Below are 56,695 nucleotides of genomic sequence, written 5' to 3'. Positions count from 1 at the left end.
AATTCCATGTGTCGTTAACCACATATTACGTAGTAATTTTAGAGCTACAGTTTCTGATAGATTTAAGGTATGAGCTAAATCTCTAACGAATGATTGACTCTCTTCATCCGTAAAAAATGCACTAAAACTTTCCTTTTTAAAATAGTCCATTAAAAACAAAGAATGAAAATAATTGGAATACTCATTGGCAAAAGAGATATATGCCAACCCTACAGTTAGAAAACTATCCTTTTCTTCTTTAACGAATTGTGAGGTATAGTCATCATAGAATCTTTCAATAGCAATTCCTAGTTCCAATATCAATGTTTCCAGATTTCCAAATGATGAGATAATTGGCTGAGTAGAGCAGCCAATATAGGTCGCAAATTTCCTGAAACTCAAATTTGACATCCCAAATTCATTTACATACGCCAACCCTTTTTCTAGAAGTAACTGCTTACTATATTTCTGTTTTGGTCCTCTCATCCTGCCTCCTTATAATATATAACAACTGTTATTTAATTATAGCCATTAAAAAAAGACTTGTCAAGCTAAACTAGAGCTTAAACAAGTCTTGGAGTCTAAGTTTCTTTAAAATTAAAACTATACCAAACCTGTAATAAATCTAAAAGTGCTAAATTCTCCTGAGGGAGACTTGCAACAACATTTTGTCGTCCATTATTAGGCCGATCTTGCAAAGCAATTTGCAACTCACCCTTATATTGACCAGCTAAATCATTACCAATTGTCACCATACCACGTTTAATATCGACGGTATTTTTAGGGGCAATAGCATGTGCTTTATAGGTCACCCTTGGTTGACTTGATCTAATCATATAATCCGATTTATCACCACGATAGAGGTGTTGATTGTTTAAGAGGATTTCCTTTTCAAGGTCAGTTAATTCTTCCACAAGTTGCACTGGTAGAATTGGCAGACTTGCTTTGAAGCTTTCAGCTACTGTTTTCAAATCCTCTTCCGTGAGGAGTGATGATGAGATCAAAATATCATCAATGTAACCAGTCATCTTCAATAAAGAAACTTGAGCAGCCAATGACATGTCTCTTTGAATTTCTGCAGAAACCATCCGATCAGAAAGTGGCCATGGACCAATTTTGCCGTCGGGACTATCAATAAAGGCTGCAGTTTCTAGATTGTAGTTTTTGTATTGCTTTGCGGTTTCTACAAAATAATCAAAGGATAGACCTGTATATGCTTGAGGATAAAAGTTATGCGAGCCAATTAAGAGTTGACGGTTGGGTCCGAAGTCATTAACCATTTCGATGTAATGTTGACCTCTTGAAATGTTCAATTCAATTTTAATGCCAAATGGATTATGTGTTAGCATAGCTTCTTCATAACCAGTAAATCCTTCGTCAAGACGGAGCGCATCTATCCCCATTTCATTAAAGACTTCTAATTGGTTGTAGGCAATATCAAGAGCTTTAAAGAGTCTTGGATTTACATCCAATGAAGTTTTAAGCCCATTTTCATTTCCATAATGGATGATTTCTTTAAAGGTTTCAACTGTTTCTTGGGCATTATCTGCTACTTCAAGCATTGACGTAAATAAACGTGTGTAACCATATTTGCGCGCCAAGTCAATATAACCCTTCATATCAGCCATACTTGATTTGGACGGGTAAACAGAAATTCCTAATTGTCCCATAATATACTCCTTGGTTATTAAAAAATAAAATACCTCAAGTCACTAAGTGAGCTGAGGTATTTTAGTGAATTATGCTACTGTAGCAGCTTCTGCAGCTACTGCTTGTTCTTCAGCAACAAGCTTATTGTCATAATATTTGATGAATGGTAACCAGATTAAGAAAGCAACAGCAATACATACTATAGAAAGAATAGCAGCTTTAATGTCACCACCAGAACCGATGAAGGCACCGAATCCACCAGGTGTTGGCCATGGAGTTTGAACGATTGCTTCTTTAACAATGTTTAAGTTAACAACAACATAAGCTAGAACCGCTGTAACTACTGGAGCACAGATAAATGGAATAGCTAAGATTGGGTTATAAACGATTGGAAGACCAAAGATAAGTGGTTCATTAATGTTGAAGATAGATGAACCGATAGCCGCACGACCAAGCATTTTCAATTGTTCAGATTTAGCAAGTAGTGCCATGAAGATACACACACCAAGAGTTGCCCCTGAACCACCAATTGTAACATAGGCATTAGTGAACTCACCAGCAAAGGCAAAGTGTGCACCATTTACGTTTTCAGCCATGTTAGCAAGAAGAATTGGGTTAACAAGGCCCATAACGATGTTTGCACCGTGGATACCAACTAACCACAATGCGTGAACTAGGAAGTAGATTACGATGATACCACCAATTGAATTGGTAATATTTTTAACGAAACCAAATGGGATAGCGATAACTTTATAGATATCTGTACCCATCATGATGAAAGCACCATTGATGAAGATAACTGTAATTGCAACTACAAATGCAGGAATCAAGGCTGTAAATGAACGAGCAACACCTTCTGGAACAGCTTCTGGCATTTTAACAACCCAGTTTTTAACAACACAGAGACGGTATAATTGAACAGCAAGGATTGCCATCAAGATACCAGTAAATAGACCTGATGTTGACAAACGAGCTAAGCTGTCGCCTCCTACAGTCCAACCATTGATAGTTGTTTCTGTTGCAACTAAAGTCATATTTCCTTTTGTGAAAGTTAATTCAGGAATAGTCATGAAGAAAGCAAATACAGAAAGAATACCACCATTAAGTGGGTTTAAGTTAACCCCATCTTCTTCAGCATAAATCTTAGTATATTCATAACCAATAACTAATGCGAAGTAAAGGGTTAAAATCCCCATTGAACATTTATAAGCTAGTAATGTTAAAGCTGCAAATTTATCAAATGAGCCTGCCCAAATACCTGCTAAAAACGGAAAGGCTTGTGGGAGTACTCCCAAAACCAAGAATGCTGAACCGACGATAGTAAGTGGGATACTTGCCATCCCAGCAGCTACAATCGCACGTACAGGACGCCAAGTTGATACTTTCCCCATTGGCCCCATGAGGTACTTCTCTAAAATTTCAAACATTAATCTTACCTCCTAATTTATTTACATTAATAATGTTTGCTAAGGTTAAGTGATGCCAAATAACGATTTATTCGAACGAATTGTCTATCTTTATTGGTATCGATACGGCTAATTTTGACTAACATCCAGAAGGAAATAAGTATACCAAGAACTAGAATACCAAGAATGAATAATCTTGTTGAAAGATTTTCATTGAAGAATGGATATAATAGTTGTGATTGGCCAACTAAGGTTAGTAGTGCCAAACAACTATTAGCCGCAATAGTTGCTTTAAACAATAATTTTGATTTCTTTGCTTCTTTTTGCTCAGTGGTATACATTCTAAATTGCTCCCACATGCCAAGACCAGCAAAAATTCCCAAACCAATTGGTAACAACATTGCCGAAGTGGCATTTGATAAATAGAGCGTTACACCCCAATAGAGGTTTACGAAGAAAAAGAATGTCACTACATATCTCACCATGAAATAACGAGTATAATACATGGTTTTTATAGCATTTGTTTTACGTAGAGACTCTACTCTTTCCATTTCTTTTTTTGTCATTTGCCTTACTCCTTCATTGCATTATTTAATGCGTTTGTACAATTCTAACATCTCAATAGCAACTTCACGAAGCGTCATTGTTGTCATCAAATGGTCTTGTGCATGAACCATAATGATTTCAATTGTGATTTCAGTACCACCTGCGTATTCTTGTAAGAGGTGAGTCTGAGCTTTGTGAGCTAATAGTAATTCTTCATTAGCAGCTTCTAGTAATTCTGAGGCTTTATCATAATCACCTTCACGCATAGCTGCAAAAGCTTCATGAACTGTAGTTCTAGAATTTCCACTATTTAAAATAATTTCAAATGCAGCCATTTGCACTTCTTCGTTTGTCATTTTTTTCTCCTATTTTAATGTTAATAATATTTTCTTAAAGCAGTCGAAATCATGACATTCAAGCAATTCTTGTTTAGTTTGTGGATTTTCCGTTAAATTAACAATTAATTTAGTCATTTCTGCTAAACCATCGTTTTTATAAATCGAAGGTGAAACTAAGAAAACAAATTTGATTTTTTCAAATCCTTCCTCCCAGTAAATTCCTTCCGGAATCACCGCAATTCCAATTTTTGCTTCTCTGTCTAATGATTTCAAGGGATGTGGAACAGCTATGTCTTGATCGAAAATAACCGTACTCATCGATTCACGATTTGCAATTAATTCTCTCATCGAGATTTGATAATTCTCGATATCTTTACTATCCATTGCTCCTACTAATTTTTCAAGTACTGTTTTTTTGTCACAGTCATGCAAAATCATAAAAGCATCTTCAGAAAAATGATGATCAAAAATTTCGTTTATTTCTAATTGATTACTTTCAGCTCCACGACCATGCTGTTTGCTTTCTATACTGATAAAGTGTTTTTTTAATTCCTTCACTTCTTCATCTTTAAGAAAGACACTAACTGTAAAGACTGGGATAGAGAACACCAGATTAGTTAAGTCAATTGTTGAAATTATGACATCAATACCTTCTAAATTCTCATCAGTAATATCATAATAGCCAACTAAATTAGCAATGTTCAATTGTCTACCAAGTTCATTTTCCAAACGCATTCTAAGCATCTGAGCACTTCCATATCCGGTAGCACAAATAACTAGAGCATTTAGTTTATTATTTTGATGAAACCGTTCAATTCCCGCTAGTATATGGAGAGAAACGTAAGCAATTTCATCATCTGATAAGGAAAAATCTTTAAAATATCTTAGATGACTCATTAAACTTCTTGAGACAAGAAAGGCTTCTTTATATTGTTTTTGGATATCTTCTAATAAAGGATTATCCAGACGAACCCCGTTTCTCACACGTTCTAATAAGACTTCTAAGTGTTTCAATAAACCTTCTAGGAAGGTGAAATCTTGAGTAAATTGATAACCATAGTGCAAATCAATATCATTTGCTGCGTCTATCAAATCTTGTCTTAAACTAATTATTTCTAAATCATCTGAATGTGATGAATTAATACTTTCTGAAATTAAATGAAGAGCAATGTAATTTATTTCTTCATCTGGAAAATCAGTTCCAGTCACTCGATTTATTCGATTAATAATATTTGTAGCAACACCAATTTCCTTTTTGAATTTTTCATTGTCAATAATTAATTCAGAAATTTGGAATCCATCTTTTACTCTGGAAATGGCTAAAGCAATATGAACTATCAGATTCTGAATTACAAAATCAGACAATTTTAGATATTGGCTCCGGCATTCGTCAAGTACAATAATGGTTAATTCTTCAAAACTAATTGGTAGTTTAAAGAAGTCATCACCAATATACTGATGAATATTCTTTAAGAAATGCCCACTGTAAAAATAGTCCATAATAAAGTGGCGCTTATTATGCTCAGCGCCACTAACATAGACACCTTTATTTGCTCGACTTTCAATTGTTAATTGATAACGAGCGAATTCATTTCTTATTTTTTTAAAATCTGATGATAAAGTCGATCGACTAACGTATAACTGATCCATTAAATCTTCAAAGAAAACATCCTCTTGTTCGAAAATTAATTTATTGATGATGAAATTATGACGATCGTTGATATCAATGTTATCCGTACCAACTTGAATATTATTATCAGAAACTAAATTTAGATAAGCTGATTCTTCAGTCAGGTCTAACTTATAACCGTATCCTTGTTTAGAGATAATATTAATATTTTCTTCCTCAGTAACAAAAGACAATAAAGATTTGATATATGTTCTTACAGTTCGATCTGAGCATTTCAAGTGTTCAGCTAGCACTTTACTGGTAACATACTCTCCTCGATTTTGGTATAAGTATTGTAAGATAAGCTTTTCCTTTTGACCTAACATCTGTTATCTCCTTTAGAAAATGTACTATCTCTAGTATACTAAAATTTCAGAATATTAGAAATTAGATATTTTCCTTTACAAGAGTTGCCATTTTTTCAATTCCCATTGGAATTGGAATGTAAGCTTGTGGTGGAATTTGAACAACTGGTTTGTTAACTTTAGCACCAGCATCAGCAAATTGTTTGAAGTGCATTTTTGTTTGTGGACTTACTAGGTATAAGTCATAAGCAGATGATGAAATTAATTTCCCACCTTCAGGAACACCAACAGCATTCATTTCCACTTCAACTCCTTGTTCAGCAAGTAGAGTTTGAGTTTTTTTAGCAATTAGTGATGATGACATGCCTCCGGCACAGATAATTAACGCTTTAGTCATTTGACTGCCTCCTGTAAAGTTTTGTTATTTTGTATCTTAATTATATGTGTATACGCTTTCAATGACCATAGCTACAATTTCCGTATCACTACGGAAAAGAATAAGGCAAAAAAAAAATTTTCCAAAAAGAAAACAATAATCAGAGATTATTGTTAGATTGCGCCTATTGAGCCTGATAATTGGATAGATGAAACGATAACTTGAGATAAGGTCAAATGATACTCTAACATAAGAAACTCTTTTAATTTGATATCACTTAATTGAGATTGTACTGAATAAATCCCTTTATCTTTATCATCACTAATAATTTTTACTTTTTCCAAAATCTTATGATTTTTTCCTAAGTCAATTGGAGTTGAGACCTCTTCAAAACGGATTAAATAATTATACCCAATTCGTCTACTAAATAGGATTTGGTTTTTTACAATAATGATAACTAACAGAATAAATAATATAAAAGAAGTAATAATCAATGATACTTCTAACATAAGAATCTCCTTATTCAGATTATTTCCAAGAAAATTATACCTTCTTTTGAAAGCGTTGTCAAAATTTTAACAAAAAATTCCATCTGAGACTGCAAATCAGATAGAATTTCATAAACTTTTAAAGTTGTTTGATGATTGAAATTATTAACAAAAGAAGCTCAATCTCATTAATTTAAAAATAATTTAACTTCCTTGCCTGTAAATTAAAAGTTACAAACTTTCGCCGTTACTTGCAATCACTTTTTTATACCAATTAAATGATAATTTAGGTGAGCGATTATTAGTACCGTTTCCTTGATCATCTTTATCTACATAGATAAATCCATAACGTTTACGCATTTCACCAGTGCTAGCTGAAACCAGGTCAATACAGCCCCAAGGTGTGTACCCCATTAAATCAACGCCATCTTCATCAACAGCTTTAATCATTTCTTTAATATGGGCACCTAAGTAATCAATCCGATAGTCATCATGAACCATGCCATCAGGTTCCAATTGATCTATTGCGCCAAAGCCATTCTCAACAATAAATAAAGGAAGGTGATACATGTCTGTAAACCAGTTTAATGAATAGCGGAGCCCTTCTGGGTCAATTTGCCAACCCCAGTCCGAAGCTTTTACATAATCATTTTTAACTAAATCTTCTGTTTCCATATAGTCATAATGTGGATTATTTGGACGATGAGAGTCAATAGCAAATGACATGTAGTAAGAGAATCCAATATAGTCAACAGTTCCTGCCATAAGATCCTTTTTGTCTTCTTCAGTGAAGTCAACCGAAATCCCTTTACGTTCCCAATAATTCAAAATGTGATTTGGGTAATAGCCATGGACATGGACATCAGTAAAGTAATAGCGTTTTTGCATCGCTTTCTGAGCCATTAAGATATCGGCTGGTTTACAAGTCGCTGGATAGATTGGACACATGGCAATCATACAACCAATTTCAAAATCAGGATTGATTTCGTGACCGATTTTTGTCGCACGCGCCGCAGCTACAAGCTCATAATGAGCTGCCTGATACATAATTGCTTCACGGTCATCTCCTTCTTTGTACACAATTCCTGAGTTAGTAAATGGTGCAAAATCCTCCATGTAGTTGGCTTGATTATTGATTTCATTAAAAGTCATCCAATATTTAACTTTGTCTTTGTAACGAGTAAATACTGTTTCTGCAAAACGAACAAAGAAGTCAATCACTTTACGGTTAGTGAAGCCACCATACTCAGTAACTAAATGATAAGGTAATTCAAAATGGGAAAGTGTAATAACAGGTTCAATGCCATATTTTAAACATTCGTCAAATAAATCATCATAAAATTGAAGTCCTTCTTCATTTGGCTCCAATTCATCTCCATTTGGGAAAATACGAGTCCAAGCAATTGAAGTACGGAAACATTTAAAGCCCATTTCAGCAAAAAGTTTAACATCCTCTTTATAGCGATGATAAAAATCAATAGCATCATGGTTTGGATAATACTTGCCATCTAAAACTCCGGCAGTAATTTCACGAGGAACACCATGGCGGCCAGAAGTCATCACATCCGCTACACTAGGTCCTTTACCACCTTCTTGCCACCCTCCTTCGAGTTGGTGAGCAGCAACTGCCCCACCCCATAAAAAGCTATCTGGTAATTTCGACATGTTCTAATCCTCCTATTATTTCATACTATCATTGTAGCAAACGGTTACATGATTTAATATTTGAAAAATTTCCTTATAGAAAAGGAAAGTAGCAAACAATCATGAATTTTTGTCATCAGAAAAGCTTTATGCTATCATAACACTATACAAAAAGGAGGAAAATCATGGATACAATGCGTGAAAAAGTAAAAGAAAGTTTTTATTTTAGAACAGCTGTTCGCGTGTACAACGATAATAAAATTCCCGATGAGGATCTTAATATTATTTTGGATGCGGCATGGCGGAGCCCATCATCAGTGGGCCTAGAAGGCTGGCGTTTTGTCGTCTTGGAAAACGAAGACGTCAAAGCAGAGCTAAAAGAATTTGCCTGGGGGGCTCAATATCAACTAGAAACAGCTAGTCATTTTATTCTGTTAATTGCTGAAAAAAATGCCCGCTATGATGGTCCATCAATGCGGGAAAGCCTTGTCCGTCGTGGTATTAAAGATGGTGAAGGCATGATCAGTCGCCTAAAAACCTATGAAGATTTCCAAAAACGGGATATGGATATGGCTGATAACCCACGCGCACTTTTTGACTGGACGGCAAAACAAACTTATATTGCTCTTGGCAATATGATGATGTCAGCAGCCTTATTAGGTATCGACTCATGCCCAATTGAAGGATTTGAATATGCAAAAGTTGATGAAATTTTGGCAAAACACAATATCATCGATCCAGAAAAAGAAGGCATTGCTAGTATGATGTCCTTAGGTTACCGACTAAGAGACCCAAGACATCCGCAAAACCGTAAAAATAGAGATGAAGTCATTTCATTTTATAAATAGGAGACTGATATGAAAGCATTACATACTTGTATTCGCGTTAAAGATTTAGATAAATCTATTGATTTCTACACCACAGCTTTTCCTTTCAAAGAAACACGCCGTCGTGATTTCCCAGAAAATAAGTTTACCTTAGTCTATTTAGCCCTTGAAGGTGAAGACTATGAACTTGAATTAACCTATAATTATGACCATGCAGCCTATAATTTAGGTGATGGCTATGGCCATATTGCTGTAGGCACAGAAGACTTTGACAATGATTATGACAAACATAAAAAAGCTGGCTTCCCAGTGACTGATATCAAAGGCTTGTCAAAAACATCAGCACGCTACTACTTCATTCAAGACCCAGATGGGTATAAAATTGAAGTCATTGATTTGAAGAAATAAAAAGAAAGAAGCTGGGACAGATTTCCCTAGCTTCTTTCTTTTTAACGTGAATTCACGCTTTTCATAACACGTTTGATATCACGATCTTGTTCACGACGTTTCAATGATTCACGTTTATCAAAATCATGTTTCCCTTTTGCCAGACCAATCAAGACCTTAGCAAAGCCATCTTTCAAATAAATCTTTAAGGGAATCAAGGTCATCCCAGTTCCTTTAAGTTCATTTGCTAGATGCTGAATTTCTCGTTTTTTCATCAAGAGCTTACGTGTACGCTCTGGATCAGAATTCCATATATTTCCTTGTTCAAATGGTGCAATATGGACATTCACTAGCCAAACTTCATTATTTTTTATCTGTGCAAAACCATCTTTTAATTGGATACGAGCTGCGCGGACACTTTTAATTTCTGTACCAGTTAAAACAATCCCAGCTTCAATGGTTTCGACGATATGATAGTCATGCCTAGCCTTTTTATTTTGTGCAAGTAGATTACCTTCGCCTTTAGCCATTAACGACTCCTTTTCTTACTATTCTTTTTGGCAGCGTCTTTATAGAAAGGTTTTCTTCCCTTTTTCTTCGGTGCTTCCTCTTTGTTTTGATCATTTGATTTGTTTTTTGGGAATCGGTCGCCCTTCTTAGAATCGTTATTTCTGCGACGATTATTTTGTCTGTCAGGTTTTTCGACTTTTTCTTTCACATCAAATTCACTTGGAAGATATTCAAAGTCAATATCTCCAGTTTCTTTATTTGCTTTGACCAATTTAACATGAATTGGCTGACCGACTTTAAAGACTGTTCCTGACTTCTCACCTTGTAAGGTCATATTACGTTCATTGTAATTATAGAATTCTGGAAGACTGGTAACATGGATTAAACCTTCAATGGTATTTGGTAATTCAATGAACATTCCAAATTTAACTACGCTGGCAACAATGGCATCAAATTCTTCACCAACGTGTTCTTCCATGTATTCAGCTTTCTTCATAGCTTCTACTAAACGTTCAGCGTCAATGGCACGACGTTCTAAGCGTGAAGATGATGCAGCTAATTCTGGGATAACCTGTGCAAAATGTTCCTTCTTCTCTTCGGTCACATGACTATAATCACGAATCATCCGGTGAACAAGCAAGTCAGGGTAACGTCTGATTGGACTAGTGAAATGTGTGTAATACTCAGCAGCCAGTCCATAGTGACCATGATTAGTTTCTGAATAGCGAGCTTGTTGCATGGAACGTAGTAACATCATGTTCAGTACTTCTGCCCCTGGCTGGCCTTCAACTTTGGCCATAAAATCTTGTAGAGCTTCTTGTGAGATTTTATTTGCCGTACCTTTAATTTGAACACCAAAAATACTTGCATAGTCCAAGAATTTTTGTAACTTCTCTGATTTTGGTTCTTCATGGACACGGTATATAAATGGCAGCTTAGCTTTTGAAAAATGCTCGGCTACACACTCATTGGCTGCTAACATGAAAGATTCAATCATCCGCTCTGCGATTCCGCGACTGCGGACCACAATATCAACCGGCATACCTTTATCATTGACAATAATACGGGCCTCAGAGGTGTCAAAGTTAAGGGCTCCGCGTTTGACACGCATGGTTTCAAGGATTTTATGAAGGACTGCCATATCTTGGACTGCCTCAACAATAGGTGCAAATTCATCAAGGGCCTCTTCATCGCCAGCAATCATATCATTTACACGGCTATAAGTCATTCTGAAAGTAGTATTAATGACAGATTGACAGATTTGATAATCAACAACTTTACCTTGCATATCGATTTCCATAATGGCTGACTGTGTCAGACGGTCCACGTTTGGATTCAATGAACAAATGCCATTAGAAAGACGTTCTGGTAACATTGGAACAACGCGGTCAGTTACATAAACAGATGTTCCACGTTCAGCAGCTTCACGATTTAAGGCAGAACCTTCAGTTACATAGTATGACACGTCAGCAATGTGGACACCTAGTTCGAAGTTCCCATTTTCAAGCTTTTTGATATGAATGGCATCATCTAAGTCCTTGGCATCAGCGCCATCAATGGTAATGGTAATTTCTTTGCGTAAATCAACACGTCCCATTAAATCCTTATCACTTGGTGCATCTGGTATAGCATTTGCTTCAGCTAAGACATCATCTGGAAACTCTGAAACAATATCCATTGATTCCAAAACTTCTAAAACATCAATCCCAACATCCCCTTGATGACCAACAATATCACGGACATTTCCCACAAAATAATCATGTCCTCTTGTTGGGTATTTTTCAATCTCAACTTTAATAATTTCTGATCCGTCCAAAACAACTGGCTCTTTTTTGATATAAATTGGTTGTTGAATTTTTTGATTTTTGGATTTAATATAACCAGCATATTTTGGCTTATCATCATCTAAAACAAATTTACCTACAACAGTTGTTAGGGCATGTTCAACCACTTTGACAACTTTTGCTTCAGCAGCTGTCCCTTTTATACGATCTGCAGGTTTTTTGATAGTTACTGCAACCTTGTCACCATCAATAGCATAACCAACATCATTACGTCCAATGAACATATCATCTTCATTTTCATCAACAAATAGGAAACCAAAGCCTGCCTTATTAGCTCTAAAGACTCCTTCAACAGTAATGATTTCTTTTTCTTCTCTCGGTTTACGAAGCGAAATCGTCCCATCATTTGAGAAACGTAAAAGTCGCTTACTTTCCATTTTTGAGATTTCTTTGATTAAGTTTGGAAACTTTTGTGCTCCGACCATATCCAAAGCAGCAGCAATATCATTGATATTGGATTTCCCATGTTCTTTTAGATAGTTTAATATTAATTCTTTCATGTTACCTAATTTCTATTCCTGTAATAAGCTGTACATTTTTCTAATAAAAAATGAGCTAGACTAACTCTGTCAAGCTCACATCTTATTTACTTGATAAAACAGCAAGCACAAGTGCAATTGCTAGCCAGAAAAATACTAGAACCGCTGTAAAACGTTGCATAAACGCTTCAAATCCACGCGCTTTTGTTCTTTCAAACAAAGCTTCTGAACCACTGTTGTCAAATACATTGCTGCTAGGATTTTTTTGCGGTTGCATAAAAATGGCAATCACAAGAATCACTGACAAGACAAGCAATGCTGTAAGTAGTAAGTTGTACATCTTCTTTCCTCCACTATTGTCTAAATAATTTTAACACAAATAACCTTAAGATTCAACATGCAAGGTTACTTTTCTCTCTTTAGGACAATACTTAGGAACCTTAATCTTATCAGGATGTGTGGTCTTATTTTTACTAGTTAAGTAATTCTTACTGCCACACTCACTACATTTTAAATTTATCTTTATTCTCACACAATATCCTTAATTTTTAGATATTTCCTAAAATTAATTAAACTCCACAGAAAATTAATTAGGACAATTAAACTGGTTACATAAAATACAGATCGATAGCCAAGAATAATTGCTACATTAGAACCAATGAAAGGTCCAATAACTTGGCCGAGATTTGTAAACATTTGATTGAAAGCGAATATCCGAGATATTCCTTCACGTGGTGTTATTCTTGTCAATAATGAATTAATACTTGGCATTAATGCACCAACACCAAAACCATAAGCAAAACGTAATAATCCTAATTGGAGACTGGTTTGTGCTAATGCACTGAAAAAATACATGACAAAACTATAAAATAATGCCATTAGTAATAATCGATGATTACCTATTCGGTCACCAATTTTCCCCAGAGTCGAACTACTCATTAAACTGGAAAATCCCATTGAAGAGACAATTAAACCTGATACAAAGAGTAAGTTCTCCTTTTGTCCTAAATGTCTGATATATAAGGATAAGATAGGAGCTACCGATTGAGCAGATATCTGGATAATCATACTAGTGACAAAAAGGCCAAGCATGATTTGTTTACTTTTAACCCTCTTGATAATAATTTTGGTTGGCACTACTTGAGCTCGATTTACCGGTTCGAAGTCCTCTTTGACAAAGAAGACGGTCATAATCGTTGAGACAAATAAGATGAGTCCAACAAGCAAGAAGACCATTCTAATACCAGTCATCTCTGCTAGAACTCCACCAATTAAAGGACCAATCAGCATACCTGCCGTAACCCCTGTTGCTAGAGTTCCAAGTGCATAACCTGATTTGTCATTCGGTGCCTGACTAGCAATTAAAGCTGTAGAATTTGGCACATAGCCAGCAAAAATACCATTTAAAAGTCTCAAAAAGAGTAGCCAATGAACATTGGGAATGAAGGCTAATCCCCCCATTGTAAAGGTCATCACAAAACTAGCCCTAACCATCATTGGTTTACGCCCATAGCGATCTGCTAGTCTACCCCAGACAGGAGCAAATACCGCAGAAGCTAAAGCTGAAATGGCTACGGCTAAGCCAGCGTACCACTCTACCTTATTTTTTGGTGCTCCTAAATCCTCGACATAGAGCGCCATAAAAGGCATGACAAGTGAAAAGCTTGCCCCAGTAAAAAAGTTACCAAGCCAAGCTACTTTTAAATTTTGTTGCCAATTTACAGTTGAAATTGCTTGTTGATCAATAAGTCATCATCTTCTTTCCAAAATCGATATCCTACATTATAACATAAATTCAAGAAAGATTTAATTGAAAGTCCCAGTAAACGTTTTAGCGTTTACGTAATGAGCCCATTAAACCACGAACTAATTCGCGACCAATTGTTCTTACTGCCGTACTAATGAAAGCATCTGTTGCTTTCTCAACAACTGTTTTACGAGGTCTGCCAGCAGAACGATTAGCTTGTCTTTGAACACGCTCAGCTTCTTTTGCCGCTTCTTTGTCAGCAAAAGCTTTATCTTTTTCTTCCTGTGCAGCTTTAGTGGCCGCTTCTTCTCCAATAACTTTTTTTGCTAATAATTCATAAGCTGATTCACGGTCAATAGCTTGGTCATATTTACTCGCAAACGGCGATGATTGAACGATAGCTTGAATTTCAGCGAGAGCCATTTGGTCAAAAGAAGACTTAGGAGGCATAACATAAGCACGCTCCACGATTGATGGTTGTCCTTTTTCGTTAAGAACGGAAATAAGAGCTTCGCCGACTTCAAGCTCCGTAATAGCTGTCGCAACGTCAATGTCTGGATTCTGTCTAAAAGTATCCGCAGCAACGCGAACTGCTTTTTGCTCTTTTGGTGTGTAAGCACGTAGGGCATGTTGAATACGATTCCCCAACTGTGCCAAAACTGATTCAGGCAAGTCTAGCGGATTTTGAGTGATGAAGAAGATTCCTACCCCTTTTGAGCGAATGAGGCGGACAATCTGCTCAACTTTATCTAAAAAGACTTTTGGTGCATCATTGAATAATAAATGTGCTTCATCAAAGAAGAAGACCATCTTTGGTTTTTCAAGATCTCCCACTTCTGGAAGTGATTCATATAATTCAGATAACATCCACAGAAGAAAAGTTGTATAAAGTGTTGGAGAATTAAAGAGTTTCGTTGCATTTAAAACGTTAATTGCTCCCAAACCGGTTGCCGTATCCAATTGCATAAAATCCGTAATATCAAGTGCCGGCTCTCCAAAGAAGAGTTCTGCTCCTTCTTGTTCCAAAGTTAATAAGTCCCTTTGAATAGCTCCAACTGACTGCTTCGCAATGTTTCCATATTGACCTGAATAATCAGTAGCATGATCAGCTACTTCTTTTAGAATAGCTTGTAAGTCTTTAAGATCAATTAATAGCCAACCATTTTCATCTGCGATTTTAAAAACAATGTTCAAAACCCCAGTCTGAGTATCATTTAAATTAAGGAGACGGGCTAACATTAATGGACCCATTTCAGAAATTGTTGTTCTAACAGCTTGACCATTTTCTGCAAAAACATCCCAGAGGCGCACAGGAAATGATTGTGGGCTGTAGTCTGTAATACTTAATTTGTCTAGACGGGCTGATAATTTTTCAGTCACATGTCCAGGTTTAGCCAAGTTGACAAGATCACCTTTGATATCTGCTAAGAATACAGGAATACCTGACAAACTTAATTGTTCTGCTAACACTTTTAAAGTCACTGTTTTCCCCGTACCAGTGGCTCCTGCAATCAAACCATGACGGTTGAGCATATTTAATTGTAATTCAACGGGGTTTGTCCCTTTAGCAATTGTAACTGTGCCCATATAATCCTCTTTCTCCATCTATAAATTTCCTAAATGAATTATTCTTATTTATTGGTCTCTAATTATCCCAATTATAACACAAAAGAGACCTGATTTGATAATCAACTCCTTTTGATTCTATCATTTTTTGTGAACTTCAAGCGGACCGTAAAGCTTTTCTAAAAATGCTAAGCAAAATTGCATCACCCAACCAACTCCGAAAGCAAAGAGCAAGGTTCCAATCCCTAAACTTCCACCTAGGAACCAACCTAATAGGCAGACTGTTCCTTCTATCATAGTACGAACTAGCCCCACTCGCCAGCCTGTTAAGAAACAGAGCCCCACCAGCAAGCCATCACGTGGACCTGCTCCTTTATGACTAGTTAGATAAATCGCGGAAGCAATTCCGACCAAAACAACCCCCAAAATGGTTAAAAAGATTCTCGCAATGATACTTGTAGGAGGCGTCACATTTGAAACAATCAAACCAATAACTAGAGCAATGATGATGACATTAAGAATTGTTCCCAAACCCGGCTTAATTTTTAGTGGTAGCCAGAGGATAAGAACTGTCAAACTGACTAAGAAAGTTACCCAACCAATATTAATTCCCGAAAGATGACTTACCCCTTGTGATAGGACTGTCCAGGGCGCCGACCCTAGATTAGCTAATACTAGGCAGGACTCTCCTACACCAAATAAGACTAAACCCAAAATTAGCACGGAAACCGAAACCGGTTCTAAGCTCCAATAAGTTTTTCCCATCCAAGGTGTTCTCGGTATAATTGATTTTGTCATGATTCTCCTAATCTAACTTACTAAGAATTTGTCCTATCTGATCAGTCAATTCTTGCAAGCTTCCATTATTATCAATCACTATATCAGCAAATTTCAACTTTTCTTGTAATGGCATTTGTGAAGCAATTCGGTCACGCGCCTCTTGCTCACTGTAGTGATTGCGATTCATTAGCCGTTGTTTTTGCGTGTCTTGATCAACATAAACTAACCAAATCTCATTAAACCAGTGTCTCATATCTAATTCAATAAGTAAAGGAATGTCCATAAAAAAGGGCTTTCTCTTGGCTTCAAGTTCCTCTTTCCGAGACATCAATTCTTCTTGAATAATCTGATTTTGCAACCTAGAAGAATGATCTCTATTTTCCAGACTAGAAAAAATCATTTTTGACAATTTTGGCCGGTCAATCTCACCATCTTCTTGTAAAATAGAGGGACCAAAAAAATCCAGCAAAGCTTGATAAAGTCGACCACCTTTTCTTTGTAATTCATGAACTACCTGATCAGCATCGATAACCTCATAGCCAGCTTGTCTAATTTCCTTGACAACTGTTGACTTACCTGAGGCAATCCCTCCTGTTAAACCGATAATCTTAGTCATATTTTTGGCACCGTGGACAGAAATGCGTCCCTCTTCCTGCAACTTTTATTTTCTGAATAGCTGTTCCACACCTAGGACATGGTTTATCCTTTTGCCCATAAACCATAAGATAATCCTGCATCGACCCGTTCATGCCTAAAGTATTTTGGTAGGTACGAACGGTCGACCCACCCATTTCAACCCCTAAAGCTAAAATAGCAATTGCTTGATCATGAATTCTTTTAATTTCGGCCTTCTTAAGACTATTACTAAGCTTCATAGGATGCACTTTAGCAGCCCACAAAACCTCATCGACATAGATATTCCCTAGTCCAGCTACTAAACTTTGATCCAAAAGCCATGGTTTAATAATCTTTTGGGAGGATAGCAGAGCTCTTTCAAAAGGCTTTAGCTTAAAGTCAGCTTTAGTTGGTTCCGGACCAATCTTTTTCTCTAAGAAGAATCGGTCCAATTGACTTTTCTCAATTAAATTAAATGTACCAAACTTCCGCACATCTTGGTAGACTAAGGTAGACCCATCAGTAAAAGTAAAAAAGACATGAAAATGTTTATTTACGGGAACAAAATCATTAAAGAGTAAGTATTTACCTTCCATCCGTAGATGAGAAATCATTACTAATTGGCCTAAATCAAATATTAAATATTTACCTCGCCGTGAAACAGCTTCTATCGTTTGACCTTTTAAAGCAAGTTCGAAAGCAAGACAATCATACTTAACCATATTTGGTACTTTGACAGTAACTTGACTAATAACTTTCCCACGGACCAGCTGCTCTAAACCACGACGGACAGTTTCAACTTCTGGCAATTCTGGCATCAATCTTACCATTCAAGGGCAAACTTCATTTCGAGTTTGTGACCTCTAACCTTTCTATGAAATCATTCAACAATCATATTTAGACAAGCAAAATATGTTTTTATAAGCGACATAAATGTATGATTATTATACCATGATTCTAAGATTTCTTTTGATTTCAAAGCTTCAATAGCTATAACATATCTCTAGGTTAGTTCAAAAGAAAATGATACAGTTTTATCAAGAAATTTACAAGTAGGATGATGTTAATAGCTTTGAAAGTATTTTTATTACAAAAGCGATATGTAATTCCAATCATTGTGGCATAAAGCATTGCAAGCAAATATATATTCATCTTACTTAATATTTCCTAGCATTAATACCCATATCTGATTTGAGAAAGTTTCTGAAGTTCTTTTAACAACTCCAATTGCTCACTCGATAGATTGATTTTATGTTTTGTTAACACTTCAAATAGTTCAACATTCATACGACTCAGAATAAAAGGTACTGATGACGCATTAGATTCTAATTCACTCTGATACCGTTGAAAAAGCTGACTTATTTCTTTCTGCTCACTTTTACCTTCAATTGAATTTTGTAAATTTTGAATAAGTTCTAAAGCTTTCACAGAACGCTCCGAACCACCTGCAAACCATTTCATATCGACCTCTATTTTTTCTAAATTTTTATCATATATACATAATAATTTCTAAATTATTATTCACTCTAACTATACTATCTTTTATTCCTAAAAGAATTTCAGGCCCAGTTTTCTATCTGGTCCTTAAGTTCTATCGAAATAAAAATTCCAAATTGTTTGTGAGTTGTTAATGTTGTTTAACTCTAAATTTTATCAAAAAAAATTTTTCTTCGTTCATCTAACTTATGTAGGTTTACCTTACTACACCAAATGAACCTATTCCTCTCACAATAATGAATACTTTTGGGAGATTGTTACAATAAAATTTTGTTCAACTTTTTCAATTAATTATAATCGTTGATTAACAAAAGAAAGTTGAGTTATGTACACAACTATCTACATAAGAATGTAAAAATAATCACATTACAAATTTTTCCTTCCATTATTAACTTTTTCGACTTCTACATTAAATTAATACTTTTCTGATACTATTGTTCCTTCCTTAACGTGAAAAATATAATCGCATAAATCCTCAATATCATTTTTATAATGCGATGTCATAATAACAAGACCATTTTGTTTGTGTTTCATTATCAATTGTTTGGTAATATTAACACTTTTTTCATCCAGCCCATTCATTGGCTCGTCTAATAGTAATATCTCAGGATAATCCATAAAAGCTTGAATCAAAACCATTTTTTTCTTTGTTCCCAAGGATAAGTTTTTAAACAAAATATCCTTAAAATCTGAAAGATGATATAGGTTTATCCAATAATTTAAATCAATTTTCTCTTTGTTCCGACAGATGTTTTTTATTAACCTTAAGTTTTCTTCTAGAGTTAAAAAAGAAATAAATTCTTGGTCTCCAAGTACTAATCCAGCATTTGTAATTGTTTTATCACCTAGCCCAATGATTTGACCCTCTTGGAGAACATTACCTTTAGTCAATTTAGAAAAGCCAGCCAAAGTTCGTAAAATCATGGTTTTACCGGAACCGTTTATTCCCACTAAGCCATAAATATGCTGGTTTAAAAACTTTAAATTAATCTGATTTAATAATATTCTCCTATTTTTAGTTATGTATCCATTTTTTATTTCTAACACATTTTAACCTCCTAATAGCAACGAAACAATAAAATAAGCAAAAAATCATCAAAAGATAAGTAATATGATTTATGAAAAAGATTCTAAAAATTATTTCAATACTGATTAAAACAATGGTAAGTACACTATCAGAACAGAAATATGTGATTAAAAAATAAGTTATAGAATCTACTAAAAACCAAACAAATAAAAGGCAAAGGACATCAACTACCACCACTATACTCTGGTATTTTATAGATAAAAAATATAAGATAAATAATGCTTGCCACAAAAATTCTTTAACGAAAATGTTAATAATTATTTTCATTATTGAAATCTGATAACATCTTTCATTTTTACAATGACTTTTAATCATCATTTTCATGTCCACAGATATTTCAGCCATCATTTTATAAGTCGATAAGAAACTAACAAATGAAAAACCAAGAATCATAATCAATTTAATAAAACTTAACTGCTGCTCATTTTCCGAGGGAAATGGACTAATTAATTGATTAGTAACAAGCTCCTTAAGGTCTAAAATATTGAATTCATTGTAATATGTCAGTAAAATAAAACATATTGTCCAGGAAAGGATTAACTTAGATATGTTGTATAATATTTTAGATAATTTCATGTAAATGTCTTACTTTCAAGATAATAAGAAAAGCAAAAGATGATAAGTTTGATGCTAGAATTTGCCATAAGGAAATATCCCCATAAGAAGTAATCATAATATGAGTCATCGGCACCAGATAAAAAGGCAAGAAACAATATAAAATCGGCGCTGTTCCCCAAAGGTATAAAATATAAGCAAAAGCAGACTTTGAAAAATGATTAAAATAATCGATCAGATAAAAAAATAAAGTGGTCTCAGTCCAAATGGCAACCGATTTAACTAGAACATAATATTGCACGTAATGCCATAGGCTAGTTGAAAAATAATTAAAAATTGAGTTGGAACTAAAACAAAATTCTAATCCATCAAATTCAAATCTACCAACTAGAATTGCAGTAATAATGATAATTACTAATAATATAATAAAAGTAAATATATATATTGCCGATAATTGCAGTTTAAGCTTTTTGATAGTCTTGTAATATAAGTTGGTTCGTCCTAAGTAATAGCGACAATATCTATTCTTTAAATAATAATAAATATATCCTAAAAACATAATAAATAGCGGAATAAAAAATGCTTGAAAAAAATTAAACTCGAAGAGACTATTATTTAAGGAAATTAAGCCTTTTAGATATTTAAACTTGATGACTTCCCCGTTTAATCCTTCTAAATCACTAGCCTGAGCATCGAAGAATAAAACATGAATAATCGCTTGGTGATATATTGACAATAAAAAAATTAAGACAGCAAAAAGGTACCATTTTTTATAAGGTATAATTTTTAATGGAATCATTTCCTCTCCTTTAAATAACGGGAATAACAAACAAAATTTATTTTAAGCTAGGATTTATTATTTAGAATCTGGCGACCAACTACCATCGATGAAGAAGCCACCATCCCAAAAATTTTCTCTTGCTAGATTTAAGTTGTAGATGTGATTTCTCTTAGCATCATTAGTATAAATACCCCTTTGACCTGTCCAAATCATATCAATATCACTTCTTTTAGCACCATTAGATTTTGCTAAATAATGTTTGACCTTAATTTGTGGATTTTTGGCATCCAAATTGACAACATAATAACTATCATTCATTTTCTGCAAATAACCTGTCGCTGTATAGGATGGCGTAATTCGAAAATTCGATAATTGTTCAATCTGTCTAGCCCCTGCAAATACGCTAATTGAAGATGTAAATAAACTAATTATTAAAACCAACATACTAATTTGACATTTTTTCATAAAACCTCATTTCTATTGTTTCATTATTCCTATTTATTTATTCGTAAAACAGCTTCGTTAGTCTAAGTGTTACATATTTTATCATTTTATTTTTATTTTTAGAATGTCATGGATGACACGAAAAAAGAACTGTTGCCAGTTCTTTTAGTGTCCTATTGCAAAGCTGTTAGTAAAAAATTCATTTAGCATTAAGCGGTGCTTTTTAGAAACTGACCCAAGGGCTTGAATTTCCTTCTCTGAAAAGAATTGAAGACGCTTGGTTTCCTCATTATGAAAGTTTACTATGGTAAACTCATTGATAGCTTCAACTTCATACATGGCAACTATGGTTTGCACCTGATCACCATTTGGATAAGATTCATCAAAGTTACTATAGAGATTGAGGAAGCGTTTTGCACTGACTTCAATACCTGTTTCTTCATAAAACTCCCGAAGACAGGTATCGAGAGTACTTTCTCCAAGTTCTACTGTCCCACCTGGTATCGCCCATGTTTCTTTATCAGCTCGTAATTGTAAGAGTACACGGTTTTGATTATCAGTCATTATGCCACCTGCAAAATTTAAAATGATCTTACCATGACCGACTTTTGAACGGATATATGAAATATAATCTTCTTTCATTTTTATCTCCTTAATGCAGAAAAACCGAGTATTTACTCAGCTTTTCAATTTTTTATTTTATTTTGAATTTTTGGTCTGAGTAGGACAAAACAAAGTTTAGGCTCGGTTTAAAAACATCCCCCGGACCTTTCCTCCCTCGCTTTCCTGTTTCTGAGCTCGGACCTAAAACAGTCTATTCCCAGACTGTTTTAGTACTCTTTCTGGTTATATCCAAAGTCGGCGAGGTCTAGTTTTTTGTCGCGCCAATTCTTTTTAACTTTGACCCATGTTTCTAAGTAAACTTTATCACCTAACATGACTTCGATGTCTCGTCTAGCCATTTTACCGATTTTTTTCAGCATTGCTCCTTGTTTACCTATGATGATTCCTTTTTGGCTATCACGTTCAACCATGATTGTCGCACGGATGTGAACTTTGTCAGTTTCTTCATCACGTTTCATTGATTCTATCACGACTGCAACTGAGTGAGGAATTTCTTGTTGTGTTAAGTGTAAGACTTTTTCACGAATCATTTCTGACACTAAGAAGCGTTCTGGGTGGTCTGTAATTTGGTCTTCTGGGAAATATTGAAAGCCTTCTTCCAAATTATCCTTGAGAATTTCCATCAATGGGTTAACATTATTACCTTGTAAAGCTGAGATTGGAACGACTTCTTTAAAGTCCATTTGATTTCTGAAGTCATCAATTTGTTCAAGGAGTTGATCAGGATGAACCTTATCAATTTTGTTGATAACTAAGATAACAGGGATTTTTGCAGTTTTAAGGCGCTCAATTATCATATCATCACCTTTACCACGTTTTTCGTCAGCAGGAACCATGAAGATAACTGTTTCAACTTCACGAAGGGTACTATAAGCTGATTCAACCATAAAGTCACCTAAGGCTGTTTTAGGTTTATGAATCCCAGGTGTATCAATGAAAACGATTTGTTCTGTTTCAGTTGTATAGATACCCATAATTTTGTTACGAGTAGTTTGAGCTTTATCACTCATGATGGCAATTTTTTGCCCCATTACATAATTTAAGAATGTTGATTTACCAACATTTGGACGACCTAAAATCGCCACGAAGCCTGATTTAAAAGCCATGTTTCTCCTTTGTCTAGTTTCCAAAAATTAAATGCCAGATTTTTGGAAGAAAAATAATTAAGCCACTAATGACAGCATATATTGAAATAACGAGAACTGCTCCAGCAGCCATATCTTTAGCTTTTTTGGCTAACATATAAAAGTGATAGTCACTTGCCAAATCTACAACGTTTTCAATTGCTGAATTGACAATTTCAAATGCGATTACTAAAAAAATAGATAGGGTTAAAAATAACCACTCTGTCGCAGAAATATTAAAAATTAGTCCAGCAACGATTGCTAAGAAAGCTGATACAAGATGACTTTTCAGGTTTCTTTCTTCACTCAGTGCCGTTAAGATACCTGTGAAGGCAAATTCCAGACTGGATGTTACTGTTCTGTTTTTCCATTTTCGCTGGGATTTATTGTCGTGTGAGGCCATAAGCAGTCAATATCTCTTCCTGTAATGTAAACATTTCTTTTTCTTCTGCAGGGGTGTAATGATCATAACCATTGATATGTAAGAAGCCATGAACAGCTAAAAAGCCCATTTCTCGTTCAAATGAATGTCCATATTCTTCGGCTTGTTCCTTAGCTTTATCAATTGAAATAAATAATTCGCCAATATAAGCATCAAATTCTGCCATCATTTCTGCTAAATCTGGGTCAGCTTCCATATCACCTTGATCAAAAAGAATCGGTATTTCAGGTTTGTATTCAAGTGAAATGACATCAGTCGGACGATCTGTATCACGATATTCTAAATTCAATTCATGACTTCGCTCATTTGTCACAAAAGTGACTGACATTTCTTTTTGGTCTTTTCCAGTTTTGGTTGCTGCAAAGTTAAGCAAATCTTTTGTTTGCTTCATAATCTCTTGAGAAACTTGGCCGGTTTCATCAATCATCTCAATATACATATCTTTGTTATCAAGGTTTTCCACTACTTTCATATAAATATGAATAAAGAAAATCCTTACCCTTTCAATAGCTTTTAATTCTACTAATTATATTATTATATCATAGAAGCCAATTTTTTTGTGTCTTCTCCATCAGTTCGACGAATTAAAACGATTTCAAAGACTGTTTTTCCTAGTTTTTAAGAATTTCAGCTACTCGTTTTTGTAATGTCGGAATAACCTGATCTTGAAACCAAGAGTTCTTCTTCATCCAAATTTGATTACGAGGTGACGGATGAACCAGAGGAAAATAGTTTGGTAGGTATTCCTCAAATGACCTAACTGTTTCTGTCAGTGTTTTCTTGGATTCTTTACCTAAATAATGTTTTTGAGCATACTGCCCAACTAAAATGATTAATTCCACATTTGGCATAGTTTTTAGGATTTTTTGATGCCACTTATCAGCGAAGCCATTCCGCGGAGGAAGATCGCCCGACTTGCCCTTACCCGGATAATAGAAATCCATAGGAATAATACCGAAAAGACCGGAGTTATAAAAGGTGTCATTATCAACATCCAACCACTCACGGAGACGAATACCACTTCGGTCATTCCAGTAAATTTTCGTTTCTTGAGCAATGATTCCTGGAGCCTGTCCGACAATGACAATTTTGGCTGTTTTGGGAGCTGCATATAAAGGCTCAATCCCCTTGTCTGTATAGGTTTTATTCTCCTCATCATCCATAATTTCTTTAAAAATTTTATCCATAGATCCTCCTAGCAAAAAAGGCCGGCTTAAAACAGTCCTGTTTCGATGGGCCAAACCTTTACTTTTCATCTTTATCTGAGGCTACTTGTCCAATTACATCATAAGAGGTAAGACCGGACTTCTTCTCTATTTTTTCTTCTTCTTTTGGTGAATCGCCTGCGCGATCAGTTTCATAAGCCTTAATGATATCGGCAACAACTGGGTGACGAACGACATCTTTAGCAGTGAAATGAACAAAATCGATGGCTTTAATATGACCTAACTTTTGACTGGCATCTATCAAACCTGACTTAACATTTCGAGGCAAATCAATCTGACTAATGTCGCCATTAACAATCATCTTAGAGTTAAATCCAAGACGTGTTAAGAACATTTTCATCTGCATGATGGTTGTATTTTGCGCTTCATCAAGTATGACAAAGGCATCATCCAAGGTACGACCACGCATGTAAGCTAAGGGGGCAATCTCAATGGTTTCTCTTTCCATTAGGCGACTTGTTTGCTCTTTGCCAAGAATTTGGTAGAGAGCATCATAGACAGGTCTTAAATAGGGATCAACCTTTTCTTTTAAGTCACCAGGTAAGAAACCTAAGCTTTCACCAGCTTCAACAGCCGGTCTGGTTAAAATAATCCGTTTCACTTGTCCTCTTTTAAGTGCTGTTACAGCAAGAGTCACGGCAAGGAAGGTTTTACCAGTACCTGCAGGACCTATTCCAAAGACGACATCATGTTTTTTGACACTATCAACATAGACTTTTTGTCCTAAGGTTTTAACCCGAATCGGCTTACCATTGTTATCTTTAATAATTTCTTCTTCATAGAGGGCTACAAACTTATCAATCGTCGCATTCTCAGCCATCGACATTGCTGTTACTACATCAGAAGTGTTAATAAGCATACCACGACCAACAAGAACCATCAGGGCTTGTATAGTTATCTGGGCAAGGTCTAAATTAGCTTGACTATCTGCAACAATCTGAACACGTTCCGTGCGTGCATGAATGATGACGTTAAAGTAATCTTCAATCCGTTTTAAATGACGCTCATTAGATCCAAACAGCGCTAATAAATCATCCGGATGATTAAGGGTGATTTCAGTAGAATATTCTTGCAAATTAGACTTCCTTTTCTTCATATATGTAACTTTATTATATCAGATTATTAGAGATACTTGTCAAATTTACCCCTATAATCTAAGTTAAAAAGGCAAGGAAATCCTTAACTTTTTTAGCTTATATCAAATGTGCTTCTTTTAATAAGTCTTCAACAAAAGTATCTTTGATTTTTTTTACGACTGATTTTTTCAATTAATTTTACTATTGGTAAATCTTGGTCGGTCAATGGTTTCTTATCTCCTAGGTAATAAAGTGATTTTAGGAGTTCTCGGATCGGATGTCGCAGATAGAATTAAAGACTTCAGAATGCCTCGTTCAACATTCAAGAACATCTAAACTGCTTCCATGACTGTCCGAATTGAATATTCAGTGGTAAAGACGGTGACAAGTGATGGAGACTCTGCAAAGTTACCAATAAAAGCTTAGTTTACAGACCCATTTGGGATAACTTTTGGCCGATCATTTTCAAGACGCGGCATGAAGTAACTTGCAATATAAGGCACATAAACTGGCACGGTATTAATCGATTCTTTTTACGCTAGCTCAGCAATCCAATCAACTGGAACTCCTAAATGATAAAGTCATTCCTTTGTGATTTCCTGACCGGTACAATCTTCAATCTTTTTATAAACGTAGTCACCCTCTTTTTTAGAATAAAGGGCATAAAGCCAAACAGTTGTTTTGTTTTCTTTTTGTTTCTTGAAGTGTGGCTAGCGGTGAATGGCAAAGCTCATGAGCCAGTTAGAATCAACAACAGTGATAATCCTAACAATATTGACTTTACCGTTATGCATGCTTCGTTTGGTAAGGTGTTCGATGTATGGCTCTACTAATAAATTTGATATCGTAGCTCTCGCAGAAACAAACCATGATTCAGCTGGTAAATCTTTATAGAAAACTTTGGGATGACCAAAATCATCAGATTGAGCAGCTAGATTCTCCCAGAAATCCCATGATCCACCTAGATTTTTATTAGATTTAGCAATTTGATCATGGCTACCATAACTTGTACTTTCAGTAATTGAGCCATTTGTCACTAAGACCAAATCATTTTCTGCCAAATCTAGAGATTTACTTTCTCCTGAAACCGTTAATAGTAATTTCTTGGCAACTTTTTATTACCTTTTATATCCATTTTGATATTGCGAACTGCAGTATCAAATTGACATCCACACCATGATCCTCTAGATAGGCAATGATTGGTTTAACCATTGAGTCATATTGGTTATATTTATTAAATTTCAAGGCCGTGAAGTCTGGTAGTCCATCATTGTGGTAGATAAAACGCATTGCATAGCGACGCATATACGCAACTGAATGCCATTTCTCATTGGCAAACATAGTAGCCCAATAAGCCCAGAAATTACTGTCAAAAAATCCGTCGATTGTTTGATTGCCAAGGGATTCTTCAGTTTTCATTATCATTCTTACAATCTCTTTGGAGTGTTTTCCAAGGTATACATATATCATCAGAGAGTCGAGTCCCTTGTTGATGAATTTGGATTATCTATATCTAACCAGTAGAATTCATCCAGATAGGAAGCCCCTGGAATTTTAATGACGGAATCGAACAATTCATATCCCACATACATTCAATATAGTTTTCCATTCCACGCCCTCCACGGGTCACAAAACCAATATCAGACTAATCAATTCCATCAAAAGAACCACCATCCTAAGGCAGTTCTTCTAAAATATGAATCTGTTTGCCAGCCATTTGACCATCTCAGTTGCTACAAGTCCAACAAGGCCTGAATCAACAAAATAAGCTGATTTATCATCAACACCCTCAGGTTTTCGTGGTCGTGCAAATGCTTCAAAATTACCACTACTATAATACATCCGTAGTCCTATTCTCGAGAATAATCATATTGCTTTAATTACCTACACATTACTCTTATTAAAATAAGAGATGTTAATAAAAAATGGAATTATTTTAGACTATTTTGAAAAAATGTCCGAAAAAAAAATACACTTCTAATAAAAAGTGTATTTTAATGCGCTAGATAGTCATCCCAAATACTATCAAATTGACCTAAATTAAAGGTGAAAGTTGCTTGATCTTCTAAATAACGACTAATCAAATCAAAATCATCTGTGTGCTTTGGAAATGTCGTATCCTCAAAAGCTAAGTCCGCTAAAATAGCTACTGGTGCATTTGATTTAGGATTTCTCTGGGTCATTAACCAGGTATAAAATGATTTTCTCAAACAATTCTCTCCTTATTGTCCTAATTCCAATTTTCTTCTAAAAAGTCATGTCGAATCTGGGCACTTAAAGCATAGCGTCCTGGATTCTTTCTGTAAAAGGCCTGATGGTATTCCTCGGCTGGGTAAAAAGGTTGGGCCTTTTCAATTGTCGTTACGATAGGCTGATCAAAACGTCCTGATTGAGCTAGTTTTTCCTTAGATTGCTCTGCCATTTCCTTTTGCGTCTCTGACGTATAAAAAATGACGGGCCGATAATTATCTCCTCGGTCTTGGAACTGGCCCATAGCATCAGTCGGATCAGTTTGAGCCCAATATATATCTAGTAGGTCTGGGTAGCTGATTTGATTGTCATCGAAAATAACTTCAACTGCTTCTGTATGTCCAGTCTGTCCCTGACAGACATCTTCATAAGTTGGATTAGGCATGTGCCCTCCAGTGTACCCACTGATTACTGATTTTATACCAGACATCTCTTCAAAAGGTTCAACCATACACCAAAAGCATCCGCCTGCGAAGATGGCACGCTCTAATTTTTCTTCCATAGTTTACTTCCTCAAATTTTATTGTTCTCATTGTAACAAAAAAGCTTGCCAGAGGCAAAGCTTTTTTCTTAAATTAGTTCTGTTCCTGTTGCATCTTGTTTGATTCGTTTTGCTTTCATCAAACCACCAAGAGCTTTTTTAAACTGACCTTTGGAAATACCAAAAGTAGCTTGAATATCTTCAGGTGCTGATTTATCATTTAATGTCATAAATCCACCATTTGATTCCAAGTAAGTAACAATCATTTGAGCATCATTTTCTAACATTTCAAATGAGCGTGGTTTAACTGATAAATTTAGCGTGCGGTCAACTTCTCTAAAGCCAATAACACGTGTATCTAATACCTGACCTAACCGTGGTTCAGAATAACGTTCATTTGGGTGGATAAAACCTAACATATTGTTTTCTGGTAAGTAAACAAATGTTCCAGAAAGTTTTAGTCTGTAGACAATAGCTGGCCAACTTTGATTTTGCATATTATCGAAGGCTGGATCTGCCATTTCTTGGAAGACTTCTGGTTGAGCAGGGACACCCCAGAGACGATCTTTGTTATCAACGGTCACCGTAATGTAGAGCTTATCCCCTTTTTTAGGCCACAATTCTTTCATGTCTGGCAAAAGGTCTAAGGAAACAGCAATTTCTTTATTGGGAATACCTGTATCGACAAAGACTCCTAGGTCACGGCGGACATCAGTTACTTCACCCCATCCATATGAATCCTTACGAGATTGGATATCTTTAGTAGTTAAGCGAAGTTTTTGTTTCATATCTGTGTATGCAAACCCAGTTACCATTTCCCCAATCTGATGTTCACCCTCTTCTTTTGACAAAGAGAAGATAAAGCCATCTTTTTGGATGAAATAAGAGTTATCATTTTCTTCTCTTACCAAGCCCGTAATTTGTGTTGCTAATAATTCATTCATAATTTATACCTTTAAAAAAGTAGGCACAAGTCAAAAACAACTGCTTCTGAAATTGTTACCTACCTCCATATCTTTATTTAAACTTAGACTTCTAATAGTTCTTTTTCTTTATTAGCTGTCATTTGATCAATGTGCTTGATAGCATCATCTGTTGCTTTTTGAATATCTTTTTCTAATGATTTCAATTCATCTTCAGTTATTTCTTTAGCTTTTTCTTGTTTCTTAGCATCATCCATTGCATCACGACGGATATTACGGATAGCAATTTTTGAACTTTCACCGACTTTTTTCACTTCTTTAGCTAACTCTTTACGTGTTTCTTCAGTTAAAGCAGGGATAACAAGACGAATGATAGAACCATCATTAGCAGGTGTAATTCCTAAATCTGATGCATTAATTGCACGCTCAATATCTTTGATTGATGATTTATCAAATGGTGATATCATTAAAACTCGTGCTTCTGGAACAGTAATTGATGCTAGTTGATTTAATGGTGTAGGTGCTCCATAATACTCAACTTGGATACGGTCTAAAAGACTTGCATTAGCACGACCTGCACGGATACTTGCATATTCACGAGATAATGATTGATGTGATTGTTGAAAGCGTTCATTTGCTTTCTCAATTATAGCGTTTGCCATTTTTAAAACTCCTTATATATTTCTAAACTCTTCTTATTCTGCTGATTTATTTGAAACTGTTGTACCTATATGTTCACCAAAGACAACACGTTTAATATTTCCTGCTTCATTCATATTAAAGACAACTAAATCAATATCATTATCCATTGATAATGTTGATGCTGTTGCATCCATAATTTTTAAGCCACGTTTGATAACTTCACCATGGGTCAATTCATCAAATTTAACGGCATTAGCATCTTTTCTTGGGTCAGCATTATAAACCCCATCAACACCATTTTTGGCCATTAGAATTGCATCCGCTTCTATTTCAGCTGCACGAAGAGCTGCTGTCGTATCTGTTGAGAAATATGGTGAACCTATTCCAGCACCAAATACTACAATGCGCCCTTTTTCCAAGTGTCTAAGTGCACGGCCTCTAATATAAGGCTCCGCAACATTTTGCATTGGAATAGCAGTTTGAACACGAGTATCAACACCAAAATGTTGTAAACTATCTGCCATAACTAAGGCATTCATTACTGTTCCTAACATACCTGTGTAGTCTGCTTGAACGCGATCCATTCCCGCTTCTGCTGCAGGCTCACCTCTCCAGAGGTTACCTCCGCCAATAACTAAAGCAATTTCGACTCCTGATGAATGAACTTCTGCAATTTCTTTAGCAATAAGTTGAACAGTTGAGATATCAATTCCAACACCTTTATCACCTGCAAGAGCTTCCCCTGAAAGCTTTATTAAAATACGTTGATATTTTGGTTCCAATTTACTTATCTCCTTATTTTGTCCTTACTATTCTACCATAATTATTTAGTTTTTGACAGTTCAATCTCAGTCCGATATAACAAAATTACTTGACTAAATTTCTAAATTTACTAGACTAAAAAAAGCTATCCGAAGATAGCTTGTTTTATTACATTGTTGATGGGTCAACTTTGATACCAACACCTTGAGTAGATGTGATAGCAAGATTTGTCATGTAAGTACCTTTAGCTGTTGATGGTTTAGATTTAACCATAATATCGTTAAATGCTTTAAAGTTTTCAACTAATTTATCAGCGTCAAATGATACTTTACCGATGATAGCTTGTACGTTACCAGCTTTGTCAGCACGGTAAGTAATTTTACCACCTTTTGATTCTTCAACTGCTTTAGTAACATCCATAGTTACAGTACCAGTTTTAGGGTTTGGCATCAAGTTACGAGGTCCAAGGACACGTCCAAGACGTCCAACGATAGCCATCATATCTGGTGTTGCAATAACAACATCAAAATCAAGCCATCCACCATTGATTTTAGCAACTAGGTCATCTTCACCAACGAAGTCTGCTCCAGCAGCTTTTGCTTCTTCAGCTTTGGCACCACGTGCAAAAACAAGTACACGTTGAGTTTTACCAGTTCCGTTTGGCAATACCATTGCACCACGGATTTGTTGGTCAGCTTTACGAACATCAATGTTCAAGTTGTATGCAACTTCTACAGATGCATCAAATTTAGCGAAGTTAGTTTCTTTAATTAATGCTACAGCTTCTTCTACGCTGTATGCTTTTGTGCTGTCAACTTTTTCAAGTGCTGCACGCATTTGTTTGCTTTTTTTAGCCATTTTAAAATTCTCCTTGTAATGTGGTCATATCGATTTGATTTAAAATCTCCCACGTCACTCATCAAATTATGATGAAGTCGTGCGGGTAATAGGGACAGTTACTGATTATTCAGCGATTGTGAATCCCATAGAACGAGCAGTACCTTCGATCATACGCATTGCAGACTCGATGTTTGCAGCGTTTAAATCTGGCATCTTAGTTTCAGCAATTTCTTGTACTTGTGCACGAGTTACTGTTGCAACTTTAGTTGAGTTAGGTGTACCTGATCCTTTTTCAACACCTGCAGCTTTTTTCAAAAGAATAGCAGCTGGTGGTGTTTTAGTGATGAAATCAAATGATTTATCTTCATAAACTGAGATAACAACTGGGATGATCATGCCAGCTTGGTCAGCTGTACGAGCATTAAATTCTTTAGTGAATCCCATGATGTTAATACCTGCTTGACCAAGAGCTGGTCCAACTGGTGGAGCTGGTGTAGCTTTACCAGCAGGGATTTGAAGTTTTACAAGTTTTTCGACTTTTTTAGCCATTTTTAAAAATCCTCCTGTTGTGGTTTTGGCGGTAACTAAGATTTTTACCTCCCACAGATATGCTTATAGCATACCTTACTATTATACCTACTTTGAGAAAAAAATCAAGACATTTACACGGAATAATATAAAAAATTGTTTACGAAATTTATTATTACTTACATAAAAAAAGGAGTATACCAAGTCTAAGCTTAGACTTGGTATACTCTAAAGATTGGCCTGATTAATGCTTCAAAATATCGGACTTAATAACGAGTGCGTGCACTAATTGTCAAGCCTTCTGCAGCTTCATCCTCAGTAATGACATAAATTTTTCCTGAAGATTTTAGCACTTCTACCACAATAAGTCGTAGGTCAATAGCTTTATCATTATCATTTCCGACCACCAAATAGTTCCCTTGGTCATCTTTTACAATCAATAACTCAGCGATTCGGTTTTCAAATGCTAACGTTTTGATTTCTGCTAAGTCATTATCTACTTTATTTTTTGGGCTTGTTTCATTAAAACGATTGACAAGATCAGAATAATTATTTGTGTTTAAGTCAGTTATAAATGCTTGACCTTGTTTTGCAATATCTTCATCAGAAATTTTGGCTGCTGATTGTTCAATGCCGAAATCCATTAATCCCTTATATTTATTAATAGCACGGTAAGCAGCCTGATTTTCTGGAAGTGCATATAAGATAGTCTGATTATTTTCTTCTTGACCAAAATAATCAATTAAAGATTTATCCACAAAGCGGAAGAAATTATTACGGTCAATTTCTTTTTCACTACTTGTATCATTATGTCCATGGAAACTGTGTTGTCCATTTCCACCTTGGCCACCAAAGCTACTGTGGTTTAATTCACCACCAACGATTTCCTCACCTAAAGCTTGCGTTAAACTTATTGGCCATGGTTTATCTTTGATTTCTTTCAGTGAGCTCATTCCAAGTTTAAACAAACGAGCTTGTTCTTGATTTAAGACAAGTAAATGGAATTCATATGCAAATTGGAATTGCTCAATCAATGGTTTAAGATAAGGCGCAGGACCTAAAACAATTCCGTTAACTACTGGGTTATCAATTTGATAGTAAAAAGAATTATCTTTAGTAATGTATAGAACTAGACTCCCACTGCCTGTTAGAATAGTTCGAGCATTATTTTTTACCTCTGCAACTTGTTTTTGCCATTCTTTTTCCAATTTGTCAGTTAATTGACTGGCTTCTTTCAGATAATTGTCTAAAATAAGACTATCCTTTTCAGAATAAGCAGATAAGGGATCTAAATCTATAGTAATTGTAATAAACTGGCGATCCTCAACGAGTAAGTCAGGATGCGGAAATTGATTTAACTGTTCCATATATTTCTCCTTTACTTATTTTTGTTATATAATAATCGTAACATATGAAACATCTTTTTCCTAACAAAAAACATAAGTGACCTTACATTTTTTATTTCGAGTGGTCATCATTATCTTGCTATCATATTTTAAGATGGAAGAAATAGTTTACAATCACAACGAAAGAGTATAAAATTATTTTATGATAACATATAAATTAGTGGCCTTAGCCTTCATTTTTTTAACACCAATTTTTTCATACATTATCGTTTCTACCTTTAAATTAGGACGGTATGGATTAAAATTTCCTGATTTAGCTCTATTATTATTTATTCTGGAGATTGCTTTAGTTTCAGGAAAATTTTTCACTCACACCTTCCTTCCCTACTACTTAATTTTGATGGCTATTTTATCTATCGTCATTTGCTTAGTATTAGTAATTAAAGTTCAAAGGTTCACCTATCCAAGATTTATTAAACTTTTTTGGCGTATTGGTTTTTTAGTCACTTTTTTTACTTATTTTTTACTAGTTATTGCAGTCTTTATCATCTAAAAAAACCTTGAGCATAACTCAAGGTTTTTAATTTGTTTGCAGAACTTTTCTTGGTTTAGTTCCTTCTGCAGGTCCAATAACGCCTGCTTCTTCTAATTCATCCATCAAACGGGTTGCTCGGTTAAATCCAACTGACAAACGTCGTTGAATCATAGAAGCCGAAGCTTTTTGGGTTTCAAGGACTAATGCTTTTGCATCTTCAAATAACGGATCGCCCTCATTGGAATCACCAGATGAGCCATTACCCATGTCAATTTCTGTCACTTCTCCAGGATCAAAGGCATCATCATAATCTGCTTCAGCTTGATCTTTGATGAAGCCAACAATTCGTTCAACATCATCATCTGAAATAAATGAACCCTGAAGACGAACCGGATGGTTCTCATCAATTGGTTTAAAGAGCATGTCTCCTCGACCTAAAAGTTTTTCTGCACCATTCTCATCAAGAATAGTCCGACTATCTGTCCCAGAGGAAACTGCAAAGGCAATACGCGAAGGAACGTTAGCTTTAATTAAACCAGAAATAACGTCAACTGATGGTCTTTGAGTTGCTAATATCATGTGAATACCAGCAGCACGAGCTTTTTGTCCTAATCGAATAATAGCATCTTCAACTTCTTTACTTGCTACCATCATTAAGTCAGCCAACTCATCAACAATAACCACAATCAATGGTAAGGGAATTTGCTTTTGTTCAGATTGTGCATTATAATCTTCAACTTTTCCATTATAACCAGCAATATTTCTGACACCAACTTTACTAAAGAGTTCATAACGATTTTCCATTTCATCAACAACCTTTTGTAAAGCTTTACTTGCTTTGCGGGGGTTAGTAACAACAGGAATTAATAGATGAGGAATATCATTATAAACTGATAATTCAACCATTTTTGGATCGACCATTAAGAATTTTACTTGATCAGGTCGAGCTTTCATCAAAATACTTGAAATAATCCCATTAACAGCAACAGATTTACCAGATCCAGTTGACCCTGCTACCAGAAGATGAGGCATTTTTGTTAAGTCAAAGGAGCGAGCCATACCATTAACAGCTTTACCAAGTGGTACTTCAAGTAATTTATCATCACTAGTATTAGATTGTTCCCAAAGCTCACGGAAGGAAACTGTGGCAATTTCTGAATTAGGTACTTCAATTCCGACTAAAGATTTCCCTGGAATAGGAGCTTCAATACGGACATCTTTAGCAGCTAAAGCTAAAGCCAAGTCATCCGCTAAGTTTGAAATACGGTTAACCCGAACACCGACTGCTGGTTTAATTTCATATTTTGTTACAGATGGTCCAATTTCAGCACGTTCCACTTTCACATCAATTCCAAAACTTTTGAAAGTTTCTTCTAAAACAGTGATGTTTTTGCGAACCAAATTCTTTTCTTTAGACTGATTTTTTGGTTTATCAGGTGCAAACAGGTCAATTGTTGGTAATTTATAAAGTAAATTAGCTTTCGGAGTAAAGTCAACTTCGACTGGCTCATCGTCAAATAGCTCATCATCAATGGTCATTTGATCAGTAGCTTCAGGAATGGGATAAGATTCTAACATCGAATCTTGCTCATCAAATTGATCCATTTCAATTACACCCAAATCTTCTGGATGCGACTCATAAGCAATTATCTCTGGCTCAGCCAGTGGCATTTGCTCGACCGCCAATGGATCCATCATTCCAGCCATCTGACCATCTAGAATTTCACCAGTCTCTATATCTACAGCTCTTTGATTTGGATTATTCTCAAGTAAAGCCTCCTCTTGCAAACGAAATTCTTCAGCTCTCGCTTTTTCTTCTTCTTTTTTGATATAGCGGAGCTCTTTAGCTGCATGATGCTTTTCAAGTAAGTTTTGCATTTGTAACTTCACAAAATTGCTGATGTCATAAACGTCCCAAGGAGTCATCAAAAAGAGCCCTAAAAGGATAACCAAGCCACCAATGAAAAATGAGCCAATATTAGAAAATAAAAAGGAAACTGGTTTGTATAGAAGGGCTCCAATCATACCTCCACCTAGGAAAGAATGAACTTTAAACTGTAAGAGGTCGCTCATAATTAACCGGGCTGTTTCTGAAAAAATTTCTTTGCCCTTCATAAGACTAAATGTGAAGAGGTAAGCATGCCATTCAATTAAAAGTCCCAAAAAAAGAATGACAAAACCAGCAATTAAGCCCTCTTGCTTTTGTAACCATTTGAAAAAAAATAAGTAAATAAAAAGTGCACCAATAAAGAGATAAGCTAAGCTACCTACCATAAAACGGATAACATTATAAGCTGTAACACCAAAAATTCCTAATCTAATAGCAGCAAAAATTAAGACAAGTCCAGTTAAAACGGAGAATATCATCCGTTTAATGGCTCGTTGTTTTTCGATTTCTGCTTTGGTTAGACGCTTAGGTTTTGCGCCTTTTCTTTGTGTATTTCGTTTAGTCATAAAATCATTATACCATTTTTCAATAATTATGAAATACGAACAAGATTCAATTAATTTTGAGAATATACTGATACCCTTAATTGTATTTTCTTGCAACTACTTATTAATATTAAAAAAAACATGAGATAAAACGCATAATTTCAACTTAAATGACGAATGATTTTAGTTTTCTTTATGTTTTATATGGTAAAATAAAAGAAAACATTTCTAAGGAGTTTCTATGAAAAAACTGCTATCAATTAGTTTATTTATTATATTTATTTCTACCTTGACTGGATGTCAATATCTTGATAGAGCTATAAAAGGCGATAAATATGTTGATGATAAAATTGCTCAAAAAAGTAGAGAAAGTGCAGAAAAAGTTTATCAAAAAAAATTCAAGGAAGCTTTAAAAGCTAGCCCTGATAAATTCCCCCAACTTTCGGAGAAAGTTGATAAAAATCAAGCAGAGGTAACATTAATTACTAGTCAAGGTGACATTACAATTAAGCTTTTTCCAAAATTAGCGCCTTTAGCGGTTGAAAATTTTTTAACGCATGCTAAAGAAGGCTATTACAATGGATTAAGCTTTCACCGCGTCATTTCGGATTTCATGATTCAAACCGGTGATCCCAAGGGCGATGGTTCCGGTGGTCAATCAATCTGGTATGACAAAGATCCTGATAAAGATAATGGACAAGGGTTCCCAAACGAAATCTCACCTTACCTTTATAATATCCGTGGTGCCCTAGCCATGGCTAATGCGGGGCCAGATACCAATGGAAGTCAATTTTTCATCAATCAAAATACAGCCAATCAAGGAAAATCCCTTTCGAGTGACAACTACCCCCAACCTATTATTGATGCTTATAATAAGGGAGGTAATCCCAGTCTAGATGGTGGCTATACTGTATTTGGCCAGGTCATCACAGGAATGGATGTTGTAGACAAGATTGCCAAAACAGAGGTCGATGAAAAGGATAAACCAAAAGAAAAAATTCTTATTAAAGAAATCAAAATCAACAAAGATTATACTTTTAAATATTGATGAAAAAAGATGATAAGTTATGTGGTAACTTATCATCTTTTTCTATTTTTTTAAAATCCCTTGTTTAGGGGAAATAAAAAAACTAATGGCAAATAGGAAAGCAGCTGTCAAAACGATTGTTGATCCTGCAGCTATATTAAAGGTGTAACCAATAAATAATCCTAATACAGAAGAGACTGCACCAAGAGTGGCTGATAGTAGTAACATCTCTTTCAAGCTATTGACATATAAATAGGCAGTTGCTGCTGGTGTTATTAATAGAGCTACAATCAATATTGTTCCCACACTTTGCATTGCTGTAACAGCTACTAAAGTTAATAGAACCATCAACAAGTAATGATAGGCACAAACATTGATACCCATTGTTTGTGCAAGAACTGGGTCAAAAGACGTTAATTGAAGTTCTTTGAAAAACAACACAATTGTCAAAAGAACTAAGCAAGATACGCCAATCGTAATCCATTTGTCGCTATCTTGAACTGCTAGGATATTTCCAAATAGTATGCTAAAAAGATTAGTTGTGCTTTGAGCAATTCCAATTAAGATAACACCTAAGGCTAAAAAAGAACTAAATGTAATTCCAATGGCTGTATCTCCTTTGATAATACTATTTTCTTTAATATAAGTAATAAATAATGAGGATAATAGGCCAAACACAATCGCGCCAATAAAGAAATTTATCCCTAAAATATAAGAAATTGCTACACCAGGCAAGACCGCATGAGAAATGGCATCTCCCATTAATGACATTGACCGAAGGATAATAAAACAGCCAACTACTCCAGAAACAATACCAATAATTAAGGCCGTGATAAAGGCATTTTGCAAAAAATGATATTGGCATAGGCCGTTAAAAAATTTTTCAAAAATCATAGTGCTCCTCCCGCCATCATATGACCATAGGCTTCTTCTAAATATTTGGGATTAAAAACATCTGTTACCTTCCCATAAGTAACTAATTTCTTATTTAGGAGAATAACTCGATCAAAGTAATAATCCACCTTACTAAGATCATGGTGGACAATTAAGATTGTTTTCCCTTTACTAGCCAATTTTTTTAACAGATCAATAATAATTGATTCACTTAAAGAATCAATCCCGGCAAATGGCTCATCCAAAAATAAATAATCTTTTTCTTGAATTAAACATCTGGCTAAGAGCATCCGTTGGAATTGGCCACCAGATAAACTTTTGATTGGGCGGTGTTCAAACTCTAATAAACCAACTTTTTCCAAATAATGGCTAACCTTTTCTCTATCCTCTTTACTTATTTTTTTAAAAAATTCAAGTTTCCCATAGGTTCCCAATAAGACACACTCAGATACCGTAATTGGGAAATTGAGATCGATACTACTTCTTTGTTCTACATAGGCAATAGCTGTCGCTTTAGAGTTAGCATCCGCTATATCAATTTTTACTTGACCTGAATAATTAATTAGACCCAATATTGCCTTCATTAATGTTGATTTGCCTGCTCCGTTTGGTCCAATTATGCCAGTTATCCCCCCACCAGGAAGTGATAAGCTAACATCTTGCAAGGCCTCGATTTTGCCAGGATAAGAAACTGATAAATTGTTAACTGTAATCATATAAAACTCCTTAAAAATAAATAAAGCACATGGCCCTTGAGCTCCTGTGCTTTATGGCTATTATTTCGATAAACCTTCTGAAATCTTATCTAAATTCCATTTCATCATGGCATAGTAACTATCACCAGGTTTCCCTTTTTTGGCAACAGAATCTGTAAAAATTTCAGAATAAATTGGAATTCCACTATCCTTAGAAACAGATTTCATAGGTCGACTATCAACACTAGATTCAACAAATATAGCTGATAATTTTTTCTTTTTTAATTTCTCAATGAGAGTTGAAATTTGACTCGGTGTTCCTTCTTCTTCTGTATTAATTTCCCAAATATATGCTGATGGAACATCATAGGCTTTAGAGAAATATTTGAAGCAGCCTTCACTTGTTACAATCATTTTTTTATCTGCTGGTATCTTATCAAACTTAGATTTAGCTTCTTTATCTAAATTATCTAGTTTTGCCAAATAACTTTTTAAATGAGATTGATAGTAAGTTTTATTTTTAGGATCTTTCTTTATTAATTGCTTAGCAATATTTTTTGAATAAATCATACCATTTTCAAGATTTAACCAAGCATGAGGATCTTCTTTACCTTTTTCATTTTGCCCCTCTAAATAGATAACATCAATACCATCTGATACCGCAAAATAATCTTTATTTTTTTCTTTTTTGGCATTCTTAATCAATTTAGTAAACCAAGCATGTCCACCATCTTCTAAGTTAATTCCATTGTAAAAAATCAAATCCGCCGAACTTGTTTTTTCAACATCTTCAGGTAATGGTTCATACTCATGGGGGTCTTGACCAACTGGAACAATACTATGCAAATTAACCTTATTACCGGCTATATTTTTTGTCATATCTGCAATAACAGAATTAGTTGCAACAACATTTAATTTTTCTTCTTTTTTTGCCTGTTGACCACTAGTCGAGCAAGCAGATAGCATGAATAATGACAAAGCAGCAGTCAAAGCAAAAGTAAATTTCTTCTTCATTTTTTCTCCTTAATTTAAGTTATATAATTAATTAAGTATAGTTAATTATATTATTAATCTACATTATTTATCAACATTTGTCAAGATTTTTCTCAAAAAATTTGTTATAATAATGGTTATAAATAAGAGAAAGGCAGAGAGAAATGACGCCTAATAAAGAAGATTACCTTAAGTGCATCTATGAACTGGGACAAGAAAATGCAAAAATTTCTAATAAAATGATTGCTCAGGGTATGCAAGTATCTGCCCCAGCAGTATCAGAAATGATAAAAAAAATGCTGAACCAGGAATGGATTATTAAAGATAAAGTAGTTGGTTATTATTTAACTGATAAAGGCTTAAAATTAATTGCTAATCTCTATCGTAAGCATCGCTTGATCGAGGTTTTTCTAATTAAACAACTATCTTACACCTCTCAGGAAGTTCACCAAGAAGCTGAAGTTTTGGAACACACTGTTTCTGATAACTTTATCGATCGTCTAGATGAACGTCTTTGTTTCCCCGTTTTTTGTCCTCATGGAGGAACTATTCCTCGTAAGGATCAACCTCTAAATGAAATAAATACAAGAACCTTAAATCAAATTACGGAGCCTGGCAAATACCAATTGAGCCGTATTCATGACCAGTATCATTTGATTCAATATCTGGAATCCCATCAGCTTAGTATCCAAACAGTTTTCGAATTACAAAGTATTGACAGCTATGCCAAAACCTATTTAATTACATATCAAGATAAAAGTTTGATAATCCCCGAAAATATTGCAAAAGAGATATATGTTTCTGAACTATAAAAAGACTGGATATGAATCCAATCTTTTTTTAGTTTAATTTGTTTAAAAATGCTAATAAGGTGAATGCGGACTGTTTACCAGCCTCGATAATAAATTGATCAAAAGTTATATTAGCATCATGTGCAGCTGTGTCACTCATTGCCCTTAAAACAATAAACGGAACACCAGAGGTGTGAGCTGCTTGGGCAATTGCTGCCCCTTCCATTTCAACTGCCAAAACTTCAGGAAAATGCGAGACAATCAAGTCTATCTTGTCTTGTCCTGCAATAAAGGAGTCTCCAGTAGCAATCAAGCCAATTTTACTGTGGTTGTCAGCCTCTTCTAAAACAGCTTGGAAGGTTTCAACAAACTCTTGATCGCTTTCAAAAAAAAGTGGTTGTTGAGCCATTTGCCCAAAATCATAATCAAATGCTGTTAAATCAACATCGTGATAAACAAGTTTATCAGCTACAACAATATCTCCAATAGATAAGTCAGAGGCTACAGCGCCTGCTGAACCAGTGTTAATGATAGCTTGAACATTAAAATTTTCAACTAGGATAGCCACGGTCATAGCTGACATGACTTTACCAATTCCAGATTGAACAAGAACAAGCTCGTGTTTACCGAATCGACCACTATAATATGTGTTTCCTAAAACAGATGACTCCGTTTTAGAGGTTAATGCTTCTAAAAGAGAATTTAATTCCTCTTCCATAGCAGCAATTATTCCAATTTTCATTTTGATAATACTCCTAAAGTCTAAATACGGCAAAGATAAGAATGGCTATCAGAACTAAAAGAGCAAATAACATTAAATTTAATTTAGCTTGAAACTGCCCTCTTCTAGCATTCTCGATTCGTCGACTTTTATAAATTCGATTATCAACATTATCATCAAGATCATCATTAATTTGATTTTCTGCAAATGTGATAATTTTGGTGTCTGAGTCTAAATAAGGATCTTCTTCAAAAGTCTCACCACGCCTAGCCCGCTCAATGACATCATCGGTTAGTAATGATTTTCCCATCACATCTCACCTCCAATAGTCAATCCATAGTATTGAATAGCTAAAATTGTTTTTGCATCAACAATTTTGCCATTACTTATCATTTCAAGTGCCTCTTGATAAGTCACTTCTAACAATTCAATCACTTCATCATCATCTTGTGGACGAGGATTAGGAACTTTTTCTAATTGTTTAGCTAAATAAAGTTTGATTTTTTCATTACAAAATCCAATAGCTGTATAGAATTCATAAATGAATTCTAATTGACCTTGATAACCTGTCTCTTCCTCAAGTTCTCTTGCTGCAGCGTCAAGCTCAGAGCCATTTTCACCAACTTCCAACTTACCAGCTGGAATTTCATAGGAAATTTGCTCGATTGCTTTGCGATATTGCTTAACCAAAAGAATCTTCTGGTCATCCGTAATAGCTAGAACTGAAACGGCTCCACGGTGAAAGACCAGTTCTCTTTTTGCTTGTCCAAGGCCATTAGGAAGCTCCACGTCATCTACTGCGACATTAAAGATAGCTCCCTCATATATGGTTTGTCGACGAATAGTCTTTTCTTCAAATTCCATCCTTCTCCTCCTTTTCACAAGTAGTTTACTTATTTTTTATTTGATGGATGATGAGGCAAGTGTTTAGCATAGCCTTCTTTAGTCTCTTGGCGGCTTCGCCCAATTGCAATGCTGTCAGAGGAAACATTTTTGGTAATTGTTGATCCAGCAGCTGTTAGCGAGTTGTCGCCTATTTCCAAAGGTGCGATTAGGGTTGAATTGCTACCAATAAAGACATTGTTGCCAATAATCGTTTTGTACTTGTTTTGACCATCGTAATTAACTGTAATTGTTCCAGCACCAAAGTTAACATCAGAGCCAACTTGGGCATTACCAATGTAAGTTAAATGACCTGCTTTTGTACCTTGACCAATTTTTGAACCTTTGACTTCCACAAAGTTTCCAACATGTACATCTTTTTCTAAGGTTGAACCTGGACGGATGTGGGCATAAGGACCTATTGTGACTCCATCAGCAAGCTTTGAATCTTCAATCATTGAATTGGTAATAACTGCTGATTGTCCAATTTCAGAATTAACAATATAAGTTCCATTAGTTAAAACAGTTCCAGATCCAATTTTAGTTTTCCCTTTTAAGGTAACATTAGCTTCAATCACCACATCTGGATCAATTTGAACATCGCGCTCGATGTAAGTAGCATCTGGATTTTGGAATGTTACCCCATTAACCATGTGAGCCTTATTGATACGACGATGCATAACACTTTCTGCTGTTGATAAAGCAACACGGTCATTTACACCAAGGCTTTCATTGAAGTTACGAAGAACATATGCACCTACTTTTTCACGATTTTCTCTAAAAATTGAGATAACATCTGTTAAGTAATATTCACCTTGAGCATTATTAGTGTTAATATTTTTCAATGCTTCAAATAAACGTTTATTATCAAATAAGTAAGTTCCAGTATTAATCTCTTTAACTGCTTGCTCATAGGAGTTTGCATCTTTTTGTTCAACAATTTTGATAACTTCGTCATCAGAATTTCTAATGATTCGACCATAACCAAATGGATCTTCAGCACGCGCAGTCAAAATTGTAGCAACATTTTTATGGTTAACATGGAAGTCAATTAAATTTTTCAAGCTATCACCAGTAATCAGCGGTGTATCACCAGCAATAACCAAAGTATTACCTTCTAATCCAGCTAGTTGCTCTTCAGCCATCATTACTGCGTGACCAGTTCCTAGTTGTTCTGCTTGAAGCACAAATTCGGATTGGTCTACTAGAACTTCTTGAACTAGTTCTGCTTTATGCCCAATGACAGTCACATATTTTTCAGGATTAATTGCTGAAACACTGCGGTAAACATGTTCTAACATGCTTAATCCAGATACTTTGTGGAGTACTTTTGGGAGGTCAGACTTCATGCGAGTACCTTTACCCGCAGCTAAAATAATTGCGTAGTTTGTCATATATTTTCCTTATTTTATTATTCAAATATCATCTCATTATAGCATAAAATGGGAAAGACTGCATAAAGAGGGAGTTAGACTAACTAACTCCCTCTTTTTTAGATTTGTTTTGCTGCTTGATCTAAGACTGCCATAACTATTTGACTGTGCTCTAAAGCTTGATTTGCTCTATCAAAGTCTTTACCACTAATAATCTCTTCAAAAGCTTTAAACTCAGCTACCATACGGTGATTACCTTGGTTCTGATCAATGATTTCTTCTTCCTGACCATTCAACGTCAACGCTACTTTGGGAACTGTATTTGTTGCTCCTAAAATACTTATTGAACCTTTATTTCCTTGGATTGTTGACTTGATTTCAGCACTACAATCTTTAGCACCAATACAAGCTACCTTAAACTGTCCATAGTCTAACAGAAGTATCCCAGAGGTATCAATATTTCGTTCAATATTTGGCATGTAATTTACATTTTTGGGCTGTCCAAATAACCCGACCACAATATGGATATTATAGACATTCAAATCACGCAAGGCTCCTCCCCCTTTTTCAGGGTCAAATGCTGGCGCAATTTTTCCAACTTTGAAAGCATCATAACGTGAGGAATATTGAGAATAATTACATTCAACAATCTTGATTTCCCCAAGTTGGTCTAAATTTTCTTTAATGTAAGCAAAATTTTCCAAGTACTGGTTAGTAATTGCTTCCAACAAAATCAATTTTTTATCCTGAGCAATCTGACGAAGATCCTCAAACTCAGACATCGTTAAGGTAAACGGTTTTTCACAAATAACATGTTTGCCCATAAGCAAAGCCTTCTTAGCCATGTCATAATGCAAATGGTTTGGTGTTGCGACATAGACAGAATCTATTGAAGAATTATTTAGCAACTCCTGGAAATCACTAGTAGCTTCTTCTATTCCAAAGTCTTCCGCTAGTTGCTCAGCCTTCTCAATACTTCTTGGCGTAGAAAGGATGGCTTTGAGAACAATACCTTTTGTTTCTTGTAATACAGGTAAGGCTTCTTCAACAATTTTACCTGTACCTAATATAGCTAATTTCATTATTTCTCCTTCTTAATCAATCATTCCAAAATAAGTGTTAACTCTGGAACATAAGATGAACCAGCTCTCAAAGCCCGGACTAATTCTGCCTCATTGCCATCAGCATGTTCAGCAGTCGCAAACGATTCATTAATTAAAGTCTGAATAGCTTGTTCATCACTTTTTCTTTCTGGTCTAATTTGCATTTACTTCAAACTCCATCCACCGTCAATTTTGACAATTTCACCTTGTAAGCCTGATGCATTTCCACTTGCTAAGTAGAGAGTTAAATCTGCCACTTCATCAGCCTCCAACCATCGGCCAATTGGTGTTTCTTGAGCAACCCAATCAGCCATGCCTCCTGGCTCAAAATCACTGGCTGTCATTTCTGTTTTAACTGCCCCAGGTGCAATCCCAAAAACGGAAATACCTGCCTTGGCATAGTCCAAAGCTAATTGTCTCGTGAACCCAGCAAGAGCATGTTTACTAGCTGTATAAGCAGCACCGCCACCACCAGCCATAAAACTAGCAATGGAACACATGTTTATGATAATGCCGGATTGCTGCGCTCGCATTTTGCCAAGAAAAAAGGAAGTGGTTCGAACAGCCCCAAAAAAGTTGACGTTCATGACCCTTGTAAACTGGTCTTGACTGATATCAAGCAAGGGCAAGTATGCATCCAAAACACCAGCTGTGTTGCACAGGATATCAATTGTCCCAATCTCTTCAAAAATTGCCTGGCAATCCTGACTAATGTCAGCCTGATAAAAATGAAAATTACCTATCAATTTAGGTTCATCAGCTAGATCAAGACCATAAACAGTATAACCAAGCTTTAAAAAAGCCTGAGCTTGGGCAAGTCCAATACCAGACGAGACACCCGTTACTAAAACAGATTTAGTCATTCACTTCAATCCAATCTTCGGCTAAGACATCACACGGCGTTGGCGCCCACATTGAGAAACCTTCACCATCTCCTGATACATTGATTAGGAAATAAGGTGTCACCTCTAAAGCATGTCCATTTTGTTCTATAGAATCGAATAACTGAACATAATTTTCAGCACCGCCCCAACCAGTTCTCACATATTTTTTCTTAGCTTTTAATCCAGGTAAAATCTCTTCAAATGTCATATTTTAATTCCTTACTTTGCTTAAGTGTTGATTTAATAGCCTTTGTGACTATTGTAAAATGTAAATTTAAAAATTAGTTCGCCTTTTAGTTCACCTAGAGGCTGTTTATTGCTTTTTCATAATATGAAACAGCTTCTTTTTCTTTATCTTTGGATAAGTGGCTATATATATCCATAGTCATGGCCAAAGTTGCATGTCCTAACCGATACTGTAATTCTTTGTAACTGATACCAGCATTCAATAATAAGCTAGCATGAGTGTGACGGAAAGCGTGGAAAGTAAATCTAGGGCAACCAATCTCTTTAAGCCGTCTATCTAAAGAGCCTTGACGTATAGCCGTGTTTTGATACTTCCTTGTAGGAGTTGCAAAAACAACCTTAGGAGCTTCCCCTCCTACCTCAGAAAACAATTGTCTTTGTCTATTCTTGTACAATCGTAACAGATTAACAGTCTTTTGGTCAATGCTGATAACACGGTAACCCGCTTTACTCTTTGGCGTACCTACGATATCAACTAAACGATTATAATTTTTATTAATGTCAATTGTGGCATTCTCAAAGTCAATATCTGACCACGTAAGGGCAATAGCTTCCCCAAAACGGCAACCAGTGGCCAACAGTATGTTATAAAGTACATAATCAAAATAATAACTATATTTTTTATTAGATAGTTTTTCCATATAAGACATTAAAGCTTTTAAATCATCATAATCTATAAACTTAATTGCTTTATTATCTGGTTTGACCGCTTTAGGGAGTATGACATCACGCGCAGGATTGAACGGAATTAATTGCAACGACACCCCATATTGCAAAACGCGTTTATTAATTGAATGAACAGTACCAAAATGGACAAACTCTTTTGATAGTTCATTGATATGACCTTGAATATAACTTACTGACAGTTTATCAAGTTTAATATCCCCGAATACTGGTATCAAGTGATTATGTATCATTCTCTTAGTTGCTATGAACGTTTGAGGCTTTACGGTCATTTCATAACTTTTTAACCACAGTTCAGCAAGTTCTTTATAATTTTCCACTGGTACAGCCTTTGTCACTGTATGACCATTGGTTTTAAAATTATGTTGAGCTTCTTTAATTCTTATTTTAACTTCTTTCTTAGTCCGACCAGTTACACTAGTCTTGACTTTCTTACCAGTGATATGGTCAACACCTAAATAAATGTTAGCACGGTACACGGTTGTACTGTTTTTCTTTTTGTATTCTGTTATTTTCATGTTCTTACCTCTTCTAACCACCCACAAGCAAGTAAAGGAATTAGATAGGTAAAGTCAGTAATTGGCGTTACTGAAATGTAGGAAAATGTAGGGTTGTTGGCGCGTGGTTAGTCTTCGGGTGGAGTTGAGTTGTCATTTTTGGTATTTGAAAATTTTAAGCTCATTTCACTCATGCGCTTCACACCGTCAAAGTTAAGTTGCCAATGTGTGCTATATTCAAATAATTTTGAAAAAAACATTTTCCGGTTTGCTGACATACCACTTATATCACCGTTACGTACAAAGGTGCTCAAATAAAGATTATTAATATTAGACATTGAATACATTGTGTTAGTAACTATTTTTATTTGTTCGTCCGACAAATACAAATCATGATATTTTAAGAAATTTAAAAAATCCGTATCGAAGTCATTAATCATTTGATCAATTTCTTTTTCCATTGTTCTTATATCAGACCAACCCAATAAATAAGGTAATTGGACACCAAAATAATCAGCTAACTTTTCAGCTTTATCTAATTTTATATCTCTTTCGCCACTTTCCCAATATTGAAGTGTTCTTCTAGAAATTTTTAAATTATAAGGTGGCTTAGCAATTTCTTCTATTAATTTACTTTGAGAGTGTCCTAATTCCTCGCGTAGTAATTTTATGTTATTCAAAGTATAGATTCACCTCCTAATAATAGATATTATAACATATGAGCACTTTTAGTGCTCACTTTTTAAAAAAATCATTTTTTTCTCCTTGACAGAGCACTTTTTTTGCGCTAAAATACAAAGTATAGAAATAAGGCGCACTTTTAGTGCTCATCTAAAAAGGAGGTGAACAAATGCTTATTACTATTGAACACGCTGAAAAAGTCAGAGTAAAACGAGGACGGTTAAATCTAACTAAAACCGAAACAGCTAACCGTTTAAACGTAACTTCTCGAACTCTTAAAAAGATTGAGCAGGGCGATTATGACGCACCTAGAAAAATTTTTGCTAATGTTATGAATTTCTTAATTGAAGACTAGAAAGGAAACATATGGAACTAGTTTATTTAGACGGGGCAAAAGAACCCTACACACTATCAAGTATCATTGCTGATTGTGCTGGTATTAGTCATCATGCAATACAAGAACATATCAGAAAACACAAAGCTAGGTTAGAACGTTTTGGAATAATCGCATTTAAAATGCGTAAATTAGACGGACGTGGACGACCTGAAAAGCTTTATCACTTAAACGAACAGCAGGCAACCTTGCTGATTACATTTTTAAAGAATACCGACCAAGTTGCAACCTTTAAGGAAAATCTTGTAAAAGCATTCTTTGAAATGAGAGATGAACTCACTCAAATCAAATTACAGCGAACTCTTGAAGCACCTAAACGAAAAACACTCAATCAAGCTATCAAAACATGGGAACACGCTCCTAAAATGGCTTATCCGACTGTCTACAATCTCTTGCTAAAAGCTGTCACTGGTAAGAATAGCAAGCAATTAAAAGCAACCAGAGGCGCACAATCTGGCATTGACTGCTTAAACTCAATTGAGTTGGCACAGTACACAGCACTGGAAGACATGGCAATAGCATTGATTAACTTAGATTGTGATTATCAAGATATCAAAACATTGGCATTAAAAAAAGCGCCTGAATGCGCGTGAGAACAAGAAAGAGAGAAAAAAACAAACATGAAAATTATGGAATTTAAAGAAAAATATAACGACTTAATTACTGAAATTGATGACCGTATTTCATACAACCATGCAAGAGGTTCCTTTGGCTATTCAGTTGACGGGGCATTATTAGAAAAATTAATCAATTGCATGAAAGATGAATATCTAACTGAAGAAGCTGAATGCGAAGAATAAAAAAAGACAACAAAAAAAAGCCTTAAAAAGTTTGGCGACTGAATAGGCTTTTAAGAATATGAAAATAATAAAATACAAACCCACCCGCAAGCAAGTAAGGGAATTGCATAATTTTTTATTATCTTAATTATAACATATTTGACTAAATTTGACCATAGGAGAGGTGGCTAACCTTTAAATAGCAATGAATAACTAAACGTAGGAGAACCACACAATGAAAAATGAAGTATTTGAAATTAGAGATTATTTAGTAGAAAACAATTATCCAAAAGGTTTTATCTTTATGTTAGATGATTATTTCACAAATAAAGCAATATCTAAAGAAGAAATAAATAACATCATGTCACTACCTAAAGAAGAATATCAGCATTTTATCAATAACTATCAGTTAAGAGGTGCTAACAATGATTAATGAACTAAATTTAACACCCATGCAATACCTACTCACACTCTTGGCACTGCTTCTTCTTATGGTCATTCTTAGCCATTTTAAGAGCTATATTGATATTGACCTACCAGAACTTGAACCAGAACCAAAACCAACGGGGAACCCTTTATATGGGGCGTATATGCAATCACAGGGAAACTACTACAATTAAGGGGGTAACACATATTGAAAAAAATGCCACAGAACACTAAACGAGTTTTACAACTTATCCCAACAGGTAAGGACAGAACTATCACAGGTAATGAAATTGCTACCCTGACAAAACAAAGTTTACGAACAGTACAGGCAATCATTAGGCGCTTGATTATTGACTACAATATCTGTATTTGTGGGAGTAGGGACTATCAAGGCGGTTATTATATTCCCGCCAACGATACCGAGCGACTAGAGGGCGTGAGAGCCTTATATAGCCAACAGCAAGAAGAAGAAAAACGGATAACGGTTCTTATGAACTCAAGTCTAAAAGAGCATGAACGGTATTTGAAAGGTGGTGCTTAGTATGACTTGGCTATCTAAAGAAGCAGAGAATGAAATCAAGCGGGAAGTTGCTATCACTGTTACTACTTTCTTAGACAATTACACTAAACCAGAACCAAGACTATTAGGCTTAATCACTCAAACCGACCTTAAGAAAGAGTTAGGCATAGATTACAACACACTTAGGAGGTGGGAAGATAACGGGCTTCCTAGATACATTCCACCCTTAGAAGATACTAGGAAAGTCTTCTATCGTGTGACTGACATCTTGCAATTCTTGGGGGTGAAATAATGGCTATTTATGAAAGTATTGGTTTTGGCTCACTCCTATATCCATACACTGGTAAGCTAACACCGTTTGACTATATCGCACAATTTAAACCAATGAAACCGCCCGAGAATATGAGCATTGACGATTTTAAGAAATTTCATGCGCCTTACTGTATATCTGGTAAAGTGAAAGCTGAGAAAAATGGAAGTTACAAAAGAAGCAATGCCACTTTGGTATATCGTGACTTAGTTTTCATTGATTATGACGACATTCCTATTAGTGCTGGAACGTTTAAGGATACCATTCACAGCGTTTTAAGTGACTACTCCTATATTTTGTACCCGACTATTAAACACACGGCTGAGAAGCCACGCTATCGCCTTGTAGTGAAACCAGATAAAAACCTGACAAAAACTGACTATGAAGCAACAGTTAACCAGATAGCTGACATGATTGGCTTACCTTTTGACCAAACTTCCATAACGTTCTCACAATTACAAGGACTTCCCGTCACGCGCCAAGAGATTGACCAATATGACCGAGTTGTTAACCTTGGGACTGACTTCCCAACTATCAGAGGTCAAACAGTGACGACACAGGCGCCTAGAGAGCATTTCACACCTTACAGCGGTCAATTATCCATAACAATGCGGGTAATCAATACCTTATTTAATGGATATGGAAACGAGGGCGGGCGCAATGTTGCAATGACTAAATTTGTGGGGTTACTCCTAAATAAATACGTGAATTGTGACATTGAAACAGCTTATAACTTGGCTTTAATTGCAAATGAGAACACCGAGCCACCACTAACTATTAATGAATTAGATACCACCTTTAGGAGTATCTTGCAGGCTGAAATGAGAAAGAGAGGGTTACAGCCATAGACAAAGAAGAATTGAAAGAATTTCAAGGTAAACTTGAAGAAGCAAAAGAACCTGAAACAATGCGGGAACTATATAGCCATTTGTTTAACATTGGTAAACAATGGAGGGAAGAAAATGAATATATAGTCAACGAGGGCAAAAAGAATGAACGGGTTGAAATACCACGACCGAACGTTTCAACAGTTGCTAACATACTGAAAAAGCATTGTCATTTTACTTTCATTGGTTACGGTCAAATTTCAGATATTAGCAAGCTTTACTTTTATCATTTAGATTTTGGCTACTATATCGCAAGTGATGATATTTTAAGAAAACTTATCATAAAATTTGACAGTCGTTTGACCACAGCTAAGTTTTATAACGAGGTTATCGCTTACCTAAGAACTGAAACATATATGCGCGTGCCTATGCAAGAATACTATTATATTCCTGTTAAAAATGGGGTATACAATATCAAGAACCAGCATTTAGAACCTTTTGACCCTAAGTTTATTATCACTAGTAAGATAACCACCCCATTCAACCCCGAAGCTAAGAAGCCTATTTTAGGCGGGTGGTTTGATTTTGACAAGTGGTTTGAAAGTTTGGCTTGTAATGATAGTGAGGTGGTCACACTCCTATGGCAAATCATGAATGAAGCTATCAATCCTAACAGGACAAGGAAGAAAATGGTTATCTTAACGGGTGACGGTAATAATGGTAAAGGGACTTTCCAAGCATTACTTGAAAATCTGATAGGTAAAGAAAATATCAGTAATCTAAAGCCTGACCATTTCACAAAGGAATTTTATACCAGTTCCCTAGAGGGTAAAACTTGTAATATAGGTGATGATATTTCAAACAAATATCTTGATGAAGTGTCCGACCTTATGAGTATTGTATCGGGTGACCGTATCCAAGTAAACCGAAAAGGCAAAGAAACCTTTGAAGCTACTTACCGCCTATTGTGTATCTTCTCAGGTAACGACATACCAAGAGCAAGAAACAAAACAAATGGTTGGTATAGGCGCTTATGTATCGTTCCTTTTAATGCTGATTTTAACGGGAATAAAGAACGCCCTGAAATTAAAGATAAGTTTATCAAGAACAAAACTCTGTTAGAGTGGATACTATTTAAAATCTTAACTATGAAAGATTTTGATAAGTTTATTGAGCCTAAAGCCGTTACCAAAATGTTAAACGAGTACAAGCGGGATAATGATTATATTCTCACTTATGTCACGGAATTTTATATTCCTAATGGTTGGCATAAACTTAATCATGTACCGATATTTATTATCAGAAATAGCCTAAAAGAGTTCTTAGACGATATGGGAGCAGATAAGGCGAATATATCAAACTTTGGTAAGCAGATAATCAAGATACTTGAAAAGCTGACTGGTAACAAGTATGAGGCAAAAAACGGAACTGTTAGCCCTAAAGCCATGGCAATCCTTGACCCTTTAAGCTTCCAATCGGAAAGAATTAAAAACGGGATATGGGGATTACACAAAGTAGGTTAGTAAAATTTAGAGGCAAAAAGCTATTATATCAACGTTTGTAAGCACTTAGGTTATGAGGGGTTAAGTAGAGTAAAAAAAACCTAATCTTACTCAATCCCTTGGTACTATTGGCTTTATTATCTGTTAGGTTAGGAGGTTAGTTATTATATATATACCTTATATAGAGATATTAAAAAGTGTTTCTTATATACAGGGTAATAGAAAATGAAAAACTAACCTACTAACTTTTTAGCAAAAAAACATCCTTAAACCATTGATATTACTGACTTTTGAATTTTAAAAACTCAATTTGAAGAACTAACCCAGAAGCAATTTACATAACCCAATTTTAGAAAGAAGGACAAAATGAAAGAAACTATCTATGAAAGCAATGATTTTTCAGAGCTTGAAGCATACTTTATCAGAGATGATACAGGCAAAGAAGTCACATTTAAACAATTGGCTGACTTATACCATGAAGTAACAACCATTGTTAAAGCGGTCAACCTTGGCTTTAACCCACCTATGGCATTGGCTTATATTATGGGAACTTATAAAGAAATTATTGAAAGAGGTTAAGCATGAAAATCAAAATATTTTACAAAATGAGCGAAGAAAAAATTTCAAGTTTTGAAGCGCGTGTCAATGCTTTTTTAGCATATCAGGAAGTTATTGATATTAAATATCAAGAAGCAATGACAGGCGATTATGAGAACTTAACGACACTCCTATCAATTATGGTCATGTACCATGAGTCAAACTAACATACACTTATTCACTACTCGCACTAATGGCAGATACAAAGGACTGCTAGAGGGGCGCGCACAATGGCTTGAAAGCCTAGAAAGATATTACACCATGAAAACATTATCAGATACACCTAAAACATTTACTTTCACTACTACACTTCCTAACTTTGAACAAGCACAGAAAGCAGGAAGCGCACTTATTGGCTATATGGTTGGAACTTATGAACAATCAGTCATTGATATCACTTACACGGGTAACGGTAACCTTAAAGCAGAATATACCAGTGATGAAGACCTTGCAGAAAGCTTTGAACGTATCACCAATTCACTAGACCACACAGACGACTTTAAAGATTATGAAGAAGATGAACCAACTCTCAAAGGTGACTTAGACACTTACACCGCTTTAATTGGTTCTTTTGACACACTTGGTCAAGCACAAGCATTCACGGAAAACCTAGATTATGAATTAACCAAGGGCAATAACTTTATCTTTGAACAACTCCCTGACATGGTTGTCTTATACGTGTCACCACAGGACACAATTGCAAACAGTACAATTCAAAAGCTAGAAGAAGCTTATGTTAAGCATGAAGCAGATTATAAGCCTGACACTTTCAGATTAAACTATCATGATATGCGCGTGCCCCAGTTGCAAAAATTAGATAAGGACACTATGATTAGTGATATTATCCTATACGAGTTAGAACTATTAGACCATGCTGACAGACTGCTAAGTGATGAACCGTTACCGCTAGATGACCAACATGGTTACGAAACCGTAGAGCTGTTAGGAGATGAAGTCATTGACCTAGTTAAGAAGCTAGACACTGACAAACAATTTGACGGTATCCATGATTATATTATTGGTGGCTAACATTAGCTGATTATAAGATAAAGACGACTTAAAGGGGCTTCTCTAGAAAATGCTAGAAAATGAAACTTTAGTTCTTAAGGTGGCAACTATACAAGGAAATGGTGAAGAATGAATAAAGAAAAAATGCAAGAAATGCTATTGCAAGGGTACTTATTATATGAAAAAAATGGTATAATAGACTTAGTTGAAAAGGTAGATTTTGGGCAAATAATTTTTAAATTTAAGGGCGGAAAAATCTATCAAGTAGATAGAACGCAAACAATTAAATAAAGTCTAAAGAGAAGAACTCAATGACATAAGTAGGGATTATAATTCTTATTTGTCATTGAGTTTTTTTATTTTAGTTAGGAGATAGGACAAATGAATTACAAACAGGGTTTTAATAAACTACTGGCAATCATCAACGACACTGATAATCAGACATTGAAATTTAAAGCTGAATTGATTAAAGACCAGATAAACGACAATGAAACTATTTACCGTAAACGGGACTTACGTTCACGAATGATAACCAAAGGGGGAAGACAATGACAACAATCGAACAGCTAAAAAAAGAAGCCGACAAGGCGCTTACACTAAAAAAGTTGGCTGAGGTGCAAGGGAAAAATAGTAAAGAATACCAAGAGGCTAAGGCTAACTGTGATAGAAAATTTATTGCTTTAAGAAAAGCGCAAGGGAAAACCAGTGCGAAGATGGCAGGCAATAAACTTATTAAGCAAGCGACAGTAAAAAATTCATTTATAAAGAAATAGAGGAGATAAACACAATGGCATTATTTGATAAAGTAGAAAAAGAAGTTAGAACAAAAAAAGCTAAATACGATAAAGAACTATCAGACTGTAAGCAACAAATTACAGATACCGAGGAAGAGCTTGAGAAATCAAAAGCTGAATTAATTGAAGCCGAGGAACAGCTTAATATTGACCAATACAATACAGTTGATGATAAAATTAGAAAGCTTGAAAATGCCAAACGTATCTACGAGTTAAAACATGATAAGATTTTAGATACGCCTTTAATAGATGAAGCTGAATACAAGAAGAAACGTAAACAGTTAGAAGATAATGCAATCACTAAGATTGAAGCTATCAATGATAAAGCGTTACCGCTTATCACACAGATTAAGGAACTGGCTGAGCAAACAGATATTATTTTCAATGAAACTAATGAGCTGCTAGATATCTTATTTAGAGACTTGTATAAGAGTGATGACATGATCAACCCATCATTTTCATATTATGAAAATGCTAGACTTTTATTCAATGATATTAAATCATCACACTTGACACAGCGCTTAGGAATTAAAAAAGAAACAATCATTCTTAGAACGTATGTTTATTCATCAAGATGAACAACAATCAAAGAAATATAAAATGAATAATAAAAAATAAGACCAGTTGGGCGGGTAGGATGGGAAAGGTTTTTGTAGTTTAAAAGTGGCTGTTTTGTAATCGTGCTTATCTTGTAAATAACTTTCAGTTCATAAGTTTTCATATTACAAATCACTTTCTTTTGGTAGGCGTACACAGTGCGCTTGCCTTTTGTTTTGTTGGGCTGTAAGTGTTGATGAGGTTTAAAATTAAATATTTGATAAAAAAAGATTTTTATTATTTTTGAAGTGTTTTATAGTTTGTTAAATGAAACATGATAACCCCCCTATGAAACGCTCGAAAACCGCGCCAGAATAACGGTTGTACTCCTCTTGTAAAACTCTCTCCCTATTTTTTTCGACACTTGAAACAGAAATTGCCCTATAAAATGGTATCTAAAAACTATCACAAACTTAATCATAACTAGAGAAAACTTAATTAAAATAATTACTAAATAGTAATAGCTTACATGAAACATATTAAATCATTATTGAAACGGATAACGATATGAAAAAGAAATTGACTTTAGAAGAAATTAAATTGGAAAAAATGTTATCAAAAATAGAAAGAGACTTAACAGAAAAGAAGCATGCTCCTAACTTTAGAAAAAAATATAAACAGTATAGCGGTATTAAAAAGTAGGTAGTAACTTCCTTTTATTGTCTATATAAAGCGATATGAGACACATTTATTATTAAGTATATAAGTTTATCGCATT

At 35.1% G+C, this 56,695-nt stretch carries 71 protein-coding genes and 3 pseudogenes (1 of these 74 cut by a window edge); 22 read left to right on the top strand and 52 right to left on the bottom strand.

Annotated features, from left to right (window positions below; all coding sequences use genetic code 11):
• The 9 genes from SPB_RS00355 to SPB_RS00315 form a co-directional block, all read right to left on the bottom strand.
• Positions 1-465 carry the 5' portion of a TetR/AcrR family transcriptional regulator gene (locus SPB_RS00355; protein WP_003104899.1) on the bottom strand. Its footprint begins 99 nt before the window's first position, so 465 of the gene's 564 nt are visible here — the first part of the coding sequence; it begins with the start codon at positions 463-465; the stop codon falls past the left edge of the window.
• Positions 466-560: 95 nt separating this feature from the next.
• A complete protein-coding gene (locus SPB_RS00350) occupies positions 561-1,649 on the bottom strand; it encodes a DUF871 domain-containing protein (protein ID WP_003103913.1) in 1,089 nt (362 codons plus the stop codon).
• A 69-nt stretch (positions 1,650-1,718) separates the two neighbouring features.
• On the bottom strand, positions 1,719-3,056 hold the full coding sequence (celB, locus tag SPB_RS00345) for a PTS cellobiose transporter subunit IIC (protein WP_003105300.1): 1,338 nt from the start codon (positions 3,054-3,056) through the stop codon (positions 1,719-1,721).
• 26 nt (positions 3,057-3,082) lie between these two features.
• Positions 3,083-3,601, bottom strand: coding sequence for a hypothetical protein (locus SPB_RS00340; protein ID WP_003105572.1), 519 nt, complete (start codon positions 3,599-3,601; stop codon positions 3,083-3,085).
• A gap of 21 nt (positions 3,602-3,622) precedes the next feature.
• Positions 3,623-3,937, bottom strand: a complete 315-nt coding sequence (locus SPB_RS00335; protein WP_003102976.1) for a PTS cellobiose transporter subunit IIA — start codon at positions 3,935-3,937, stop codon at positions 3,623-3,625.
• Positions 3,938-3,946: 9 nt separating this feature from the next.
• The gene (locus SPB_RS00330) at positions 3,947-5,914 is read right to left on the bottom strand and encodes a BglG family transcription antiterminator (RefSeq protein WP_003102903.1); all 1,968 of its coding nucleotides are present in this window, start codon (positions 5,912-5,914) and stop codon (positions 3,947-3,949) included.
• 61 nt (positions 5,915-5,975) lie between these two features.
• Positions 5,976-6,290, bottom strand: a complete 315-nt coding sequence (locus tag SPB_RS00325) for a PTS cellobiose transporter subunit IIB (RefSeq protein ID WP_003106050.1) — start codon at positions 6,288-6,290, stop codon at positions 5,976-5,978.
• 152 nt (positions 6,291-6,442) lie between these two features.
• Entirely contained in the window at positions 6,443-6,778 is a 336-nt protein-coding gene (locus SPB_RS00320; protein WP_003106099.1) for a hypothetical protein, read from the bottom strand.
• Between the two features lie 210 nt (positions 6,779-6,988).
• Positions 6,989-8,422 (bottom strand): 6-phospho-beta-glucosidase, encoded by a 1,434-nt coding sequence (locus SPB_RS00315; protein WP_003104554.1) that lies wholly within the window; start codon positions 8,420-8,422, stop codon positions 6,989-6,991.
• Between the two features lie 164 nt (positions 8,423-8,586).
• Here SPB_RS00315 and SPB_RS00310 point away from each other — a divergent pair, with 164 nt between their 5' ends.
• Both SPB_RS00310 and gloA read left to right on the top strand, forming a co-directional pair.
• Entirely contained in the window at positions 8,587-9,249 is a 663-nt protein-coding gene (locus SPB_RS00310) for an NAD(P)H-dependent oxidoreductase (RefSeq protein WP_003103503.1), read from the top strand.
• A 9-nt stretch (positions 9,250-9,258) separates the two neighbouring features.
• The gene (gene gloA, locus SPB_RS00305) at positions 9,259-9,636 is read left to right on the top strand and encodes a lactoylglutathione lyase (protein WP_003102359.1); all 378 of its coding nucleotides are present in this window, start codon (positions 9,259-9,261) and stop codon (positions 9,634-9,636) included.
• Between the two features lie 41 nt (positions 9,637-9,677).
• On the opposite strand, the gene smpB is transcribed toward gloA, so the two are convergent.
• The 28 genes and pseudogenes from smpB to SPB_RS00155 all read right to left on the bottom strand — a co-directional run bounded on the left by smpB (position 9,678) and on the right by SPB_RS00155 (position 33,805).
• Positions 9,678-10,145 carry an SsrA-binding protein SmpB gene (smpB, locus tag SPB_RS00300; protein WP_003104652.1) on the bottom strand — a complete coding sequence of 156 codons (468 nt, stop codon included), beginning with the start codon at positions 10,143-10,145 and terminating at the stop codon, positions 9,678-9,680.
• Positions 10,145-12,469: a ribonuclease R gene (gene rnr / locus SPB_RS00295; RefSeq protein ID WP_003103256.1), complete on the bottom strand. Its 2,325-nt coding sequence runs from the start codon at positions 12,467-12,469 to the stop codon at positions 10,145-10,147. The genes smpB and rnr overlap by 1 nt, the downstream gene beginning before the upstream one ends.
• Before the next feature lie 82 nt (positions 12,470-12,551).
• Positions 12,552-12,788 carry a preprotein translocase subunit SecG gene (secG, locus tag SPB_RS00290; RefSeq protein ID WP_003106129.1) on the bottom strand — a complete coding sequence of 79 codons (237 nt, stop codon included), beginning with the start codon at positions 12,786-12,788 and terminating at the stop codon, positions 12,552-12,554.
• Positions 12,789-12,833: 45 nt separating this feature from the next.
• Positions 12,834-12,980: a 50S ribosomal protein L33 gene (rpmG, locus tag SPB_RS10940; protein ID WP_013793719.1), complete on the bottom strand. Its 147-nt coding sequence runs from the start codon at positions 12,978-12,980 to the stop codon at positions 12,834-12,836.
• Entirely contained in the window at positions 12,977-14,194 is a 1,218-nt protein-coding gene (locus tag SPB_RS00285) for a multidrug efflux MFS transporter (RefSeq protein ID WP_080558355.1), read from the bottom strand. Before SPB_RS00285 ends, rpmG begins: the two co-directional genes overlap by 4 nt.
• Positions 14,195-14,279: 85 nt before the next feature.
• Entirely contained in the window at positions 14,280-15,782 is a 1,503-nt protein-coding gene (locus SPB_RS00280; RefSeq protein WP_037621275.1) for a helicase HerA-like domain-containing protein, read from the bottom strand.
• A 120-nt stretch (positions 15,783-15,902) separates the two neighbouring features.
• Complete coding sequence (yczE, locus tag SPB_RS00275; RefSeq protein ID WP_003103741.1) at positions 15,903-16,559, bottom strand: membrane protein YczE; 657 nt, start codon at positions 16,557-16,559, stop codon at positions 15,903-15,905.
• Positions 16,560-16,566: 7 nt separating this feature from the next.
• On the bottom strand, positions 16,567-17,157 hold the full coding sequence (gene coaE / locus SPB_RS00270; RefSeq protein WP_003105911.1) for a dephospho-CoA kinase: 591 nt from the start codon (positions 17,155-17,157) through the stop codon (positions 16,567-16,569).
• Positions 17,150-17,974, bottom strand: coding sequence for a DNA-formamidopyrimidine glycosylase (mutM, locus tag SPB_RS00265; RefSeq protein ID WP_003105438.1), 825 nt, complete (start codon positions 17,972-17,974; stop codon positions 17,150-17,152). The genes coaE and mutM overlap by 8 nt, the downstream gene beginning before the upstream one ends.
• A 355-nt stretch (positions 17,975-18,329) precedes the next feature.
• Entirely contained in the window at positions 18,330-18,617 is a 288-nt protein-coding gene (locus tag SPB_RS00260) for a bacteriocin immunity family protein (RefSeq protein WP_003102847.1), read from the bottom strand.
• A 450-nt stretch (positions 18,618-19,067) separates the two neighbouring features.
• Positions 19,068-19,700, bottom strand: coding sequence for an ATP-binding cassette domain-containing protein (locus tag SPB_RS00255; RefSeq protein WP_003104274.1), 633 nt, complete (start codon positions 19,698-19,700; stop codon positions 19,068-19,070).
• Between the two features lie 602 nt (positions 19,701-20,302).
• Complete coding sequence (locus SPB_RS00245; RefSeq protein ID WP_003105869.1) at positions 20,303-21,094, bottom strand: hypothetical protein; 792 nt, start codon at positions 21,092-21,094, stop codon at positions 20,303-20,305.
• 57 nt (positions 21,095-21,151) lie between these two features.
• On the bottom strand, positions 21,152-21,541 hold the full coding sequence (locus SPB_RS00240) for a hypothetical protein (RefSeq protein WP_003102865.1): 390 nt from the start codon (positions 21,539-21,541) through the stop codon (positions 21,152-21,154).
• 144 nt (positions 21,542-21,685) lie between these two features.
• Positions 21,686-22,162: an NUDIX hydrolase gene (locus SPB_RS00235; protein WP_003102785.1), complete on the bottom strand. Its 477-nt coding sequence runs from the start codon at positions 22,160-22,162 to the stop codon at positions 21,686-21,688.
• A gap of 188 nt (positions 22,163-22,350) precedes the next feature.
• A complete protein-coding gene (era, locus tag SPB_RS00230; protein ID WP_003104993.1) occupies positions 22,351-23,250 on the bottom strand; it encodes a GTPase Era in 900 nt (299 codons plus the stop codon).
• A gap of 13 nt (positions 23,251-23,263) precedes the next feature.
• Positions 23,264-23,671, bottom strand: coding sequence for a diacylglycerol kinase family protein (locus SPB_RS00225; protein WP_003105517.1), 408 nt, complete (start codon positions 23,669-23,671; stop codon positions 23,264-23,266).
• The gene (ybeY, locus tag SPB_RS00220) at positions 23,652-24,149 is read right to left on the bottom strand and encodes an rRNA maturation RNase YbeY (protein WP_037619747.1); all 498 of its coding nucleotides are present in this window, start codon (positions 24,147-24,149) and stop codon (positions 23,652-23,654) included. Before ybeY ends, SPB_RS00225 begins: the two co-directional genes overlap by 20 nt.
• Positions 24,150-24,321: 172 nt before the next feature.
• Complete coding sequence (locus SPB_RS00215) at positions 24,322-24,897, bottom strand: uracil-DNA glycosylase family protein (protein ID WP_003104764.1); 576 nt, start codon at positions 24,895-24,897, stop codon at positions 24,322-24,324.
• A 58-nt stretch (positions 24,898-24,955) separates the two neighbouring features.
• A complete protein-coding gene (locus SPB_RS00210; protein ID WP_003105528.1) occupies positions 24,956-26,011 on the bottom strand; it encodes a PhoH family protein in 1,056 nt (351 codons plus the stop codon).
• A gap of 118 nt (positions 26,012-26,129) precedes the next feature.
• A pseudogene (locus tag SPB_RS11300) lies at positions 26,130-27,854 on the bottom strand (oleate hydratase).
• A gap of 152 nt (positions 27,855-28,006) precedes the next feature.
• Positions 28,007-28,222: a YozE family protein gene (locus SPB_RS00190; protein WP_003105877.1), complete on the bottom strand. Its 216-nt coding sequence runs from the start codon at positions 28,220-28,222 to the stop codon at positions 28,007-28,009.
• 20 nt (positions 28,223-28,242) lie between these two features.
• Entirely contained in the window at positions 28,243-28,764 is a 522-nt protein-coding gene (msrA, locus tag SPB_RS00185) for a peptide-methionine (S)-S-oxide reductase MsrA (protein ID WP_003103153.1), read from the bottom strand.
• Between the two features lie 68 nt (positions 28,765-28,832).
• Positions 28,833-29,687, bottom strand: coding sequence for a CvfB family protein (locus SPB_RS00180; RefSeq protein ID WP_003102620.1), 855 nt, complete (start codon positions 29,685-29,687; stop codon positions 28,833-28,835).
• Between the two features lie 83 nt (positions 29,688-29,770).
• On the bottom strand, positions 29,771-30,328 hold the full coding sequence (gene frr / locus SPB_RS00175) for a ribosome recycling factor (protein WP_003104966.1): 558 nt from the start codon (positions 30,326-30,328) through the stop codon (positions 29,771-29,773).
• 33 nt (positions 30,329-30,361) lie between these two features.
• The gene (gene pyrH, locus SPB_RS00170) at positions 30,362-31,090 is read right to left on the bottom strand and encodes a UMP kinase (protein WP_003104318.1); all 729 of its coding nucleotides are present in this window, start codon (positions 31,088-31,090) and stop codon (positions 30,362-30,364) included.
• A 148-nt stretch (positions 31,091-31,238) separates the two neighbouring features.
• On the bottom strand, positions 31,239-31,928 hold the full coding sequence (gene rplA, locus SPB_RS00165; RefSeq protein ID WP_003103240.1) for a 50S ribosomal protein L1: 690 nt from the start codon (positions 31,926-31,928) through the stop codon (positions 31,239-31,241).
• 105 nt (positions 31,929-32,033) lie between these two features.
• Complete coding sequence (gene rplK, locus SPB_RS00160; protein WP_003105508.1) at positions 32,034-32,459, bottom strand: 50S ribosomal protein L11; 426 nt, start codon at positions 32,457-32,459, stop codon at positions 32,034-32,036.
• A 245-nt stretch (positions 32,460-32,704) separates the two neighbouring features.
• Positions 32,705-33,805: a baeRF6 domain-containing protein gene (locus tag SPB_RS00155; RefSeq protein WP_003104364.1), complete on the bottom strand. Its 1,101-nt coding sequence runs from the start codon at positions 33,803-33,805 to the stop codon at positions 32,705-32,707.
• Positions 33,806-33,986: 181 nt separating this feature from the next.
• Here SPB_RS00155 and SPB_RS00150 point away from each other — a divergent pair, with 181 nt between their 5' ends.
• Positions 33,987-34,337 (top strand): DUF3397 domain-containing protein, encoded by a 351-nt coding sequence (locus SPB_RS00150; protein ID WP_003103771.1) that lies wholly within the window; start codon positions 33,987-33,989, stop codon positions 34,335-34,337.
• 27 nt (positions 34,338-34,364) lie between these two features.
• On the opposite strand, the pseudogene SPB_RS11675 reads toward SPB_RS00150, so the two are convergent.
• A pseudogene (locus SPB_RS11675) lies at positions 34,365-35,846 on the bottom strand (DNA translocase FtsK); the annotation flags it as partial.
• Positions 35,847-36,133: 287 nt separating this feature from the next.
• Positions 36,134-36,773, bottom strand: a pseudogene (locus tag SPB_RS11670) (cell division protein FtsK); the annotation flags it as partial.
• A gap of 220 nt (positions 36,774-36,993) precedes the next feature.
• Between SPB_RS11670 and SPB_RS00140 the strand changes: the two are divergent.
• Complete coding sequence (locus tag SPB_RS00140) at positions 36,994-37,800, top strand: peptidylprolyl isomerase (RefSeq protein WP_003105256.1); 807 nt, start codon at positions 36,994-36,996, stop codon at positions 37,798-37,800.
• 42 nt (positions 37,801-37,842) lie between these two features.
• On the opposite strand, the gene SPB_RS00135 is transcribed toward SPB_RS00140, so the two are convergent.
• The 3 genes from SPB_RS00135 to SPB_RS00125 are packed head-to-tail and all read right to left on the bottom strand — an operon-like array spanning position 37,843 to position 40,382.
• On the bottom strand, positions 37,843-38,670 hold the full coding sequence (locus SPB_RS00135) for a metal ABC transporter permease (RefSeq protein WP_096633863.1): 828 nt from the start codon (positions 38,668-38,670) through the stop codon (positions 37,843-37,845).
• Complete coding sequence (locus tag SPB_RS00130) at positions 38,670-39,389, bottom strand: metal ABC transporter ATP-binding protein (protein ID WP_003105040.1); 720 nt, start codon at positions 39,387-39,389, stop codon at positions 38,670-38,672. Before SPB_RS00130 ends, SPB_RS00135 begins: the two co-directional genes overlap by 1 nt.
• Before the next feature lie 60 nt (positions 39,390-39,449).
• Positions 39,450-40,382: a metal ABC transporter substrate-binding protein gene (locus SPB_RS00125; RefSeq protein ID WP_003103719.1), complete on the bottom strand. Its 933-nt coding sequence runs from the start codon at positions 40,380-40,382 to the stop codon at positions 39,450-39,452.
• Between the two features lie 143 nt (positions 40,383-40,525).
• Between SPB_RS00125 and SPB_RS00120 the strand changes: the two genes are divergently transcribed.
• Positions 40,526-41,173 carry a metal-dependent transcriptional regulator gene (locus tag SPB_RS00120; protein WP_003102854.1) on the top strand — a complete coding sequence of 216 codons (648 nt, stop codon included), beginning with the start codon at positions 40,526-40,528 and terminating at the stop codon, positions 41,171-41,173.
• Positions 41,174-41,201: 28 nt separating this feature from the next.
• On the opposite strand, the gene SPB_RS00115 is transcribed toward SPB_RS00120, so the two are convergent.
• The 10 genes from SPB_RS00115 to SPB_RS10855 all read right to left on the bottom strand — a co-directional run bounded on the left by SPB_RS00115 (position 41,202) and on the right by SPB_RS10855 (position 48,222).
• Positions 41,202-41,894, bottom strand: coding sequence for a 5'-methylthioadenosine/adenosylhomocysteine nucleosidase (locus SPB_RS00115; protein WP_003105337.1), 693 nt, complete (start codon positions 41,892-41,894; stop codon positions 41,202-41,204).
• A 13-nt stretch (positions 41,895-41,907) separates the two neighbouring features.
• The gene (gene macP, locus SPB_RS00110) at positions 41,908-42,183 is read right to left on the bottom strand and encodes a cell wall synthase accessory phosphoprotein MacP (RefSeq protein ID WP_003104502.1); all 276 of its coding nucleotides are present in this window, start codon (positions 42,181-42,183) and stop codon (positions 41,908-41,910) included.
• Positions 42,183-42,737, bottom strand: a complete 555-nt coding sequence (locus tag SPB_RS00105; protein ID WP_003105295.1) for an NUDIX hydrolase — start codon at positions 42,735-42,737, stop codon at positions 42,183-42,185. The genes macP and SPB_RS00105 overlap by 1 nt, the downstream gene beginning before the upstream one ends.
• 29 nt (positions 42,738-42,766) lie before the next feature.
• Complete coding sequence (gene glmU, locus SPB_RS00100; protein WP_003103992.1) at positions 42,767-44,149, bottom strand: bifunctional UDP-N-acetylglucosamine diphosphorylase/glucosamine-1-phosphate N-acetyltransferase GlmU; 1,383 nt, start codon at positions 44,147-44,149, stop codon at positions 42,767-42,769.
• Positions 44,150-44,247: 98 nt separating this feature from the next.
• Positions 44,248-45,210, bottom strand: a complete 963-nt coding sequence (locus tag SPB_RS00095; RefSeq protein ID WP_003102988.1) for a Gfo/Idh/MocA family protein — start codon at positions 45,208-45,210, stop codon at positions 44,248-44,250.
• Positions 45,211-45,230: 20 nt separating this feature from the next.
• A complete protein-coding gene (locus SPB_RS11295) occupies positions 45,231-45,395 on the bottom strand; it encodes a hypothetical protein (RefSeq protein WP_003105634.1) in 165 nt (54 codons plus the stop codon).
• On the bottom strand, positions 45,396-46,094 hold the full coding sequence (locus SPB_RS00090; RefSeq protein WP_003104827.1) for a 3-oxoacyl-ACP reductase: 699 nt from the start codon (positions 46,092-46,094) through the stop codon (positions 45,396-45,398). It lies immediately after the preceding gene.
• Entirely contained in the window at positions 46,087-46,323 is a 237-nt protein-coding gene (locus SPB_RS00085) for a DUF2829 domain-containing protein (RefSeq protein WP_003103015.1), read from the bottom strand. The genes SPB_RS00090 and SPB_RS00085 overlap by 8 nt, the downstream gene beginning before the upstream one ends.
• 94 nt (positions 46,324-46,417) lie before the next feature.
• Positions 46,418-47,563, bottom strand: a complete 1,146-nt coding sequence (locus tag SPB_RS00080) for a tyrosine-type recombinase/integrase (RefSeq protein WP_003103922.1) — start codon at positions 47,561-47,563, stop codon at positions 46,418-46,420.
• 107 nt (positions 47,564-47,670) lie between these two features.
• Entirely contained in the window at positions 47,671-48,222 is a 552-nt protein-coding gene (locus tag SPB_RS10855; protein WP_003103555.1) for a helix-turn-helix domain-containing protein, read from the bottom strand.
• Between the two features lie 170 nt (positions 48,223-48,392).
• Here SPB_RS10855 and SPB_RS00070 point away from each other — a divergent pair, with 170 nt between their 5' ends.
• From SPB_RS00070 to SPB_RS11575, 17 genes are all read left to right on the top strand, one after another.
• The gene (locus SPB_RS00070; RefSeq protein WP_003105173.1) at positions 48,393-48,578 is read left to right on the top strand and encodes a helix-turn-helix domain-containing protein; all 186 of its coding nucleotides are present in this window, start codon (positions 48,393-48,395) and stop codon (positions 48,576-48,578) included.
• A gap of 11 nt (positions 48,579-48,589) precedes the next feature.
• Positions 48,590-49,210, top strand: coding sequence for a Rha family transcriptional regulator (locus SPB_RS00065; protein ID WP_003105650.1), 621 nt, complete (start codon positions 48,590-48,592; stop codon positions 49,208-49,210).
• A 27-nt stretch (positions 49,211-49,237) separates the two neighbouring features.
• Positions 49,238-49,417 (top strand): hypothetical protein, encoded by a 180-nt coding sequence (locus tag SPB_RS00060; protein ID WP_003102370.1) that lies wholly within the window; start codon positions 49,238-49,240, stop codon positions 49,415-49,417.
• A 214-nt stretch (positions 49,418-49,631) separates the two neighbouring features.
• Positions 49,632-49,829, top strand: coding sequence for a hypothetical protein (locus SPB_RS00055; protein ID WP_003102599.1), 198 nt, complete (start codon positions 49,632-49,634; stop codon positions 49,827-49,829).
• The gene (locus SPB_RS00050; protein ID WP_037621064.1) at positions 49,822-50,016 is read left to right on the top strand and encodes a hypothetical protein; all 195 of its coding nucleotides are present in this window, start codon (positions 49,822-49,824) and stop codon (positions 50,014-50,016) included. Before SPB_RS00055 ends, SPB_RS00050 begins: the two co-directional genes overlap by 8 nt.
• Positions 50,017-50,030: 14 nt before the next feature.
• Positions 50,031-50,363 (top strand): hypothetical protein, encoded by a 333-nt coding sequence (locus SPB_RS00045; protein ID WP_003105779.1) that lies wholly within the window; start codon positions 50,031-50,033, stop codon positions 50,361-50,363.
• A 1-nt stretch (position 50,364) separates the two neighbouring features.
• On the top strand, positions 50,365-50,634 hold the full coding sequence (locus SPB_RS00040) for a MerR family transcriptional regulator (RefSeq protein ID WP_003103011.1): 270 nt from the start codon (positions 50,365-50,367) through the stop codon (positions 50,632-50,634).
• Positions 50,634-51,500, top strand: a complete 867-nt coding sequence (locus SPB_RS00035) for a primase alpha helix C-terminal domain-containing protein (protein ID WP_003103980.1) — start codon at positions 50,634-50,636, stop codon at positions 51,498-51,500. Before SPB_RS00040 ends, SPB_RS00035 begins: the two co-directional genes overlap by 1 nt.
• A 59-nt stretch (positions 51,501-51,559) precedes the next feature.
• On the top strand, positions 51,560-53,002 hold the full coding sequence (locus SPB_RS00030) for a DNA primase family protein (RefSeq protein WP_003105034.1): 1,443 nt from the start codon (positions 51,560-51,562) through the stop codon (positions 53,000-53,002).
• Between the two features lie 345 nt (positions 53,003-53,347).
• Positions 53,348-53,560, top strand: a complete 213-nt coding sequence (locus SPB_RS00025; RefSeq protein ID WP_003102560.1) for a hypothetical protein — start codon at positions 53,348-53,350, stop codon at positions 53,558-53,560.
• Between the two features lie 2 nt (positions 53,561-53,562).
• Positions 53,563-53,745, top strand: a complete 183-nt coding sequence (locus SPB_RS00020; protein WP_003103260.1) for a hypothetical protein — start codon at positions 53,563-53,565, stop codon at positions 53,743-53,745.
• A 94-nt stretch (positions 53,746-53,839) separates the two neighbouring features.
• Complete coding sequence (locus SPB_RS00015) at positions 53,840-54,607, top strand: basic helix-loop-helix domain-containing protein (protein WP_003104789.1); 768 nt, start codon at positions 53,840-53,842, stop codon at positions 54,605-54,607.
• A 108-nt stretch (positions 54,608-54,715) separates the two neighbouring features.
• Complete coding sequence (locus tag SPB_RS11290) at positions 54,716-54,877, top strand: hypothetical protein (RefSeq protein WP_003102525.1); 162 nt, start codon at positions 54,716-54,718, stop codon at positions 54,875-54,877.
• Positions 54,878-54,967: 90 nt separating this feature from the next.
• Positions 54,968-55,138 (top strand): hypothetical protein, encoded by a 171-nt coding sequence (locus tag SPB_RS11285; protein WP_175282142.1) that lies wholly within the window; start codon positions 54,968-54,970, stop codon positions 55,136-55,138.
• Positions 55,135-55,359 carry a hypothetical protein gene (locus tag SPB_RS00010; RefSeq protein ID WP_003102918.1) on the top strand — a complete coding sequence of 75 codons (225 nt, stop codon included), beginning with the start codon at positions 55,135-55,137 and terminating at the stop codon, positions 55,357-55,359. Before SPB_RS11285 ends, SPB_RS00010 begins: the two co-directional genes overlap by 4 nt.
• Positions 55,360-55,373: 14 nt before the next feature.
• Positions 55,374-55,958 (top strand): hypothetical protein, encoded by a 585-nt coding sequence (locus tag SPB_RS00005; protein ID WP_003104090.1) that lies wholly within the window; start codon positions 55,374-55,376, stop codon positions 55,956-55,958.
• Positions 55,959-56,484: 526 nt separating this feature from the next.
• Positions 56,485-56,619, top strand: a complete 135-nt coding sequence (locus tag SPB_RS11575; protein ID WP_003103514.1) for a hypothetical protein — start codon at positions 56,485-56,487, stop codon at positions 56,617-56,619.
• Positions 56,620-56,695 lie beyond the last annotated feature (76 nt).

Source organism: Streptococcus parauberis NCFD 2020, from assembly GCF_000187935.1.
In the GTDB taxonomy this organism is placed as follows: domain Bacteria; phylum Bacillota; class Bacilli; order Lactobacillales; family Streptococcaceae; genus Streptococcus; species Streptococcus parauberis.
The sequence above is the reverse complement of the archived record's forward strand: the minus strand, read 5'-3'. Positions and strand labels throughout refer to the sequence as shown.

Coding starts and splice junctions, on each gene's coding strand:
- SPB_RS00350 (WP_003103913.1), bottom strand. CDS start 1,649: ATGGGACAATTAGGAATTTCTGTTTACCCGTCCAAATCAAGTATGGCT.
- celB (WP_003105300.1), bottom strand. CDS start 3,056: ATGTTTGAAATTTTAGAGAAGTACCTCATGGGGCCAATGGGGAAAGTA.
- SPB_RS00340 (WP_003105572.1), bottom strand. CDS start 3,601: ATGACAAAAAAAGAAATGGAAAGAGTAGAGTCTCTACGTAAAACAAAT.
- SPB_RS00335 (WP_003102976.1), bottom strand. CDS start 3,937: ATGACAAACGAAGAAGTGCAAATGGCTGCATTTGAAATTATTTTAAAT.
- SPB_RS00330 (WP_003102903.1), bottom strand. CDS start 5,914: ATGTTAGGTCAAAAGGAAAAGCTTATCTTACAATACTTATACCAAAAT.
- SPB_RS00325 (WP_003106050.1), bottom strand. CDS start 6,290: ATGACTAAAGCGTTAATTATCTGTGCCGGAGGCATGTCATCATCACTA.
- SPB_RS00320 (WP_003106099.1), bottom strand. CDS start 6,778: ATGTTAGAAGTATCATTGATTATTACTTCTTTTATATTATTTATTCTG.
- SPB_RS00315 (WP_003104554.1), bottom strand. CDS start 8,422: ATGTCGAAATTACCAGATAGCTTTTTATGGGGTGGGGCAGTTGCTGCT.
- SPB_RS00310 (WP_003103503.1), top strand. CDS start 8,587: ATGGATACAATGCGTGAAAAAGTAAAAGAAAGTTTTTATTTTAGAACA.
- gloA (WP_003102359.1), top strand. CDS start 9,259: ATGAAAGCATTACATACTTGTATTCGCGTTAAAGATTTAGATAAATCT.
- smpB (WP_003104652.1), bottom strand. CDS start 10,145: ATGGCTAAAGGCGAAGGTAATCTACTTGCACAAAATAAAAAGGCTAGG.
- rnr (WP_003103256.1), bottom strand. CDS start 12,469: ATGAAAGAATTAATATTAAACTATCTAAAAGAACATGGGAAATCCAAT.
- secG (WP_003106129.1), bottom strand. CDS start 12,788: ATGTACAACTTACTACTTACAGCATTGCTTGTCTTGTCAGTGATTCTT.
- SPB_RS00280 (WP_037621275.1), bottom strand. CDS start 15,782: ATGGGCACAGTTACAATTGCTAAAGGGACAAACCCCGTTGAATTACAA.
- yczE (WP_003103741.1), bottom strand. CDS start 16,559: ATGACAAAATCAATTATACCGAGAACACCTTGGATGGGAAAAACTTAT.
- coaE (WP_003105911.1), bottom strand. CDS start 17,157: ATGACTAAGATTATCGGTTTAACAGGAGGGATTGCCTCAGGTAAGTCA.
- mutM (WP_003105438.1), bottom strand. CDS start 17,974: ATGCCAGAATTGCCAGAAGTTGAAACTGTCCGTCGTGGTTTAGAGCAG.
- SPB_RS00260 (WP_003102847.1), bottom strand. CDS start 18,617: ATGAAATGGTTTGCAGGTGGTTCGGAGCGTTCTGTGAAAGCTTTAGAA.
- SPB_RS00245 (WP_003105869.1), bottom strand. CDS start 21,094: ATGATTCCATTAAAAATTATACCTTATAAAAAATGGTACCTTTTTGCT.
- SPB_RS00240 (WP_003102865.1), bottom strand. CDS start 21,541: ATGAAAAAATGTCAAATTAGTATGTTGGTTTTAATAATTAGTTTATTT.
- SPB_RS00235 (WP_003102785.1), bottom strand. CDS start 22,162: ATGAAAGAAGATTATATTTCATATATCCGTTCAAAAGTCGGTCATGGT.
- era (WP_003104993.1), bottom strand. CDS start 23,250: ATGGCTTTTAAATCAGGCTTCGTGGCGATTTTAGGTCGTCCAAATGTT.
- SPB_RS00225 (WP_003105517.1), bottom strand. CDS start 23,671: ATGGCCTCACACGACAATAAATCCCAGCGAAAATGGAAAAACAGAACA.
- ybeY (WP_037619747.1), bottom strand. CDS start 24,149: ATGTATATTGAGATGATTGATGAAACCGGCCAAGTTTCTCAAGAGATT.
- SPB_RS00215 (WP_003104764.1), bottom strand. CDS start 24,897: ATGGATAAAATTTTTAAAGAAATTATGGATGATGAGGAGAATAAAACC.
- msrA (WP_003103153.1), bottom strand. CDS start 28,764: ATGGAAGAAAAATTAGAGCGTGCCATCTTCGCAGGCGGATGCTTTTGG.
- SPB_RS00180 (WP_003102620.1), bottom strand. CDS start 29,687: ATGAATGAATTATTAGCAACACAAATTACGGGCTTGGTAAGAGAAGAA.
- frr (WP_003104966.1), bottom strand. CDS start 30,328: ATGGCAAACGCTATAATTGAGAAAGCAAATGAACGCTTTCAACAATCA.
- rplA (WP_003103240.1), bottom strand. CDS start 31,928: ATGGCTAAAAAAAGCAAACAAATGCGTGCAGCACTTGAAAAAGTTGAC.
- rplK (WP_003105508.1), bottom strand. CDS start 32,459: ATGGCTAAAAAAGTCGAAAAACTTGTAAAACTTCAAATCCCTGCTGGT.
- SPB_RS00155 (WP_003104364.1), bottom strand. CDS start 33,805: ATGGAACAGTTAAATCAATTTCCGCATCCTGACTTACTCGTTGAGGAT.
- SPB_RS00150 (WP_003103771.1), top strand. CDS start 33,987: ATGATAACATATAAATTAGTGGCCTTAGCCTTCATTTTTTTAACACCA.
- SPB_RS00140 (WP_003105256.1), top strand. CDS start 36,994: ATGAAAAAACTGCTATCAATTAGTTTATTTATTATATTTATTTCTACC.
- SPB_RS00130 (WP_003105040.1), bottom strand. CDS start 39,389: ATGATTACAGTTAACAATTTATCAGTTTCTTATCCTGGCAAAATCGAG.
- SPB_RS00125 (WP_003103719.1), bottom strand. CDS start 40,382: ATGAAGAAGAAATTTACTTTTGCTTTGACTGCTGCTTTGTCATTATTC.
- SPB_RS00120 (WP_003102854.1), top strand. CDS start 40,526: ATGACGCCTAATAAAGAAGATTACCTTAAGTGCATCTATGAACTGGGA.
- SPB_RS00115 (WP_003105337.1), bottom strand. CDS start 41,894: ATGAAAATTGGAATAATTGCTGCTATGGAAGAGGAATTAAATTCTCTT.
- macP (WP_003104502.1), bottom strand. CDS start 42,183: ATGGGAAAATCATTACTAACCGATGATGTCATTGAGCGGGCTAGGCGT.
- SPB_RS00105 (WP_003105295.1), bottom strand. CDS start 42,737: ATGGAATTTGAAGAAAAGACTATTCGTCGACAAACCATATATGAGGGA.
- glmU (WP_003103992.1), bottom strand. CDS start 44,149: ATGACAAACTACGCAATTATTTTAGCTGCGGGTAAAGGTACTCGCATG.
- SPB_RS00095 (WP_003102988.1), bottom strand. CDS start 45,210: ATGAAATTAGCTATATTAGGTACAGGTAAAATTGTTGAAGAAGCCTTA.
- SPB_RS11295 (WP_003105634.1), bottom strand. CDS start 45,395: ATGCAAATTAGACCAGAAAGAAAAAGTGATGAACAAGCTATTCAGACT.
- SPB_RS00090 (WP_003104827.1), bottom strand. CDS start 46,094: ATGACTAAATCTGTTTTAGTAACGGGTGTCTCGTCTGGTATTGGACTT.
- SPB_RS00085 (WP_003103015.1), bottom strand. CDS start 46,323: ATGACATTTGAAGAGATTTTACCTGGATTAAAAGCTAAGAAAAAATAT.
- SPB_RS00080 (WP_003103922.1), bottom strand. CDS start 47,563: ATGAAAATAACAGAATACAAAAAGAAAAACAGTACAACCGTGTACCGT.
- SPB_RS00070 (WP_003105173.1), top strand. CDS start 48,393: ATGCTTATTACTATTGAACACGCTGAAAAAGTCAGAGTAAAACGAGGA.
- SPB_RS00065 (WP_003105650.1), top strand. CDS start 48,590: ATGGAACTAGTTTATTTAGACGGGGCAAAAGAACCCTACACACTATCA.
- SPB_RS00060 (WP_003102370.1), top strand. CDS start 49,238: ATGAAAATTATGGAATTTAAAGAAAAATATAACGACTTAATTACTGAA.
- SPB_RS00055 (WP_003102599.1), top strand. CDS start 49,632: ATGAAAAATGAAGTATTTGAAATTAGAGATTATTTAGTAGAAAACAAT.
- SPB_RS00050 (WP_037621064.1), top strand. CDS start 49,822: ATGATTAATGAACTAAATTTAACACCCATGCAATACCTACTCACACTC.
- SPB_RS00040 (WP_003103011.1), top strand. CDS start 50,365: ATGACTTGGCTATCTAAAGAAGCAGAGAATGAAATCAAGCGGGAAGTT.
- SPB_RS00035 (WP_003103980.1), top strand. CDS start 50,634: ATGGCTATTTATGAAAGTATTGGTTTTGGCTCACTCCTATATCCATAC.
- SPB_RS00030 (WP_003105034.1), top strand. CDS start 51,560: ATGCGGGAACTATATAGCCATTTGTTTAACATTGGTAAACAATGGAGG.
- SPB_RS00025 (WP_003102560.1), top strand. CDS start 53,348: ATGAAAGAAACTATCTATGAAAGCAATGATTTTTCAGAGCTTGAAGCA.
- SPB_RS00020 (WP_003103260.1), top strand. CDS start 53,563: ATGAAAATCAAAATATTTTACAAAATGAGCGAAGAAAAAATTTCAAGT.
- SPB_RS00015 (WP_003104789.1), top strand. CDS start 53,840: ATGAAAACATTATCAGATACACCTAAAACATTTACTTTCACTACTACA.
- SPB_RS11290 (WP_003102525.1), top strand. CDS start 54,716: ATGAATAAAGAAAAAATGCAAGAAATGCTATTGCAAGGGTACTTATTA.
- SPB_RS11285 (WP_175282142.1), top strand. CDS start 54,968: ATGAATTACAAACAGGGTTTTAATAAACTACTGGCAATCATCAACGAC.
- SPB_RS00010 (WP_003102918.1), top strand. CDS start 55,135: ATGACAACAATCGAACAGCTAAAAAAAGAAGCCGACAAGGCGCTTACA.
- SPB_RS00005 (WP_003104090.1), top strand. CDS start 55,374: ATGGCATTATTTGATAAAGTAGAAAAAGAAGTTAGAACAAAAAAAGCT.
- SPB_RS11575 (WP_003103514.1), top strand. CDS start 56,485: ATGAAAAAGAAATTGACTTTAGAAGAAATTAAATTGGAAAAAATGTTA.